Below are 57671 nucleotides of genomic sequence, written 5' to 3'. Positions count from 1 at the left end.
CATAAATCCAAACGTAATATACAACTCTGCCCTAACCAATCAAATTATAAATCAACAAATTGAAAATATAACAAAATCAAAAGGTTTGATTCAAAAGGGTGATTTACTAATAAGCAACGGCGAAATCATATCAAACAAAAAATATATAATATTAGAATCGATGCAACATGAAATTCTAAAAAATACATACAATCCATATTTAATTATTGGACAATTTTTAACAGTTGCATTAGGATTAATTATGATTTTTTTATTTCTTTATCATTTCAGACGCGATATACTATCCCACTTTACCAAAACCTCATTTATACTCTCGCTCATGATTTTATTTATTCTGTTAGCCGAAAAGGTAGCTAGCTGGAAAACTGTTAATATTTATTTAGTGCCCTTTACGCTTCTGCCTATCATTATTCGATCGTTTTATGACTCACGTTTAGCACTATTCATTCATAATATCACAATGTTAATAATAGCTTACTTTTTACCCAATAGTTTTGAGTTTCTTTTTATGCAATTTATGGCAGGAACAGCCTCAATTTTTGTATTAGCAAATGTACGTAGAAGAGGACAGTTGTTTTTAGCAGCTTTTGTAATTTTTATTACATATAGTATCATTTATTTTGGTATTGCTATTGTTCAGGCTGAAAATATAAATCAAATAGACTGGAATACCTTTGCATGGTTTGGCGGTAATGGTTTAATGATTTTATCGGCTTATCCACTCATTTATCTTTTCGAGAAACTATTTGGCTTTATTTCTGATGTTACTTTAATGGAATTATCAGACACGAATCAACCTTTGTTACGACTTTTAGCCGAAAAAGCGCCAGGCACCTTTCAACACTCATTACAGGTTGCCAATTTAGCTGAAGAAGTAATCTTAAAAATTGGTGGAAATTCTTTACTCGTGAGAGCAGGTGCCTTATATCACGATATTGGTAAAATTTATTTACCACAGTACTTTACTGAGAATCAACATCATATTCCAAATCCTCATAAAGATTTACAAATGGATAAAAGTATTGAAATCATAGCTGGACATGTTAATTATGGAGTTGAATTTGCAAAAAAATACAAACTCCCAAAAGTTATTATCGATTTTATTGAAACACATCACGGAACATCAACAATGCTTTACTTCTATAGAACATATAAACTTGAACATCCTGGCGAAGTTATTAACCAAGATTCTTTTAAATATAAAGGAAAAATACCTTCAACTAAAGAAACAGCAGTAGTTATGTTAGCCGATTCGGTCGAAGCTGCTTCACATAGTTTAAAAGATTTCAGCGATGAATCGTTGGAAAAAACAATAAATGCAATAATTGAAAATAAACTGAATGAACATCAACTCGACAATGCACCTATTACTTTACAAGAACTCAGTATAACAAAGGAAATATTTAAGAAACGTCTTCGCAATATATACCATTCACGGATTACTTATCCTGAATAAAAGCTATACTATTCGAATACCAATAACAATATGATCATCTATTTGTTCTATCGCTCCTCGCCATTGAAGAATTTCATTTTCTAAGAGTTTAGCTTGATCATTCATCGGTAAATGATGTATAGACAATAAAAAATCTTTAAAGCGTTTATACATGTATTTTTTTCCATTAGGTCCACCAAATTGGTCGGCAAAACCATCAGAAAAAATATAAAGCACATCGTTTTTGACAACATTTATTTCTATTCTTGAAAACGATTCTTTCACTCTTTCATATAACCCTACCGGCATTTTATCGGGTTTATATTCAATTAATTCATTATTTCTAATCAAATAAAGCGGATTATTAGCACCTGAAAATTCAAGTATCTGATTTTTATAATCGTAAGCAATTAAAGCAATGTCCATACCATCTCTTGTAGCAGTGTCTTTTCCTTCCTGATTAAGTGCTTGTATTATGCCATTTCTGAGTTCATTTAAAACTAAATCAGTATGGTTAATTTCTGGTTTAGTAATAATTTCGTTTAATAAGCTTGACCCTAACATACTCATAAAGGCACCAGGAACACCATGCCCCGTACAGTCAGCCGCTGCAACAATTAAAATACTAGCTTGTTTAATATTTCTAATAAAATAAAAATCGCCACTTACAATATCTTTAGGTTTAAAATAAACCCCTAATTCAACGCCTGCATTTGTTGCCGCTTCTATTGATGGTAAAATAGAGTCCTGTATTCTTTTTGCATAATAAATACTATCGGTAATATCTTTATTTTTTTGTTCAATAACTTTATTTTTCTCTTCAATTTCGTTTTTTTGTTTAACAATTTCGGCCGTTCGTTCTTCTACAATCTTTTCCAATCTTATTTTATCTGCTTCGAGTTTACGAGTATATAATTTAATAATAATAACTATTAAGAAAATGCCTACAATTAAATAAGAAATGTATGCCCAAATAGTTCTATACCATGGAGGTCTTATTTCAAATTTATATTCAAACACATTGCTTTCTTGTAAATAAATATTGCGAGCCTTAACTTTAAACACGTATTCTCCTTCAGGAATATTGGTATAAATAGCTTTTGTTTCATGGCTCCAGATCGACCATTGCTCATCAAAACCTTCTAAAATATACGAATACTCATTTTGTTTTTCATTAACAAAATAGGGACAAGCAAACGAAAACATTAAATTATTATGTTTATATGCTAATACTAATTTATTTTGACTTATACCATTATATCCACCAAATATAACAGAATCAATTGAATTTATCTTTACTTGTCGTAAAACACATATAGGCTTTTTAAACGGGAAGGGTGTATTAGGATTATATGAAAATACCCCCTCACTCGAAGCAACCCAACATATCCCATTCGGTTCTGTATAGAGCGAATATATGGTCATTTCTGGCAATTTTTTAAAACTAATTGAATCAATAAGATATTCATTATAATGAGGTTTTAACAAAAATAAACGATTATCAATATTTAGCCATACTTGATTATTATAACCAGAAGTGGCAAAAATAACTTTACGTTTATTTTCAGTAATCTTATGACCAAATTTATAATATGGCAAAAACTTTTGCTTTATTTGATCATAATAATAAATACCAAATAATGTAGCAAAAAGTATTTCTTTGTTTACTTTAAAAATATAAACATCATTTAATGTAGGTAAGCCATCTTTAGTTGTATAATGTTTTAAAATTCCATTATTCACATTAAAGGAATATACACCATTATTAGTTGAGCCGAACCAACACGCCCCCTCATTATCTTCAACAATTGAATTAATGAAAATTTTTAATTCCTTAATTTTATTAAATTCCCATTGTTTATTTTTAAGCTGGGCAACGACCAAACCATTTTGTGTGCCTAAATAAACAATATCTTTATTTGCCGATTGCAGAACACTTTCAACTATTACATCTTTTAATAAAAGTTTAAATTTCCCATCATTAAATTCAAACAAACCTTTTTCAGTTCCAACCCATAAAACTTCGTTATTATTTTCAGATATAATTGATAAACTTGAAGTTATATAATTTCCTATATCGTTAATTTTAATGAATCTTGAATAATTATTTTCTAAAATTTGCTTATATAAACCATTATCGGTAGCAACATATAATACACCATTAAAACGTTTAATATTGTATATTATTCCCTTTAAACCACTTTTTACATCAAATCGGTTAAACGGATTTAATTCAATTTTACTAACTCCACCCAACGAAGTAATCCAAAGCGTTTGATCGTTAGGATTATATAAAACAGAACTTATGGAATTATGAAGTAAGCCAATAGAATCACTTATTGTTTGAATAAAATTAAGCTTTGAGTTGGTAATAGCTAAACCACTTTTTATGGTTCCCCAAAAAAATAATTCTTCGCTTTCTGATATAGCATAAGGAAACGATTTTAATAAAAAATTATTAACAAAATTGTTATCTTCTATAAGTTTTAATTCACTTTTTTGTGGGTCGAAAAAATAAAAACGATCGCCAGTACTAATAAATATTTTGTCTTTTTTAATCTTAAACATCAAATAAACAAAAGACTCCTTAAGACTTTCAACATTTTTAATTTTTTCAATTTTATTATTTTTTCCTAATGTTAATAAACCATAGTCAGCATTTGAAATATAAAATTTTCCATCAATATAAAATGTAAATAAAGAATTCTCTGGCAATTTTATAGAAATTTTTTTACCCTTACTAAATACATAAATGTATTTTGAGGAGCAAAAATATACTTCTTGCTTCTTTGTTACGTATATTTGCCTAAAGGTTTGAACATTTAAAATGGAATCATTTATATCCGAGGCTAACGATTGATAAAATAACTCACCACGTTTATTAGGTAATAAACAACCAAAATCGCCCTCTGAACCAACATAAACAATACCATTAGAATCTGTAGCTAAAGCATATATAATCTTGTTTTTTATCGTTTTTATTTTATTCCATGTAACACCGTCATATTCTAATATATCACCAGAAGTATTACCAATATATATAATTCCATTTTTATTTAAAGCAACCGACCAATTTTCGTTTGACGATTTATAATCACTTGATATATAATTTGTTAAAAAAGGATAACCATATTTGTTTACTTGTGAACACAGCGTAAATGAAATATTAAACAAAAAAATAGTATATATCAGTTTCAAATTCATACTCCGAATTTGGTGTAAAGCTATAAAATTATTTATAATTTATGACTCCCATCACAAAAAGGCATTCTATTAGATTTTCCACACCTACATAACGATATTTTATCTTCTGAAGCAACAGCCTCATTATCTTCATTTATTAATAAAAAATTACCAGATACTCGAATAGGACCGTTTTTTACAATGGTAATAGTTGTTTTTTCTATTTCGTTGCTCACTTCATTTTTAATTTCTTTTTCTTCACCATTTTTAAACCATGTTAATGCTTTGGTTGGACATCGGTCAACTACTTTCTTTATTTCTTCAGAAGAAGCTGCGTCCATTTTAATCCATGGTCGCGAAAAAGTATCAAATACTTTGGGCAATTCTCTGATACATACAGCCGAGTGATCGCATAAATGAGGTTTCCATACAACCGTTATTTCACCATTCGTATATTTTTTTACTAACTTTTCCATATTTATAGCGGTTTATTAAAAATTATTTCATCTAAATTTTTACGAATTCTTTTCTTATCTGTTTCAATATTTCTGATTTCTTGTGGTAAAAGTTCTAAACTACCTTGATAACCGATCGCAATAATACTAATACAATCCATCGATTCTGGTAAATTTAACTCTTTCGACAATTTATCTCTATCAAATCCACCCATAATATGTGCACTTATACCTAAATGCATTGCCTGAATAATTAAATTTTGAGTCGAAAGTCCACAATCATACCATGCAGTTAAATTTAATTGCTGATTATGCTCATAGTATTTTTGACATGTAACAGCAACTAAAACCGGTGCCAAACTTGCCCACTTTTGATTAAATTCAGTCATTGTTTCCAATATTTTATTGAAAAACACTTCATTCTCAAATTTATCTGCTACAAAATACCTCCAAGGTTGACTATTAAACGCACTCGGAGCCCATTGTGCTGCTTCAAAAATTAAATTAAGATGTTCTTTTTGAATAGGTTTGGGCAAAAATGAACGTGGACTTTGCCTTTCTCTTATTTCAAATAATAGTTCCATTTTTTTTCACAAATTAAATCAAAAAATTGAACAATAAAAATGGCAAACAAATTAAACATGTTTTACAACATATTTTAATAATACAAATATATATTAAACTAATTATCATACATTTGCATAATTCTGTTATTTTATTAACAATGTTATTTTACTAACATTTGTCATTGTTTGACTAAATAAAACAATATTATCTTTGCAAATAAAAATAACTATCATATGGAACGAATAAACAACATAAGTAATTTTAATGAGCTTAGAAAAAAAATTCAAACTAATAAAATTAATTTGAACAAAGAAAAGCCCATCATAGTTAGAATTGCAATGGCTACATGTGGTTTAGCATCGGGTGCAGGGAATATTAAAGAATATTTTGAAAAAGAGCTTGCAAAAAGAAATATTAATGCACAAATAGTATCAACCGGTTGTATGGGGTATTGTTATGCTGAACCCACAGTCGAAATTATTAAAAATGGTGATAATGGAATAATATTCGGATTTGTCGACCAAAAAAAAGTAGATGAAATTATCGAAAATTATATTATCAATAATAAACCAGTAGAAGGTGTCATCGAAAAAAATTATATAAATGTAAACAATTTATAATGATTATAAATATGAACAATAAAGTTAAACAATTAAGAATAGCATTAAGAAATTGTGGCATAATTGACCCACAAAATATTGAAGAATATATTGCCCATGATGGTTATATGGCTTTAGCCAAAGTACTAACTGAACTCGATCCACAAACTACCATTGATATCATTAAAAAATCTGGCTTACGAGGACGTGGAGGTGGAGGTTTCCCAACTGGTTTAAAATGGGAAATTACACGTAAATCAGAAGCAAAACAAAAATATGTAGTATGCAATGCTGACGAAGGCGACCCCGGTGCATTTATGGACCGTTCCATTCTTGAAGGCGACCCACATTCGGTTATTGAAGCTATGGCAATAGCAGGCTATGCGATTGGTGCTTCCAAGGGGCTTGTATATATAAGAGCCGAATATCCACTTGCAATTGAAAGATTAAAAATAGCTATTAATCAAGCACGCGAATATGGATTTTTAGGCGAAAATATTTTTGGAACCAACTTTAATTTTGATATTGAACTTCGCTATGGTGCGGGTGCTTTTGTTTGTGGCGAAGAAACCGCTTTAATCCACTCTATGGAAGGTCTTAGAGGCGAACCCACATTTAAGCCCCCATTCCCTTCAGTTGCCGGATATAAAGGAATGCCTACCAACGTAAATAATGTTGAAACGTTTGCTAATATTCCTGTAATAATAAACAAAGGCGCTGAATGGTTCGCATCCATCGGAACTGAAAAAAGTAAAGGCACAAAAGTTTTTGCATTAGCAGGTAAAATTAATAATGTAGGACTTATAGAAGTCCCTATGGGAGTTACCTTACGCGAAGTAATTTTTGAAATCGGTGGAGGTATTAAAAATGGCAAAAAATTCAAAGCAGTTCAAACTGGTGGACCTTCAGGAGGTTGTTTAACAGAAAAACATTTAGATACTCCTATTGAATACGATACACTTTTAGAAGCCGGTTCCATGATGGGTTCGGGTGGTATGATTGTAATGGACGAAGACGATTGCATGGTTTCGGTAGCTAAATTTTATCTCGATTTTACAGTCGAAGAAAGCTGCGGTAAATGTTCTCCCTGTAGAATTGGAAATAAACGACTCTCAGAATTATTAGATAAAATAGTTAAAGGCGAAGGTACCTTAGAAGATTTAGAACTATTGAGAAACTTAAGCAACGTGATTAAAGACACCTCATTGTGTGGCTTAGGACAAACATCACCTAACCCCGTATTATCTACTTTAGACAACTTCAATGACGAATATTTAGAACATGTAACTGTTCATAAATGCAGAGCTGGACAATGTAAAAGCATGGTTCATTATTATATCAATCCCGATAACTGTGTTGGCTGTACAGCATGTGCTCGCAATTGCCCTGTTAATGCCATTAAAGGCGAACGCAAGCAAATTCATGAAATCAACCAAGATATTTGTATCAAATGTGGAGCATGCCTCGAAAAATGCAAATTCAATGCTGTTTATGTTAAATAATTAAGAACAAAAAATATGGAACAGATTAAAGTTAAAATAGATGGTAAAGAAATAGCTGTTGAAAAAGGACTTACTATTCTTGAAGCAGCTAAAAAAGCCAATATCAATATTCCTACTTTATGCTACATGAAGTTGGACGATTTTAATATCGAAAACAAACCCGGTGGTTGTCGTATTTGTGTTGTTGAAGTTAAAGGAAGAAAAAACTTAGCACCTGCTTGTGCTACCGAGTGCAACGATGGAATGGAAATTCAAACAAGCAACATTCGTGTATTAAATGCACGAAAAACTGTAATGGAACTTATTTTATCTGATCACCCATTCGATTGTCTCGTTTGTGCAAAAAATGGCAAATGCGATTTACAAAAAATGGCTCAAGACCTTGGAATTCGCGAAATACACTATAAAGGCGAACAATCTACATATCGCAAAGACACTTCACCCTCCATTATTCGCGATGTAGATAAATGTATCATGTGCCGTCGATGCGAAACAATGTGCAATACAGTGCAAACGGTAGGAGCTCTTAGTGCAGTAAACAGAGGATTTATGGCAGTAGTAGCACCCGCATTTGAGCAAGATTTAGTAAAAAGCACATGTACTTATTGCGGTCAATGCGTTGCAGTCTGCCCAACCGGTGCATTAACAGAAGTTGACGATACCAATAAAGTTATCAGAGCTTTGGCTAATCCCGAAAAAGTGGTCGTTGTTCAAACAGCACCAGCAGTTCGAGCTGCCCTCGGCGAAGAATTTGGACTCGAACCTGGCACACTCGTTACCGGTAAACTTGTAGCTGCATTGAAGCGTTTAGGATTTGATTATGTTTTCGATACCGATTTTGCTGCCGACCTTACCATTATGGAAGAAGGAGCTGAATTGCTCGATCGCCTAACACGTTACTTAAATGGCGATAAATCGGTTCGACTCCCTATCCTTACTTCTTGCTGTCCAGCATGGGTCAATTTCTTCGAAGAATATTATCCCGATTTGTTAGATGTTCCATCATCGGCAAAGTCACCACAACAAATGTTTGGGGCCATTGCTAAATCATACTTCGCTCAAAAACTTGGTATTGATAGAGAAAAAATGGTCGTTGTTTCAATTATGCCTTGTTTAGCTAAAAAATATGAATGTCAACGCGATGAATTCAAAGTTAATGGGAATCCCGATGTTGATTATGCTCTATCAACTCGAGAGTTGGCAGCTCTTATCAAACAATCGAACATTAATTTCCTCGAATTGCCTGACGAAGAATTTGATTTACCCTTAGGTGAATCAACCGGTGCCGGTGTTATTTTTGGTAATACGGGTGGCGTTATCGAAGCAGCCTGCCGCACAGCTTACGAACTACATACCGGAAAAAAACTCGACAAAATAGAATTCTCACAGTTGAGAGGCTTAGAAAACCTTCGCATTGCCGATGTTGATTTTAATGGACTTACATTAAAAATAGGCATTGCTCATGGATTAGGAAATGCTCGTAAACTACTCGACCAAGTTCGCAACGGTAGCATACAATTGCACGCTATCGAAGTAATGGCTTGTCCCGGTGGATGTATTGGCGGCGGTGGTCAACCTTATCATCATGGTAAAATGGATGTGATACAAAAACGTGCAAAAGCTATTTATCAAGAAGATGCTAATAAACCAATTCGCAAATCACACGAAAACCCAGCCATCATAGAACTTTATGAAAAATTTCTGGGTAAACCTTTAAGCGAAAAATCACATCATCTTTTACACACTCATTATTTTTCAAAAGCGAACGAAATCATTATAAACGAAGAATAAAATTTACAACTATGGTAAGCATTAAAATATCAGAATCGAAAATAAAAAAGATTCAAGAAATCTGCAAAAAGTTCAACAACGATGAAGGCGAACTTATCAATATCTTACATAATGTTCAAGGAGAATTTGGCTATCTACCAGCCGAAGTTCAAGAAATAATTGCCAAAGAACTAAAAATATCAGTAGCAAAAATTTATGGTATTGTTACATTCTACTCCTTTTTTACCATGACTCCCAAAGGTGAGCACCCCATTTCCATTTGCCTTGGAACAGCATGTTATGTTCGCGGTGCTGAAAAAGTACTTGACGAATTCAAAAAACAATTGAATATTAAAGTTGGAGAAAGTACTGCCGATGGTAAATTTTCGCTCAACTGCTTACGTTGTGTCGGTGCTTGTGGACTTGCTCCAGTCGTTATGATTGGCGAAAAAACATACGGACGGGTTGCACCCGAACAAGTTAAAGAAATTCTTGAAGAATATAAATAAAACGTTCTTTAAATTTCGTTTCATGGTTTCTTGATTAAAAACGGCTGTCATTTTGATGGCCGTTTTTCGTTATAAACAACCCCTTTTAAAGAATTCACCTTAATGTAAATATGGTATTTATACATAATATTAAATTATTTTGTACCTTTGCACTCCAAATTTTTTAATTATGATAAAAATAACACTACCCGACCAAAGGGTTTTGGAGTTTGACAAAGGAGTTACAGGGCTCGATATTGCTAAATCACTTAGCCGTAGTTTAGCTGAAGATGCATTGGCGATTACTGTTAATAATGAATTATGGGACTTAACTCGCCCTATTGAAACCGATGCTACAATAAAAATTCACACATGGAACGACGAAGAAGGCAAACATGCCTTTTGGCATAGCTCAGCTCACCTTATGGCCGAAGCAATAGAACAACTATATCCCAACACCAAATTTGGTATTGGACCTGCCATTGAACAAGGTTTTTATTACGATGTCGAATTTCCCGAAGGTGTAGTTATTACCGATGCCGATTTACCAAAAATAGAAGCCAAGATGAAAGAATTGGCTCAACACAAAGAAAATATTGTACGTAAAAATATTTCAAAACAAGAAGCACTCGACTTTTTTAACAAAAAAAACGATTACTTAAAAACTGAACTTATTTCAGAACTCGAAGATGGTACCATAAGCATATACCAACAAGGTAATTTTACAGACCTTTGTCGTGGACCACACTTACCTAACACCGGATACATTAAAGCCATAAAGATAATGAGCTTAGCTGGTGCATATTGGCGTGGCGACGAGAAACGCAAACAACTCACCCGTATTTATGGAATTAGTTTTCCAAAACAAAAAATGCTCGACGAATATATAGCTATGCTCGAAGAAGCTAAAAAACGCGACCATCGAAAAATTGGTAAAGAGCTCGAACTATTTATGTTTTCGCAATCAGTTGGTAGTGGTTTGCCTATTTGGCTTCCTAAAGGTGCTGCTCTACGCGAACGACTAGAACAATTTTTAAAGAAAATTCAAAAAAAATACGGATATCAACAAGTAATTACTCCTCACATTGGACAAAAAGAACTTTATGTTACCAGTGGTCATTATGCAAAATATGGCAAAGATTCTTTCCAACCCATACATACACCACAAGAAGGCGAAGAATTTCTTTTAAAACCAATGAATTGCCCTCATCATTGCGAGATATACAAAAACAAACCACGCTCATACAAAGACTTACCTCTTCGCTTAGCCGAATTTGGAACGGTGTATCGTTACGAACAAAGTGGCGAACTACATGGTCTTACTCGCGTTAGAGGATTTACACAAGATGATGCTCATATTTTCTGTCGCCCTGACCAATTAAAAGACGAATTCGTTAAAGTTATCGATATTGTTTTATACATTTTTAAAACATTAAACTTCGATAAATTTACTGCTCAAATATCACTGAGGGACCCTAATAACAAAGAAAAATATATTGGTTCTGACGAAAATTGGCACAAAGCCGAACAAGCTATTATAGAAGCAGCAAAAGAACGCGGTTTAGAAACTACGGTTGAGATAGGCGAAGCAGCTTTCTATGGTCCTAAGCTTGACTTCATGGTTAAAGATGCTATCGGAAGAAAATGGCAACTTGGTACCATTCAAGTAGACTACAATCTACCCGAACGTTTCGATTTAGAATACACCGGTGAAGATAATCAAAAACACCGCCCTATTATGATACATCGAGCCCCATTTGGTTCTATGGAACGATTTGTAGCAGTTTTAATTGAACATACTGCAGGAAAATTTCCATTATGGCTCACTCCAGAACAAGCTGTAATACTACCTATAAGCGAAAAATTCAACAATTATGCAAAAAAAGTTGAAAATTTGCTAAATAATTACGATATTCGCACCCTCGTTGACGATAGAAACGAAAAAATAGGCAAAAAGATACGCGACAATGAATTAAAGCGTATTCCATTTATGCTAATAGTTGGAGAAAAAGAAGAAGAAACAGAAACTATTTCTGTTCGAAAACAAGGCGAAGGCGACAAAGGCTCCATGACTGTTGCAGATTTTGCCCATTTTATTCAATCAGAAATCAACGAAACATTAAAAGAAATAAATGAATAAAAAGGAGGTTTAATTTTTAAATGCAAAATAGACAACACATGCATAACAAAAAAGATGAATTAGAATATCAGTATTCAATTAACGAGCAAATAAAAGCCAAGATGGTTCGCTTAGTTGGCGACAACATTCCTAACCCTGGTATCGTATCAATTCAAGAAGCACTTAAGCTTGCTCAAGAAATGGAACTTGATTTAATTGAAATATCGCCCAATGCCCAACCTCCTGTTTGTAAGATACTTGATTTTCAAAAATTTTTATATCAACAAAAAAAGAAACAAAAAGAAATTAAAGCCAAAACAGCCAAAGTTGTAGTTAAAGAAATTCGTTTTGGACCTAACACCGACGACCACGATTATAACTTTAAGCTCAAACATGCTATTAATTTTTTACAAGAAGGGAATAAAGTAAAAGCATTCGTTTTTTTTAAGGGACGTTCTATTCTTTATGCAGACCAAGGTAAAGAAATACTTGACCGGTTTGTTAAAGACTTAGAAGAATATGGTAAACTCGAACAAGAACCTAAACTTGAAGGTAAACGAATGATTTTAATGATAAGCCCCTTACCAAAAAAGAAAAATTAACTTAATGTCAAACCAAATAAAGAGGAAAAGGCAATGCCAAAAGTAAAAACCAATTCCGGTGCAAAAAAAAGATTTAAAATATCGGGTACCGGTAAAATCAGAAGAAAACATGCTTATAAAAGCCACATTCTTACCAAGAAATCGAAAAAAAGAAAAAGAAATCTTGGTTACTTTGCAGATGTAGAACCTGCAAGATTAGAAAGTACAAAGCTTTTATTAGGCATGAAATAAGTAATTTAATGTTTAACCGAATGTTTTAGCCCGAAAGATTAGTGTAATAACTAACGCTAAACATTCACAAAAAAAATGTGTTATGCCACGTTCAGTAAATTCAGTAGCTTCAAGAGCTAGAAGAAAGAAAATTTTAAAAAGAACCAAAGGAAGTTTTTTGTCACGCAAAAATGTTTGGACTGTTGCAAAAAACTCATGGGAAAAAGGTCAAACTTATGCTTATCGCGATCGTCGCAAAAAGAAAATTGAATTTAGAGCATTGTGGATTCAACGTATTAATGCAGCTGCTCGCGAACACGGAATGTCGTATTCCGAATTTATGGGTGCCATTCATAAACATGGTATCGAACTCAATCGAAAAGCATTAGCAGATTTAGCTATGAATAATCCTAGTGCTTTTGCAGAAATTGTAAAAACTGTTAAAAAGTAATTTTTTTTATCAAAATTTTATAAAGGGAAGCCGATATGCTTCCCTTTTTTATATTTTTACAACAAAAATGAAAATCGCTATTATTGGATATGGAAAAATGGGCAAGGAAATTGAACGCCTTGCAAATTCTAATCAAATAGAAGTAACCAAAATTATAGACATTCAAAATCATCAAGATATATTTCAATTAAAAAAAATACATACTGACGTAGCTATAGAATTTACACAACCAACTTCGGCTATCGATAACATAAAAATATGTTTTGAACAAAATATTCCTATTGTTTGTGGTACTACAGGCTGGTATGAACATATGCCAACTATAAAACAATGGCAAAAAAAATATAATGGCACCTTATTTTATGCCTCCAATTTTAGCATCGGGGTCAATCTTTATATGAAAATAATCGAATATTCAACAAAGCTCATGAATCAATTTATTGGACAATATCATATTTACATAGAAGAAACGCATCATACTCAAAAAAAAGATAGTCCAAGTGGCACAGCACTCACACTATCAAATATAGTCATGAACCAAATGAAACAATTTAATAAAATTGAAAATTATTTAAACCAAGATGTACAAAACCATTCTTTGTCTCATACTTTACCTATTTATTCATACCGAAAAGATTCTGTAATAGGAGAACATAAACTAACATTTGAAAGCGACGTTGACAGCATAACCCTTACTCACAATGCTAAAAACAGAACCGGTTTTGCTTTGGGAGCCATAAAGGCAGCAGAATATTTAATAAATCAACCAGCAGGAATTTATACTATGAACAATTTAATAAAATAATATATGAAGAAATTAAAAGCATTTTTAAAAAACAAATGGGTTCGTTTTGGTTTTGCAACCACCATTTTTATTTTATGGGTAATATGGATTGGAAATTACTGGTTATTATTAGGGTTACCTATTTTTTATGATATATACATCTCTAAAAAAGTTAATTGGACCTTTTGGAAAAAACGTGGTAAAAAACCATCAAAACTTGTAGAATGGATTGATGCAATCATATTTGCAGTAGTAGCAGCTACACTTATTAGAACATTTTTTATCGAAGCCTTTACTATTCCAACATCATCAATGGAAAAAACATTATTGGTCGGCGATTATCTTTTTGTGAGCAAAGTTAGCTATGGACCAAGAATTCCTAACACCCCACTTTCTTTTCCTTTTGTACATCATACTATGCCGTTTAGCGAAACTGCAAAATCTTTTGTAGAATGGGTTCAATGGCCATATAAACGCCTTGCTGGTTTCGGAAAAGTAGAACGCAACGATATGGTTGTTTTTAACTTTCCCGAAGGCGATACCGTTGCACTAAAACGCCAAGCCGAAAGTTATTACGATCTTTGCCGCCGTTATGGAAGAAATAGGGTTTGGAACGATAAACTCAATTTCGGCGATATTATTTATCGACCTGTCGATAAAAAAGAAAATTACATTAAACGTTGTGTTGCTATTCCAGGCGATAAAATTGAAATTAGGCATACACAAGTATACATTAACGATAAAAAGCAAGAACATTTTAAAAACATGCAATACAATTATGAAATCGTTACGAATGGCATTCCACTAAATACAAGAAACTTAGAACGTTTAGGCATTTCTCAAGAAGATATTCAATTTGGTTTAATGAACCAATACCCTATATACGATTCTCTTACAAAAACATCAACTATTCATTACTACATTCCCCTAACCGAAGAAAAAGCTCAAACTATTCGTGCTTATCCCAATGTGCTATCGGTTAAAATTGCTGAAATTACCGAGCGTGAAGATGTTTTTCCACAAGATAGCACCATTAGCTACAACCGCGATAATTTTGGACCTATATATGTCCCAGCTAAAGGACAAACTATGGAAATAAACCTAAAAAACTTACCTGTTTACAGAAGAGCAATTGAAGTGTATGAAAAAAATAAGCTAGAAGTAAAAGACGGAAAAATTTACATCAACGGCAAAGAGACTCATACTTATACCTTTAAAATGGATTACTACTTTATGATGGGCGACAACAGACATAATTCTCAAGATAGTCGTTTTTGGGGGTTTGTTCCCGAAGATCATATTGTTGGTAAACCCGTATTCATTTGGCTTTCCTTAGATAAGGACAAATCGTTTCCAAGAAATATTCGATGGAATCGCATGTTTAGAATGGTTAGTAAATCATGGTAAAAAAAAACAAGTTTAAAAAAATTTTATCAAATAGCTGGGTAAAAGCCTTTTTGATTGCGGTTTTAATAGTATGGCTTACTAAAACTTTTTTAATAGAACTTACTATTGTTCGCGATCAAAAAATGGAAAATACACTTTTTAAAGGCGATGTTGTTATTATTAACAAACTCTGTCCAGGGCCACGAATGCCTATTACGCTTATAAGCCTTCCATTTTTTGGCAATCAATTTCCTTTTACTACAACCCCTTCATATTTAAATTGGATTGAATTACCTTATCTTCGTATTAATATTAAAAACATTCAACGTAATGATATTATTGCATTCAATTATCCAATAGAAAATGACCCACCCATTGACAAAAAAACGGTTTTACTAAAACGATGTATTGGTTTGCCTGGCGATACTATTAATATACACGACAAAAAAATTTTTGTTAATAATAGTTTATTTCCTGATAAACCAACTTTCAAATATCGTTATCGAATAAGCTCTAACGAACCTTTAGACTCAACATTTTTCAATAGGTATAGAATTAAAGAATATTATTATATTGCTAAACCAAATATATATGATGTTTACATTTCTAATGTAACTGCCGATTCTATCGCTAAAGATAGCAATGTTAAAAAAGTTCAGTTATTAAAAATATTAAACATGCCTAAATTTACAAAAATATTCCCCTATAGCCCAAATTTCTCATGGAGCTTAGATTATTTTGGAACTCTTATTATTCCCCAAAAGGGGAAAATTGTAAAATTAGATGCTAAAAATATATATTTTTACAAGGACATTATTGAAAAGTACGAACAAAACAGTTTTAGTATTGAAAATGACACCAACTTTATTATAAATGGAATAATTACTAAACAATATCAGTTTAAATATAACTATTATTTTGTTTTAGACGATAATCGCGACCTTCCTAAAGACAGTCGTTATTGGGGTTTTCTACCCGAAACTCATATCATAGGCAAAGCAACTATTATTCTTTTTAATTTAGATAGCGAATCAAATAGAAGTTTAAAAAAAATTGAATAAACATGAAGAAATTAATAAAATTTGTTGTTAAACACATACCACGCCCTTATCTTATTAAACTCAGTAAATTATTTAGTATCATTGTACGTCCTTTTTATATTGGTAATCGTCATCAATGTACAATTTGCGGAAAAAGATTCAGAAAATTTTTGCCCTATGGTAACAAAGGAGCTGATAACCGGCTTTGTCCTTACTGTTTAAGTTTAGAACGTCATCGCTTATTGTGGTTATATTTGCAACAAAATACTCAACTATTTACAAAAAATCTTAGTATGTTGCATATTGCACCCGAACAACCCTTTATAAATCGTTTTAAAAAATTAAAAAATCTTAATTATACCACTGCCGACTTAGAGTCGCCGATTGCAGACGTTAAAATGGATATACGCCATATGCCGTTCAACGATAATAGCTTTGATGTGCTCATGTGTAACCATGTTTTAGAACATATTGACGACGATATAAAAGCAATGAAAGAAATTTACAGAGTATTAAAATCAGGTGGCATTGCTATTTTACAAGTTCCCATCGATCGTAATAGAAATAATACATTCGAAGACGAAACCATAACCGATAGGGCAACACGCGAAAAAATATTTGGTCAGTACGATCACGTTAGAGTTTATGGGTTAGACTATGCCCAAAGACTTCGAAGTGTTGGCTTTAGTGTAGATGAAAATTGGTTTGTTAAAAAATTTTCGGATCAAGAAATTAATTATTACCGTTTAGACCCCAACGAAGCTATTTATATTGCATACAAACCATGAAACCGTGTGTTTTAATTAGTGGTTACTACGCCCCAACTTCTTATTTTTCATGTATCAAAGAAGCCTCAGAAGTGCTCATTGAATTACAAGAAAATTACCAACGACAAACGATTCGCAATCGCTGTCATATATTAACTGCTAATGGAATACAAATTCTATCTATTCCTATTGTCCATTCTACCGATAAAAAATTAATAAATATTCGGATCGACTACTCTACCCCATGGGTTTCTAAACACATTCAAGCTATAAGGTCTGCCTATGGCAAAACTCCTTTTTTCTTATACTTCTTTGATGATCTCATTTCGCCACTTTCGCAAAAATACGAGTACTTATGGCAGTTAAACGATGCCATCATGCAAACTTGTTTAAAAAAATTAAAAATTGAAAAAAAAATAAAGTTTACAGAATACTATATTCATTCATACGAAAACGCAAACGATTATAGAAATTTGTTTTCAAAGAAAAAATTTCCTTACATAAACAACTACCAAGCCAAGACATATTTTCAAGCATTCAACGATCGCTATCCATTTTCTGCTGAACTTAGTATTTTAGATTTGATATTTAATACCGGATACGAAGCAAGAAATTACTTATAAAGAAAAACCAATTAATATTTTCCTGGCAACAACATAGTATTAGTTGCAGGATTAATACACATTACAGGTATCTTTAATCCAAACTTTGTAGCTTTTAGAATAAACTTCTTGAAATCGTATGACATAATGAAAATTAAATCGGCCGAAATTTCTTTTGCAAAATCGTAAATGGCATCATTAAATTTATCTCCACGTTTAGCTGTTCGAACCCCATAAATAACTTCTTTGTCATCCAGTACTTTTTTAATAAAGTACATATTCTTTTTCATTTTTTCGTTACGAGCATTGCTTTCGATATAAGGCTTAATAATATTGATATTGCATTCAAAATATTTGGATAGTAATATTACCCAGTTTAATTGAACTCTAGCTTTTTCATTGTAATCAAAAGGAACTACTATATCTTTTATTTTATCATTAATGGGAGGGGCTTGAACCAAATAAAATGGGATATTAGAGCCAATAATTGTTTTTAAAGCTCTTTTGGGGTTATGCAACCCCATTATGATAATCAAAGCATTTATTTCAATGGCTGTAGTTTTAATTCCTTTAAAAATATCGCCTTTACGTACAATAGGAATTGTTTTTTGTCCGTATTTAGCTTCCATTGTTTTTGCCCAATCTTCAATTCGAACAGTAGCCTCTGTACGTTCACGATCTTTTTTTATTATATGCAATAATACAATTTCGCGTTTTATATACTTTGATAATATTAAAGCATGTTGAAAAGCAAATTCAGCTTTATCTGTAAAATCTACAGGAATTAAAATAGACTTACTTGGAATTTCCATAGTTTATATGTTGAAAATTTATGCGAATTTATTAACAATTTTTTATTTAGACGAAAAAAATTGTAAAATGTTGCTTTAATTTTAATTTTTTTAGCATTTTTATAAGATAAAGTCTATTTTTGCTAAAAAATAACTATGCGATTATTTTTAATATTAATCACTATATGTTTTACATTTTATAGTTTTGCCCAATCTAATTTTGGAGTAGATAGTAGTGAATTTATTTTTTTTGAACATACCCCTAAACAACAATTATCAATTGATTTAAATAGTAATTTGTTTCTTAGAAACAACGAATATTTTAATAACCTATACGATGGTATTACATTTATTGGTGCTAATTTTAACCCTCGCTTGCACTATTCTTTTCACTCACAGATCAATTTGTCATTAGGTTGGTATTTGCGTCTATTTAATGGACAAAACAATAATTATTTTAATCAAATTTGGTATCGTTTGCAATATCAATTTAATAAGAAATTAACATTGTTAATGGGTAATATTATAGGTTATGAACAACATCATCTTATTGAACCCATTTTATCTAACGATTTTCGATATCTTAATGAGCCCGAAAAAGGAATCCAATTTCTTTATAATTCAAATCAGTCTCACATTGATTTATGGATAAATTGGCAAAAATTTATTCTTCCAAACGATCGTTTTAAAGAAGAATTTTTATTAGGTAATACATCAAAAATAAACTTAATCCGATTAAATAAATCGAAGCTCAAAACATCGACCAATTTTTTAGCCAAACATAAAGGTGGACAGGTAGATCAACTTGGACTACCTATGCAAACCTTTTTCAATTGGTCGATTGGTTTAAATTATGTTTATTCTTCTCAATTAGAGAAAGAACTTGGCGTAGAAAGTCACTATGTTCAATTTAATGATGCATCAGATCATTTACTACTACAATACAAAGATGGCTTTGGAATTTTAAATTGGATAACATATAAAAACAAAATTATTGACATAGCATTGGGTTATTGGCATGGCGAATATTATTATTCACCAGTTGGGGAACCATTATTTCAATCGCTATCAAAAAAATATGTGGCCTATAACGAGGCTTTTAAGCAACTAGTATTATTTAAATTTCAGTATAAGCAACAAATCATAAAAACAGCCCCCCTCTACTTACGATTTGAAAGTTATTATGACCCCGATAGAGGTTATTTTGATTTTTCGTATAGCTTACTTATAAACATAAGCGAGCGTAGAACCATTTTAAAGGCTACTACATTCGAATAATAGCTCCTACTTCTTTTTCGTAAGCTTTCATTAATTTATTCATAGTAGCATGAATTTCTTCGTCAGATAATGTTTTTTCGGACGATTGCAATATAAAGCTTAATGCATACGATTTTTTGCCTTGTTCAATATTCTTACCTTCGTAAACATCGAATAAATTTACTTCTTTCAATAAGTTACCGCAAGATTGAAAGGCTATATTACGTAATTTTTCATATGACACAGACTTATCAAGCAACATGGCTAAATCTCTTCGAACTGCCGGAAATTTTGGCAAATCACTGAAAACAATGTTTTTTTGATGGGCTAAAGTCAGTAATGTTTCCCAGTTAAATTCTGCATAATACACATCTTGCTTAATATCAAAAGTATTTAAAACAGAGATATGCAATTTTCCAAAACTTACTAATAAATTATTGTTATTAAAATAATTTAGACCATATGTATATATTTCAGACTGTATTGTATTTTGATGTGTAACTGTTATATTCATTCGTTTTAGAATGCTTTCTATCCAACGTTTTAGATAAAAGAATGTTGTTTCTTCTTGTTTAACATTCCATGCTTGTGGTTCTTTAAAACCCGTTATAAATAAAGCCATTTTTAGTTCTTCAATATAATTAGAAACTTCGGTATCTTTTGATTTTTCGGGCAAAAAATAACATTTACCGAATTCAAACATACGAATATCGGTCATTTGTCTATTTAAATTGTAAGATACCGATTCTAACCCTGAATACAAAAGGGTTTGACGCATAACTCCCAAATCCTGACTTAATGGGTTCAATAATTGTACGCATTGTTCGAGCTTATAAGTTGGATTATTCTTGTAGTAGGATATCTTTGTAAGCGAATTAGTCATTATTTCATAAAAACCATTATGAACAAGTAAATCAGCAATGGCATTATACCACTTTTCGCTCCAAATTGGATTAGAATAATTTAAGTTAGAATTTAATTTATCAGAAATTTCTACTTCGTTAAAACCATAAATTCTAAGAATATCTTCTACAACATCTATTGGACGAGTAACATCTACACGATATGTAGGAATATCTAGTAAAAGGCTTTTTTCTTTTTCAGCAACAATTTTTATTTCAAGCGAACGAATAATTTCTTTAATCGTTTCTTTGGGCAATTGTTTTCCAATAATATCATCTACAAAAGCATATTCTAGCTCAATTGTAGCATCGGCAATTTTTTTTGGGTAAACATCTTGAATTTCGGAAGCAACATAGCCACCGGCAACTTGCTTTATAAGTTGAACTGCACGTTTTAAGGCATAAACAGTTATATTAGGATCGGCCCCTCGTTCAAACCTAAACGAACTATCGGTAGATAAACCATGACGACGAGCTGTTTTACGAACATAAACAGGATTAAAATATGCACTTTCAATAAATACTGACGTTGTATTATTGCTAACTCCGCTATACAGTCCACCAAATACACCCGCAATACACATAGGCTCTTCAACATTACAAATCATTAAATCATCTGCCGACAACTTACGTTCTACGCCATCTAATGTAATAAAAGGAGTGCCTTCCGCATAGGTCTTAACCATTACTTTATGACCTTTTATTTTTTCATAATCGAATGCATGCAAAGGATGACCTAATTCGTGGAGAACATAATTGGTAATATCTACAATATTATTAATAGGTCTAAGTCCAATAGCTTTTAACGCATTTTGCAACCATTCGGGCGATGGTTTAACTTCAATATTATTTATTACAACTCCACTATATCGAGGACAAGCTTCTATGTTTTCGATTATCACTTCGATAGGCAGATCGTTACTATCTACCTTAAAATCAGAAACATCTGGTTTTTCGAGTACTACAGGCGAATGGTGTTGTAAGTATGCCGCTAAATCGCGTGCTACTCCATAGTGCGAAGCAGCATCAATTCTATTTGGGGTTAAACCTATTTCAAATATTACATCGGTATATACGTTAAAAATAGTATTTAAGGGTGTTCCCGGTGTTAATTCGTCTGGTAATACCAGAATTCCAGCATGCGAATCGCCTAATCCAATTTCGTCTTCGGCGCATATCATACCCTCAGATTTTACACCACGAAGCATAGCTTCTTTTATGGTAAATGATTCGTTCCCCTTATATAATGTAGTTCCAACCAAAGCGACAGGCACCTTTTGACCTTTTGCCACATTTGGAGCCCCACAAACAATGTTTAAATGGACTCCATTACCAACATCAACTTTTGTTACTGACAACTTATCGGCATTTGGATGTTTCTCGCATTCGAGTACATGACCAACTACAATTCCTTGAAGTGCACCACGGATATTTTCATATTTTTCAATTGCTTCTACTTCAAGTCCAATAGAAGTTAAAATGTCTGATATTTGCTGAGGTGATAAATCACAATGAATATAATTTTTAAGCCAATTGTATGAAATTTTCATATGTATTTTTATTTAATTCTTAAAAAAGGGAAAAAATAGTATTAGTAAAAATATTTTCATAACTAAGTTCAACAACAGCCATTTTTTTTGCAAAGATATTCAATTTTAATATTAATATTATTTATAGCTATACTTAATTTAAGCTTTACAAGAAAGGTTATTTCACAAACATTCATTATTTACGAACTTTTGAATATAAAAAAATTGCCACAAATGTGAATATAATAGTAGGTAAGCTAACACCTAACCATGCAGGAAATGAGCCGCCTATAGCCATATAGGTAGAAACCTGCATAAATAAAATATATGTAAAACTAAGTGCTAAACCTAATCCAAGGTGCATACCAATACCTCCTCTTACTTTTCTAGAAGACACGGAAACAGCAATCAATGTTAAAACAAAAATACTCAATGGGTTAATAAAACGCTTTAATTGAGCTACCTCATATTCTACAATACGTTCATCGCCTTCTAAACGTTTTTGTGCAATAAATTCTTTAAGTCGAAAATAATTCATGGCTTCAACAGACTCAACACGACGTTTAAATTCCTCTGGTTTTAAATTAATGGATGTATCAATGGTGGCATGATGGTATACCATTTCTTTGTTGGCTAAATATTTACGTTCGTAACAATTAAACAATCTCCATTTATGCTTTATTGTATCCCATTGAGCATAATCGGTAAATATTTTTGAAACTAAACTTTTATTTTCAAAACGTTCCATTGAAAAGCGATATGCAATATCATTTTCAACAGCATAATTCTCTAAATAAATAAAAACACCCGGTTCTATTTGACGATGAATATTAATTTCATTGTTATGATAAGGATTACGAATGTATCGTTCTTCGAAATCTAATTTGTTTTTAGTGGCATATGGAATCCATAAATTAGCTGAAATTAGAGTAAAAAGTGCTATAATTAATGCAGATAAAAAATAAGGGTACATCAATCTTCTAAAACTTATCCCACTGCTAAGCATAGCAATAATTTCAGATTGTTGTGCAAGTTTTGAAGTAAAGAAAATAACTGCAATAAAAACAAACAAAGGTGTAAATAAATTTACAAAATATGGAATAAAATTTAAATAATAATCGAACATAATAGCCTTAAAAGGGGCATGTTTATCGAGAAAATCGTCTAAATGTTCGGAGAAATCGAATACTATTGAAATAGAAATAATAATAATAATGGCATAAATAAACGTTCCTAAAAACTTTCTAATTATATAGCGGTCGAGCCGTGTTGTTAATTTTATCATATTGTTATAAACGTCTGCTAATTTTAGGTAAAATTTGTGTTTTCCAACTATAAAAAGTTTGCTCCATAATATTTTTTCGAGCTTGTTTTACGAGCCAAAGGTAAAAATTTAAATTGTGAATACTTGCAATAATGGGTCCTAACATTTCGTCGCTAACAAACAAATGTCGTAGATAAGCTTTTGAATATCGAATATCTATATTCAGTTCTGAATGGGTATCAATGGGCGAAAAATCTTTTTCCCATTTTTTATTTTTAATATTAATGATTCCCTCCGAAGTAAATAACATTCCATTGCGTCCATTGCGGGTGGGCATTACACAATCGAACATATCTATTCCTCTCGAAATTCCCTCAATTATATTGGCAGGGGTGCCGACTCCCATTAAGTAGCGTGGTTTTGTTTCGGGAATTATTGGTATAATGTGTTCTATCATTTCGTACATCATTTCGGTGGGTTCGCCTACCGATAAACCTCCAATAGCCACACCCAAACTATCGTATTGCAATACTTCTTCGGTACTTTGTTTTCGCAAATCGCTAAAAACACTTCCTTGAATAATTGGGAAATAAGCTTGCTCATTACCATATAAGGGTTCTGTATCGGTAAAATGCTTCCATCCTCTTTTTAGCCATTGATGCGTAATCTCCATACTTTTTTTTGCATATTCATAGGTACACGGATAAGGTGTGCATTCGTCTAATGCCATCATTATATCGCTACCTATAATACGTTGAGTATCTACTACATTCTCGGGAGTAAACAAATGTTTCGACCCATCGATATGCGATTGAAAATAGACACCTTCAGGTTTTATTTTACGTCGTTCGGCTAACGAAAAAACCTGATAACCTCCGCTATCAGTTAAAACTGGCTTATTCCACGACATAAATTTATGAATACCTCCGGCCTGCTTTAGAATCTCTGTGCCAGGTCGTAAAAAAACATGATAAGTATTGGCTAAAATAATTTTTGCTTGTATATCTTGTTCTAATGTTTGATGCAAAACTCCTTTTACACTACCTACCGTACCTACCGGCATAAAAATAGGTGTTTCTATTATGCCATGCGAAGTTTCTAAAATTCCTGCTCTTGCATTTGTTTTTGTATCTTTTTTCAACAATTCAAATTTCATAAAAATTAAAAATCTAGGTATTCTTGAAATAATAACTGCAAATATGCTTTACCTGTTTTTAGGGTATTGATGCTATCGGCTTTACTTGCAAATTGATGAAATAACAAACTTTTATCTTCGTGTAGATAAGCAAAATAATTGCTATCGCTAACCCAACCAAAACCAGCATCATATGCATAATAGCAAAACGATTTTGAATATGGATTAAATAAATCTTTACTCCAACGATAGTTACTACATGCATATCCCAATTGCTTCATAAGTGTTTTAGCTAAATCGGTTTGCGAGCAATAGAGATTTACTTTATAACCTCTGTATTCTTTTTTAATAGGTTCGCCATATAGCATCATAGCTATTCGACGATATTGCTGAGCATATGGATGCCACCCTTTGGGAGAATTGTGACTATGGTCAGACACTAAAACAAAGAGAGTATTTTTATAAAAAGGCATTTTTTTAACTTTATTAAAAAACACACCTAAACTACTATCTGCATATGCCATTGAATTAATATATTTTTGGGCATCACCTCCCCAATTAAATTTTTCGGCATAGGGCATATCGTATGGATTATGACTCGATAAGGTAAATACCATTGAAAAGAAAGGTTGTCGTAACATATGCAATGAGTCTGCAAAAAAATTAAGCAAATATTCATCATGTATGCCTAACCTACCTCTTGGAATTTTTGATGGAAAATCGTTACCTTCTATAATCTTATCGAAATCTTTGGTCATTAAATATGCCTTAATATTACCATAACTTAATTGCCCACCAAACATAAAAAAAGTATAGTAGCCCTGTTTTTTTAAATCGGATGAAATACTTGGTAATTTAATAAATTTATCGGGCTGATTAACAATAATTACTTCGGGTAATGCAGGTTGAGCACTTAAAACAGCTGCTATTCCCTGATCGCTCAAACCACCACTTCCGAAAACATTAGTAAATAATATTCCTTCTTGAGCTAATGCATCAAAATTGGGAGTAATACTATCGTAACCGCCTAAACTCTTAATACAATCTGCCGACCAGCTTTCTAGTAATAAAATAACAATATTGGGTTTATTTTTTATATTTAAAACCCTTATAGATGTGTCTTTTGGTACATTGTATAAACTATCGACCTTAAATTTAGCTTCTTTGAACGAAAGAAATATAAAAGGATTCGTGTTTTTAAAGTAATGATTTTTATCAATGCTGGATCCTAAATTCCAAGCAGAGTTTACCGCTACTAAATTTAAAAAATTATTTTTTGAATAATAAACATCTGCTTGATGAATCGGTATTTCTTGTAAACCTCCTCTTATGCCCCAAATAAAGCAAATTGGTAATAAAAATAAATGTGCTAACGAAGCAATAAAACTTCGTTGCATTTTAGTTTTTGGAAAAATCCACCTATTAAAAGCCCAAATAGCTATAAATACAATAAATGCAATAGACAAAAAGCCAAATATTACTTCTGTAACAGATGCTGTTTGAAATACTTCATTAGGTCGACTTAAATATGAAATAGCTTTGTAATTTATTTTAACTTTCCATTCGTCATAAAGAGGCAATTCGGCAATACTTATAGAGGTTGCAATAAATATAAAAAGTCCATGATAAACTCGCAATAAATGATTAAAAAAATTGGTTTGAAATAACGATTTAATAATAGTAACAAATATTGGAAACATCATGATGTAACCAGTAGTCGAATTGTCGAGATAAATGGCATACCAAAAAGCTTTTATTACTTCAACAAAATCACTATCGCCAATTTCAGACCAATTATATACTAAAAAAATAAGACGCAAAAGCTGAAAATACAGCATCCAAAACAGATACTGTTTTAAGGTAAAACTGATAATGGTAATAAAATTACTTTTAGTCCAATCTTTCTTTACAAAATTAATCTTCATTTTCTTCGTTAAACATTTTTAGTGCCTTTTCTACTTCTTCCTGACTTTTTATTAAACGAGCTTTACAAAATTGAATAAGTTCGGATGCCCTTTGAATCATTCCGGCAAGTTTATCAACATCTACATCTTCATCTTCTAATTGTTTAACAATGCTTTCAAGTTCTTCCATTGCTAATTTATACGATAATTCTTTCTTTGCCATAGCTTTATGAATTATTTTATTACTTTACTTTCGATTTTACCATTACTTAAAATTGTTTCAATGATATCATCATTTTTAATAAAATCGACTGCCTTTACCACTTTACCATTTTTCATAGTGATGGAATATCCCCTAGCTAAAACATGTTTCGGATTATAAGCATCGATTGTTTTCTCAATATGATGAAGGTTTTGTTCATTCATTTTTATTTGAACTTTTATAACGTTTGCTAATTGATGAACCTTTTGGCTTAATTGTTTATGTTGTAAAAGAATGACACGTTTAGTTATATTATTGAATTGACGCTTGAGTAATAATAATGATTGTTGCTCTTTTTTCAAATTCTTCTGTACTGTCCAATTAATTTTTTCGCTATTATACCACAATTGTTGTTTTTTTATTTTAAGAATATTTTGAACATTCCTAATCGTTTTAGTAGCTTGTTCTAATTTATTAAACTCTTTTTCAATTATTTCACTAGAATATTGCGTTACATTGTTGTACAATGAATTTATATACTGCCAATATTCAGCTGTTTTTTGAATAATATATTCAGCAGCTGCAGTAGGAGTTTTAACACGAGTATGAGCTACTAAATCGGCTACAGAAGTATCGCGTTCATGTCCAATAGCGGCGATGACAGGCAATGGAAATTGTGCAATATTATTAGCTAAATCGTAGTGGTCGAAACATGCTAAATCGCTTTTACTGCCTCCACCACGAGTAATAACAAGCACATCATATTGTTGAACGGGAATCTTTTCCATAGCCTGTATAATACTTTGCTCTGCTAAATCACCTTGCATAAAAGCTTTAAATAGCGTTATTTTGTATTTAAAACCATAAGGGTTATGATTCAACTGATTGCAAAAATCTTCGTATCCGGCAGCTGTATCAGACGAGATGATGGCTATTCGTTGGGGGACTAAAGGAAATTCGAGTTCTTTGTTCATTTCAAATACACCATCGGAAACAAGTTGCTGAATAACCAATGCTCTTCGTTGCTCTAAGTCTCCAATAGTATATGTAGGGTCAATATCTATTATCTGCAAAGAAATACCATATACTTCGTTATACTCAACCTTTACTAAAACTAATACATTTATGCCTGCCTTAAGATTTGAATGAGTAGTCGATTCAAAATATGGTTTTAATAAACGATAGGTTTTATCCCAAATAATAGCTCTGAACTTTGCTATTATTTTGTCGCTTTCATTATCTTTTTCTATTAGTTCTAAATAACAATTTCCATTGCGGTTTTCGTGAAGTTCGCTAATCTCAGCCTTTACCCATATATGTTGCGAAAAAGAAATATTAATTACTTCTTTTACTAATACGGCTAACTGGCTAAGTTTTATATGTTTATCGGACATAGTTACTTTTTTACTACGGGAATCACCACCTTAGCTTCGTTAGAATAAATTTCAAACCAATAATAACCCTTATCAAAAGCCGACATTGGAATATAAAGACTTCCCTCATTGGTAAGTTCAAACCAAGGGAATAATTGATAAACCAACTTTCCATCAACAGAAAACATTGAAATTTGAACCTGTGTATAAACTGGCGATGAGTAGTTTATAGTAACTCCCTGCTCACAAGGGTTAGGATATACAGATTTTACTAACCAATTGTTTTGAAAATTAGCATCTATTCCCGCTAAAATATGATTTGCCAACTCAAAATTAGGTATTCCATAGCCTAAAAGGCTGTCTGGAGTATTATATTGACTAGCCGATTTACGGACTGCCTCTATTATTTCCATATTATTTTTTTGAGGGTTAGCTTGCCACAAGCAAGTAACAAGCCCACATAATATGGGCGACGAGAATGAAGTACCGCTGCCAAACGTTAATGTGCCATCTTCGCGAATGATGGCTGACGATAACCCTTGTGCGCTTACATCGGGTTTAACACGCCCATCGGCTGAATAACCTTGAGAGCTAAAATATGCATAATTTCTGTTGGCATCGACAGCCCCAACCGTTAATACACTATCGGCATCGGCAGGAGATCCTATTTTACGCCAAATATCATCGCCTGAATTACCTGCACTCACACATACAATCATACCTTTGCGGGCACAAATAGTAGCAGCTATACTCGATACCGCTACTCTACCCGTCAAATCAGCCCACGTATGGTTCATTGTACTATCGTCAAACGTTGTATATCCTAAACTGGAGTTAATTACATCAGCCCCTATGCTATCGGCTAATTCTGCACCTATTACCCATGCATATTCCTCAAGTATATATTCGTGTGCTCCTTCTTCTGTTCGGATTAAAGCATAGGAGGCTTTAGGCGAAGTACCTACAAATTCATTATTTCGCAAAACCACCATTGTAGATAAAACCATCGTTCCGTGAGGATGACTTTCGTAAACGTATGAATCGTTGTAGCCATCAACTATATCACGAGTAAGTACAATACGATTCTGAACATGCAATGAATCAAAATATCGAATGGTATCAACTCCTATAAAACCAGCATCTAAAACAGCAATAAGCATTCCCTCACCCTTTTTGCCCAAATTATGAAGGTACTGCCCATTCATCATTTCTATTTGGTTAGCTGCATAGCCATAATTGTATTGCTTAGTAGCCACCTCAAATTTTTCAATCTTAGATTTTACAGGATTGAGAGGACGCAAATATTTAATTGACTTAACAAATTGAAGAGTTTGAATGGTATTAAAATCGGTCGAATTATTTAAAATAACAATAACCCCATTTAACCATTTAGATTTACTATGTATGTTGAAACCTAAAGCAGTTAATTGATTTATATAATTATCGCTAACAGGTAAATCGAGGCTATCAATAATTATCTGCTGACGTGTTCTTCTGTCTAGGGCTCGCTGTGACAAAAAAGCAGAAGGGACATTTAGGCTATAAGTATTATAAGCTTTATCTTTAAATGCTACAAAATAGTAACCCGTTGTTTGCGATTGAGCACTTAGAGCCCAAACTAATAAAAGGATATATATATAACGCATATTTTTTTTTTGCAAAGGTAATGAATTAAGTGTAAAAATTTATTTACATTTTTTGATTATCATACCATTAAAAAACAAAAAAATACAACATCGATTCGTAATAAAAAAATACTTTTTTAATGTTCTTATTAAAATTAATTGTTCTAATTCTAATACAAAACCTTTGCAAAACTTCTTTTTTGATCGAGTCCAATCTTTTTGTCGTCATTCTGAGCTTGACGAAGAATGACCCCAATGCTTATTTAGTTTTGTGTATGGTTATACCTCGACAGGCTCGGTATGACGGTGAGTGTAGAATTTATTCTTCTAAAAATATTACAATTTTTATTAGCCTGATTGAATTTGTTTATTCATCCTACTTAGGTTGAAAAGGTCTCAATACTTAATAAAAAACCACTTTACTTAGACTTCGAAAATACGATAATCTAAATAAAGTGGTAAGATAAAAATACAAATTAGCTAATAATTACTAAAATTTATAAATATTATCTTCAATGAGTTTATTGGCAATACGGCGACGAGCTTCTTTAACATTTACAGGCTCAAAAGTCATTAGCTTAGTTAATGCCATTTGTATTTTCTTATAATCATCACTATTAGCAAACGATGCAACAGCATCTATTGCATAACCATAAATTTTAAGAGCTGCTTCCTGTACAAATACATCAAGAATATCTTTGTATATAGCAATCTCTGAATCAGCTTTTAAATTCATTAATTTTTTAACTCTAAGCATCAACGATTCGGCAGCATAGGTTTGAATAATCATATCCGAAATATTCATTTGAATTTCTTGTTCGCCCGAATATTGTTTACCTAATGTTTCATATGCAGCATATTGAGTAATCAAAACAGCTTTTTTGAAATTTTCAATTAAATTGGTTTTATACTCAAAATAATCTGATGAATAACTAGCAGGCAACAATTGTTCAAGGTTATTATATAATTCTTTAGCTTTATTAGCAAGTGGAGAATCAGATTTTTTTGCTAATTTTAAATATTGGTCAGCAACAACTAAACGGTTGATTTCGTTAGTTCCTTCGAATATTCGATTGATACGTGAATCGCGATAACAACGATCGACGGGCATTTCGGCAGAGAACCCCATACCTCCGTGAATTTGAACAGCCTCGTCAACCACATAATCCAATACTTCAGAACCAAATACTTTAAGAATAGCAGCTTCTAAAGCATATTCGCCAATAGCAGTGAGGTAAGCTTCTTCTTTTTTCTTACCATTGTTCATTTCGTTTTGTATGGTTTCGTCAACATAAGCAGAGGTTCTGTAAAGTGCTGATTCATTAGCAAAACAACGTATAACTTGTTCGGCTAATTTATATTTAATGGCTCCATAATTGCTAATTAACTGTCCAAACTGCTTACGTTCATTGGCATATTGTACCGAATGATTGATGGCTCTTTTTATGGAACCAATCACATTAGCACCTAATTTAATACGTCCGATATGAAGAATATTAAGAGCAATACGAAAACCTTCGCCACGTTTGCCAATCATATTCTCAACCGGTATTTTGCAGTCGTTAAAAAATATTTGTACCGTTGAAGAACCTTTAATACCCATTTTATGTTCTTCTGCTCCAAATGTAACACCAGGAGTATTACGTTCAACAAGGAAGCAACTTAATATTTTGTCGTTATCAACTTTAGCAAAAACGGTTAAAATATCGGCAAAGCCACCATTGGTTATCCACATTTTTTGTCCGTTTAAAATATAGTGTTTGCCATCTTCGGATAAAACGGCACGCGTACGTCCGCTATTGGCATCGGAGCCGGCACCAGGTTCGGTAAGGCAATAAGCAGTTAACAATTCACCGGTTGCAATTTTGGGTAAATATTTTTGCTTTAACTCTTCGCTTCCATAGTACAACAATGGGAGTGTACCTATGCCAGTATCAGCAGAATATGCCACTGCATATGAATGTCCTGCTCCAAGAACATCGGCAGCAATCATAGAAGTTACAAACGATTGTCCATAACCGCCGTATTCTTCAGGAATAGATAAACCTAATAATCCTAATTCACCTGTTTTTTTTAACAACAATGGCATTAAGCCTTTTTCTTGTGCATCGATACGGTCGAGATTAGGGAAAACTTCTTTTTCGAGAAAATCTTGACACATATCGGCAATCATACGTTGTTCTTCGCTGAATTCTTCAGGAATAAATACATTACTAAATTTTGCATCGTGAATTAAAAATTCACCACCTTTTAAATAATTTTTAATTTCCATTGTTCCAATTTTAAATTTTTGTACAAAGATGTAATAAAAAAATTAAATTTTAAAATTAACATTTTGTCATGTATTCAAACTATTGTTTGTAAACAGAGATAGCAATATTTAGTTCTTTTAATTGTTCTTCGCTAACCGTAGATGGTGCATCAATCATAGTATCGCGTGCTGCTTGGTTTTTGGGGAATGCGATATAATCGCGAATGCTTTCGCTTCCACCAAACATAGCACATAAGCGGTCAAAGCCTAATGCTATTCCTCCATGTGGAGGTGCTCCATATTCAAAAGCGCCTAAAAGAAAGCCAAATTGTTGTTGTGTTTGCTCATCGGTAAAACCTAAAATATTAAACATTTTCTTTTGCACTTCGCGTGAGTGAATACGTATTGACCCTCCGCCTATTTCAACGCCATTTATCACCAAATCGTATGCGTTGGCTCTTACAGCACTTGTATCTGTATCAAGCAAAGGAATATCTTCGTTTTTTGGCGATGTAAAAGGATGGTGCATAGCATAGTAACGTTGAGTTTCGTCGTCCCATTCGAATAGAGGGAAATCAATTACCCAAAGAGGAGCATAAACATGGCTAGGTCTAAGTCCCAATCGGTTACCCATTTCGAGTCGCAATTCACTCATAGCCTTGTAAGTTTGTTTTTTTCTGCCAGCTAATATCAAAATCATATCGCCTGGTTGTGCCTGACAATATTCGCAAACTACTTTTAAATCGTCAGAAGTATAAAACTTATCTACCGATGACTTTATCGTGCTATCTTCTTGATAACGGATATAAATAAGCCCTCCAGCCCCAATTTGAGGTCGTTTAACAAACTCTGTTAATTCGTCTATTTGTTTACGTGTAAAACTATTACAGCCTTTTGCGTTGATAGCTAAAATGGTTTCAGCCTCATCAAATACTTTAAATCCTTTTCCTTTGACTATGGTTGCTATATCTTGGAACTCCATTCCGAAGCGAATATCGGGTTTGTCGCTACCATATTTTTGTATAGCTTCGGTATAAGTTATACGAGGGAATTTGGGAAGTTCGATGTTTTTTTCTTTTTTAAATAAATAACGAATGAGTCCTTCAAAAATTTGAAGTATATCTTCTTGTTCTACAAATGACATTTCACAGTCTATTTGTGTAAACTCAGGTTGACGATCGGCTCGTAAATCTTCATCGCGAAAACATCGAACTAATTGAAAATAACGATCGAACCCCGAAACCATAAGCAATTGCTTAAATGTTTGTGGCGATTGAGGCAAAGCATAAAATTCGCCAGGATGCAACCTCGAAGGTACGATAAAATCGCGAGCACCCTCGGGAGTAGATTTAATTAAAAAAGGGGTTTCTATTTCTAAAAAATTATGTTGATCAAGATAAGTTCGAGTGGTCTGAGCCAAACGATGACGTAGTTCTAATTTTTCTTTTACTACGTTTCGACGCAAATCTAAGTAACGGTATTTCATTCTTAATTCATCGCCCCCATCTGTATCGTCTTCTATTGTAAATGGAGGAGTTAACGATTCATTTAAAATATTTAATTCTGATACTTTAATTTCTATGTCGCCTGTAGGAATTTTTGAATTTTTTGATTCCCGTTCGACAACGATACCTTTTATTTGAATTACATATTCACGTCCCAAAGAATATACTTTTGAAAGCATTTCTTGACTGCATTCATCTCTATAAAAAACCAGTTGTGTAATTCCGTATCGGTCGCGTAAATCGATCCAAATCATTGCACCTTTATCGCGAATACGTTGTATCCAGCCACTAAGCTTAACTTCTTTATTTACATCATGTATTCTTAATTCACCACAAGTATGTGTTCGTAACATATTTTTTTGCTGCGAAGGTAATAATACCATTTTTAGTTTCAAAAAGTATTCGATTTTTTTAAGCCAATTCATTCTATATGAGTTGTTTGGAAAGCCCTAAACTTTTTTTTGGTTTCGATATAGCTATTAAATACACTTGCTTAAATCAGGGACTGAGTTACCAATATCCAAGAACTTTTAGTCCATAAAAGTTCAAAGACTAAGAAAATATATACTCATGTGTCTCAAAAAAGTTTACAAAAAATTAAATCTCCTTTTGATGATTTGAAAATAATAATTATTTTTGCATAAAAACACCTAAAAAAGTACGGTTATACACCCAAAATAGATGTATATAATTACTTTTGGTAAGGTTATAAACGAGTTAGCATTTATTTATAAAGATCAACAGACAATTATGTTCGGACTGAAAGAATTAAAGCCAGAAATAAAAATCGAAGAAAATTCGGTTGAATGTCCTGTGAAAGATTGTTCAATAAAAGTTGAGCGACAAAGACAAGTTTTTAAAAGAGAACAAAAATATCAATGTCCTATCCATAAAATCTATATTTCGCCAACAACTTTTGAGTATGAAACAGAGCAGGAAAATTTGTTATGGTTTGACAATTCTGACAAGATACTATATGAAGAAATTTTAAAAGTCAAAAGAGAAAGTCGAATTGCACGAGACAACAGCGAGGATGCACTAACTTGGAATGTTATGAGATTTCTTGACAGACAAGACTTTCTGGTAAAATTTCTAACTGACTTATCACAAAAAAGAATAAAAGAAACAGAATTAATTTTATGGTCTTACTCACCAAAAGAAAAATCGAACTGGTCATTATTGAATAAAGCACGTATTGAATTTGGTGAAACCATTACCAGAGGTTCAGAGCCAGACATTATTATAAAAACGGACAAAGTTTTATATTTTTTAGAAGCAAAACTGACAGCAAAGAATGAAACTAAGCCAAGTGATTTGCATAATAGAAAAAAATACGAAACAGGAGGCAAAAAACTGTTTCAACAAATATTTAAATCAGACTACGAAACTATTGCCATTAAAGAAGAACGATACGAACTTATGCGATATTGGTTACTAGGTAGTTGGATGGCTAAACAACTTAATACTGACTTTGAATTTTATATCTTGTTAATGCAATCCCGGGAACCAGAAATTGAAGCAGAGTTTGACAAACACATTGTTGAAGCACCCGAAAGAAAATTTTCCCGTCTGACCTGGGAGAAAATATATAATTTTGTTAGAACTCTTCCAAACAGTGCTGAAAAACAAAAAATGACAGAATATTTTGAAAATAAAACTATTGGTTATAATTATGATGGTAAAATAATAAAGGCGTTTAACATTTAAAAATATATTTTATGGATAAAGAAAGAATAAACGAAATGCTGTCTCTTGCACTAGGTATTATGAGTGTTCTGGCAATTATTGGCCTTTTAATAAATAATAATTTCGACACAAACGAATTATTGAGTTCTATAATCAATTTTACGCAAGTGGCTATTCCTGTTTTAGTATTGCTTGTTGCGACAACTATAAAAAAGAATGCAGAAACCTATACTCAAATAGCCAAAGAGGTATTGGCAGCTATTCAAAAAAAGAATGTTGACTTTTTAATGGGACCTCGTTATAATCGTGAAAATTATGACCCAGAAAAAGGACAAGGATTAGAATATTTGTTTATTACAAATGAAGACCCTAAGTCTAAATTAAGAGCAAAGTTTGTCCCCATACAGCCTTTAGAGGAAGGTGTTCTTGTAATTTATGTTCAAAAAGGCACATTAGTTTATGGTTTAAATTATAGCTCGGAACAGGCAACATCTGATGAAATCAAAAAAATTCAATCAGATGTTTTTGATGCATTATCCAACTTTATAAGTAAAAAATATGATAGTAACTATGAAATATTACCCAATTCTAAAGATGATACAGCAATAATAATTGATTTTAATGAGGAGAAAATGGGAAAAAGAAAATTCAAGAAAGCTATTGCAGAATGTACAGAATTAGCAATTTCAATAATAAAAAAATATAAAAAATAGGTAATGGAGCTCTTCAAAAACATACCGTCTGAATATTACATTTACATTGGTATAGCTATTTTGCTTCTCGGAATAATCCTCGGTTTTACAAAAACTATAACAGTTTACAGAGATTTTGCAGACCTTACAAAAGTATTTATGCTGGTGCTTGCACCCGTAGGACTTTTTATTCTGATTGGAGATAAAGTTCAAAATGATATTGTAAGAAATATCCTTATCGTTATTGAATGCGGTTTATTGATATGGATATTAATAACAACTTTCCAGGACAATCGGAATATTTTTAAAACATTGCTGGCTTTTATTACAAAAATTCCTTTAGGAGTTATTTTTGCTATTTATTTGATAAATTTTATTAGTCCGGGTGGTAAGACTCGCGCACAACGCAAACAGAACAGAGGTTTAGCTGCGATTGTATTGCTGTTTTTAACCCCTATACTATTCGGACTTGTAAAAAACAGAGTATGGATTTATAAAAAAAAATAAACAAATGCTAACAAAGGCTATATGCAATAAGGGTTTCACTTGAAATTCAAGCATTCTGCTCCGCTCGAACTTCGGTGTTGGTGGACAGCAAAGTAGCCCAAAATACCTTACTGCATATAGCCTCAACCGTTACCTGTAACTTTTTAAAAAAAGACAACGATATTAATTGGCACAGAAGAAGAATATTTTAAGATCATAATTCATCCATTGTTTAACTTAAAAACGTTTTTATGAATTTTCTATATTAACAATGTGCTAGTGCATTTCAAAGTAACAAAATTCCGAATGCTTTAAATTGTCCATAAGGTGGTTAACACCAATAATCAAAATTATTAACAAAAAAAAGAGGCTGACTCAAATTTAAGTCAGCCTCTTTTATTATATGATTTATATTATATTTCCTCTGCTTCTACAATACTTTCAAATTGCAATTGATTATTCTTAACATCGATATAAATACCATTATCGGGACGAACTTCACCTTGCAAAATAGCTTTAGACAATTCGTTCACAATTTCGCGTTGAATTAACCGCTTAATAGGACGAGCTCCCAACTGAATTTCAAAACCTCTATCGGCAATCCAATCGACCAGTGCCGGCGAATAATCCATTTTAATACCATTCTTTAAAAGCATTTGTTTTAATTGATTCAATTGTAATTTCACTATTTCTTTTACGTCATCGCTCATCAATGGAGCAAACATTATAATTTCATCAACACGGTTCAAAAACTCAGGACGTACAGTTTGACGCAACAACTGTAAGACTTTTTCTTTGGTACGTTCGAGTACTTCGTCTTTATTATGCAATTTTATATTTTCAAACTCATCGTAAATAATGTGTGAACCAATATTAGAAGTCATAATAATGATGGTATTTTTGAAATTCACCACCCTACCTTTATTATCGGTTAAACGTCCATCGTCTAACACTTGAAGCAATATGTTAAATACATCGGGATGTGCTTTTTCGATTTCGTCGAGTAAAACAACGGAATATGGTTTTCGACGCACAGCTTCGGTTAACTGACCACCTTCGTCGTAACCAACATAACCCGGAGGTGCACCAATTAATCGCGATACAGAATGACGTTCCTGATATTCACTCATATCAATGCGTGTCATCAAATTTTCATCGTCGAACAAAAATTCTGCTAAAGCTTTAGCTAATTCGGTTTTACCGACTCCTGTTGTACCTAGGAAAATAAAGGAACCGATAGGTTTTTTAGCATCTTGTAAACCTGCCCTACTTCGTCTAACGGCATCAGCAACAGCCTTAATGGCCTCATCTTGTCCTACTACACGTTTATGAAGTTCTTCTTCGAGATGTAAAAGTTTTTCGCGTTCGCTTTGTAACATACGAGAAACAGGCACACCCGTCCATTTTGATACCACTTCGGCAATATCTTCGGCATCCACTTCTTCTTTAATTAGTGGCTTTTCGCCTTGAACATTTTTGAGTTCTTCTTTTAATTGTTCAATTTTTTGCTGAGCCTCCCGCATTTTTCCATATCGGAGTTCTGCTACTTTATCGTATAAACCTTCGCGTTCAGCAACTTCCGCTTCATATTTATATTGCTCGAGTAATTCTTTTTGTTTTTGTATAGCATTTACTATTTTTCGTTCGTTTTCCCATTTGGATCGTAATTCGGCTCTTTGTTGATTAAGTTCACTTAATTCTTTTTCAATAACCGATAATTTCAATTTATCGTTCTCGCGTTTAATACCCTGACGTTCAATTTCGAGTTGCTTAATACGGCGTTCGAGTTCGTCGATTTCTTCGGGCACAGAATTCATTTCCAAACGCAATTTCGAAGCAGCTTCGTCAATCAAGTCAATAGCTTTGTCGGGTAGATGTCTATCGGTGATATAACGCGATGATAACTCAACCGATGCAACGATAGCTTCGTCTTTAATACGCACACGATGATGCGACTCATATCGTTCTTTTAAACCACGTAGAATAGAAATAGCATCGGTAGTGCTAGGCTCATCTACCATTACAATTTGAAAACGACGCTCTAAGGCTTTATCTTTTTCGAAATATTTTTGATATTCGTTGAGTGTAGTAGCACCAATTGCTCTTAATTCGCCTCGAGCTAGTGCCGGTTTCAGAATATTGGCAGCATCCATAGCGCCCTCGCTCTTACCAGCACCCACCAATGTATGTATTTCGTCGATGAACAAAATAATTTCACCATCGGAGGCGATAACTTCTTTAACTACAGACTTCAAACGTTCTTCGAATTCGCCCTTATACATAGCTCCGGCAATCAATGCTCCCATATCAAGCGAAAAGACTTGCTTCGATTTAAGATTTTCGGGAACATCGCCTTTTACTATTCGATGAGCTAATCCTTCGACAATTGCTGTTTTACCAACTCCAGGTTCACCAATCAATACAGGATTATTTTTAGTTCTGCGTGAAAGAATTTGTAATACCCTTCTAATTTCGTCATCGCGACCAATAACAGGATCGAGTTTTCCATTTCGAGCTTGTTCGTTCAGATTAATAGCAAAACGGTTGAGAGCATTGTACGAAGATTCGGCCGATTGACTATTTACCTTTGCTCCTTTTCTTAATTCTTGAATGCTTTTCTTGAGCAGATCTTCCTTAACACCAAAATCTTTAAGCATTTGGGCTATATTATCGCCTGCCTGAACAATTCCAATCAGTAAATGTTCAACAGCAACGAACTGGTCGCCCATTTCAGCAGCCAATTCGTTTGCCTTGCGTATAGCTTTATCGGCAGACGACGATAAATACACATTACCACCTTGAACCTTTGGATAAGATTTTAGTATTTGCTGCAAAACGCGTTTTAAATCGTCAGTTGAAATATTCATTTTACCTAACAAATACTGCAAAATACTCTCTTCTTTATCGAACAAAGCTTGCAGTATATGACCATTCTCAATTGCCTGATTTTGTTGTTGCTCGGCTAGTTGAATAGCATGCTCAATAACTTCTCTCGATTTAATTGTAAATTTGTCTAGATTCATATTTTTTTATTTTTGAATTTAACATTTACAAATTTCAATCCCTAAACTAAATATGCCACTATGTCATTATCACAATCACAATTCAATGCCATTTCGACATCTTTAAATCATTTAATCGTTAGCTTTTAAAACAGAATAAACAATATATTTAAATTATTTCTATTGTAATTTTTTTGTCAATATATATTTATTTCGTATGTTTGACTAAACTTTCAAAAACAAGACTATGAATACTAAAAAGCTTTTAATTAGCATTACTATTCTAATTTTAGGAGTAGCATTTGTTTTTTCATTAGTAAAAATATTTAAACCTTCAAAGCCTGAGCTTTCTGATTACGAAGAATATGCCGAATACATCAATGCCTTTACTTCAGGTTATATATCGCGAAATAGCGAGATCGTCATTGAACTCAATCATAATCTTGACATAAACAAATCAATAAGTAATGAAGACTTACAAAACATTTTAAGCTTTTCACCTTCTATTGATGGAAAAGTATATTGGAAAGATGAATATACTTTAGCCTTCAAGCCCAATAAACCGTTTGATTATGAAAAACAATACATTGCAACATTTAAAATAAACCAAATTATCAATGTAAATAAGCTAAACGATTTTATTTTCTCATTTTTTATTATTCCTCAAACCTTTAAAATCGAACAATATTCGATAAAAACACTACGGTCAAATTATAGTCTTGAACAAATAATAGCAAATTTAGAATTATCGGATATAGAAACATTAGAAAACATACAAGCGTGTATAACCGTTCAACTAAGTGGAAAAAATTTACCTTTTAAACTCAATACAAACGACCAATTAACTTATCAGATTATTATTGATAGCGTTCCTCGTACCGAACAATCAGCTCTCTTAAGTATCGAATGCAATGGAACAAAATTAGGTATATCATCAAAAATTAAAAAAGAGATCAACATTCCATCGCTAAATCAATTTGTATTGTTAGATTGCATTGTACGCAAATATCCTGAACAAAGTATTCATCTTATTTTTTCCGATCCTATTGATGACAAACAAGATTTAGGTGGACTTATTACGCTAGAAAAAGATCAGATATTGCGGTTTACTATTGAATCGAATGAAATAATCGTATACCCTAGTGAAACACTTATTGGCGATTTTACTTTACATGTTTATCAAGGTATTTTAAATACCCACCAAAAGCCATTTAATGATTCAAAAGACTTTGCTATTACATTTGAAGACATTAAACCCCAAGTAAAATTCGCCGACGAAAGCTTTATTATTCCAACAAACCAAAACGGAAGCATTATACCTTTTTTAACAATGAACTTAAAAGAAGTTGATGTTCGTATTGTTCAAATTTTTGATAACAATGTTTTACAGTTTTTACAAATCAACAACTATAATGGAAGTGATGAGCTTCAACGCGTTGGAAAAATAATTTATAAAGGTACAGTAAAATTAAACATCAACCCAAATGATAAAAATCAATGGAAACGCTTTTATTTAGACATTTCAAAATACGTAAAAACTCAACCGGGTGCAATTTATCGAATATCGTTAGGTTTTAGACAACACCAGACACTATATCCATGCAACGAAAATATTACTCAAAATTCAAATATCAATCAAAGCTTTGATTATTTTGACTCATACAGCGACTACTACGACTACTATTATAACGATGATTATGATTATTACGAATATTGGGATAACCGAGAAAATCCTTGTCATAAAGCCTATTATGGCAGTCATCATTGTGTATCAAAAAATGTATATGCCAGCGACATCGCTTTAATTGTCAAAAAATCGCCCAATAATCAAATCACTGTTTTTGCTGCTAATATAAGCAATGCAGAACCTATGACGGGAGTAGAAATTGAAGTATTTAACTACCCCAAACAAAGTATTTCAAAAGGAATAACCGATTCTGATGGTAAAATTGTTTTTGACTTAAAAGAAGAAGCCTCATTTATTGTTGCACAAAAGGAAAATATGAAAGCCTATATTAAGTTAAACAATGGACAATCACTCAATACAGCGGCTTTTGATGTTTCGGGACAATCATTTACCAATGGATTAAAAGGCTATATTTACGGTGAACGTGGTGTATGGCGTCCGGGCGATAGTTTGTATTTAACCTTTATGCTTCAAGAAGGTCGAAATTTGCTTCCTGCTAAACAACCCATTATTTTTGAGCTTTATGACCCTATGCATAATTTAATCAAAAAACAGCTTTTTAATAAAAATGAAAGCAATGTTTATACATTTCGCACCGCAACTCCTTACGATGCTGTAACAGGTAATTACTCCCTACAGGTCAAAGTAGGGGCTACTACCTTTTCTAAAACTTTAAGTATTGAAACTATTAAGCCTAACCGATTGAAAATAAATTTATCAAGCTCACAAGAAATCTTAACACCTAACGAAAAAACAAATATCAATCTACATTCTGAATGGCTACATGGTGCTCCCGCCAATGGATTGAAAGTACAAGTAGATGGCACATTATATCCAATTACTACTACTTTTAAAGCTTTTAAAAATTTCGTTTTCGACGATCCAACAAAAAAATATTATCCTCAAACAGAAAATATTGTTTCAAAAGAACTTGACGAAAACGGCAATATTAGCTTTATTCCCAATTTTACAGTAAGTGATGAGGCTTCTGGAATGATGAAAGCTGTTTTTACCACTAAAGTTTTCGAAAAAGGTGGTGAATTTAGTATCGATCAAACCACATTCAATTATTGCCCATACTCATCGTTTGTTGGATTATTAACACCTCAAGGAGATAAAGAATATGGCATTTTATATACCGACCGCAACCATCGTATCGATATTGTAACTGTTACACCACAAGGAAAAATATTACAGGAATCGCATCGTATTGATTGTCGACTTTACAAGCTCGACTGGCGTTGGTGGTGGGATCAAAACGATGAATATTTTGATTTTAATTACAATGCTCAATCGTATTTCAAACTTGTAATGTCTGACACATTACATACCAATCAGGGACACCTAGAATGGAATATTCGCATCAATAAACCTGAATGGGGACGATACTTGATAATAGTTAAAGACCTCGAAAGTAATCATTCGGCGGGTAAAATTGTTTACATTGACTGGCCAGAATGGCGTAGCAGACAAATGACCGAACACGAACAAGCGTCCACCCAATTAATTTTTACTAGCGATAAAGAAAAATATAATGTTAATGATAATATTGTATTATCGTTTCCTGGAAGCAAAAACGGTAGAGCTTTAATATCTCTTGAAAACAACAAGGGTATTATTCATTATCAATGGGTCAATACCGTTGCAGGCATAAATACCTACCAATTTAAAGCAACTGCCGATATGAGTCCCAACGTTTATGCCCATATTACTCTTATACAACCATACCAACAAAAAGAAAACGATAAACCGATTCGCTTGTATGGCATACAACGAATAAACGTTGAAAATCCGCAATCGCACTTAAATCCTATTATTACAATGCCTAATAGTTTAAAAGCTGAAAATAAATACACTTTATCTGTAAGCGAAAAACAAGGCAAAGAAATGTATTATACGTTAGCCATTGTAGATGAAGGCTTGCTAAGCCTCACCCATTTTAAAACACCTAACCCATGGGAATATTTTTATGCAAAAGAAGCTTATTTATTTACTCAATGGGATTTATACGATTACATCATACAAGGTTTAGCAGGCAAACTAATGAATATCATCACTATTGGAGGAGACGAAGCCTTAAAAGAAGCACTAGATGCTATCGAAGCTCAAAAAGCCAAGCGTTTTAAACCTATGGTTATTTTTATGGGACCATTCCATCTTAAGGCTGGTTCAAAAAATTCTCACACCATTGATATTCCAAACTACATGGGCGAAGTAAGAGCAATGGTAGTAGCTCGCAATCAAGAAGCATACGGGAATACCGAAAAATCGGTTAAAGTAATTAAACCCATTATGGTAATACCCTCATTGCCAAGAGTTCTTTCGACAAACGATAAAATAAAGATGCCTGTTACTATATTCTCTAACGATAAAAATTTAAATCAAGCTCAAGTTTCTGTAAAAGTGAATGGACCTATCAGCCTTATGGGTTCAAACAATCAGCAAACAACACTAAAATATAATTCCGACAAAACACTTTATTTTGAATTATTAGCTCAAAGCACAACAGGACTTGCAACCATTGAAGTTAGTGCATTTTCTGGTAATGAAAAATCATCATCAACCATTCAGATTTACGTTCGAAACCCCAATCCATTTACCACCATAACACAAAATTACCTTATTGAAGCCGGTAAAAATTTATCCAATTCGATAACTCCCTTAGGTATTAAAGGCACAAACTTCAATACCCTCGAAATAAGCGCAATACCTCCTCTTAATATTGAAAAACACATGAATTATTTAATTGGTTATCCTCATGGTTGTTTAGAACAAACTGTTTCTAAAGCCTTTCCTCAACTATATTTGACAAAATTAGCCGATCTGGCTCCCTCTAAAGCCAAAGAAATTGAAAATAATATAAAAATAGCACTTCAAAAATTACAAAAATTTCAGACTTATCAAGGAGGCTTTTCATACTGGCCAGGTGATCAAAATGTTGACGATTGGATAACTTCGTACACGGGTCATTTTTTAATTGAAGCCCAAAAAGCAGGCTATACACTACCCTCAGGCGTGTTAAATAAATGGAAAGACTATCAAAAACAAGCTGCTCAGAAATGGATGGATAAAGGTCCATCATCGCAATACATTCAAGCCTATCGTTTATTCACATTATCAATGGCAGGGCAAATTGAAATGGGTGCCATGAACCGCTTATTACAAAACAACAATCTATCTGATTTTGCACGCTATCCTCTTGCTGCTGCCTATGCTTATCAAGGTAAAGCAAGTATTGCTAATAAGCTCCTAACATCGTTCAAGCCAACTTACCAACCTCGTATGTTTGAAGATATTTATGGCAGCGACATGCGCGAAAAAGCATTAACAGCTATTGCTTTTTCTAAATTAGGAAAACGAACCCATGCCTTTGTACTTATCAAAGAGCTTTCAAAAATGTTATCGTCGAACCAATGGTATAGTACTCAATCGCTTGCTTTTGCACTAATTGCATGCTCAGAATACTTTAATGGCGAAAAAATTAGAACCTCGCTAAAAGCAACTATCAAAATTGATAATAAAACCCAAAATATTGAAAGTTTTAAATACATTAAATCTCTAACAATAGAAAAAGCCGACCAGAAACACTCATTCGAAATTCAAAACCAATCGAATTTCCCTATTTATGCACAAATTATACGAAAAGCCGTACTTCCCATTGCCAATGAAACATCGTTTGAAAAAGGTCTCCAAATCAAATTACAATACGAAGCATATAATGGTAATATTATTGATATTAACAACTTATATCAAACTACCGACATGTATGCCATTATTCAGGTTACTAACTCAACCACAACGTATCAAAATCGCTTAGCTCTAACTTATACGATACCTTCTGGTTGGGAAATATTAAATGACCGCATTATAGAAACAGCTACCAACGAAGCAAGTTATACTTACGAATACAAAGACATCCGCGATGATAAAATAATGTATTATTTTAGCTTAGCTCCTAAACAGACTAAAACATTTAAAATACCCGTTAATGCTACTTTTGCCGGTAAATTTTACCATCCAGCTGTATATTGCGAAGCTATGTACAACAACGACATAGCCGCACAATTAAAAGGTCAATGGATTGAAGTTAAACCCGTTCAATAATGCGGATTCAACTATACAACCATGATATATGGCTCGACCCTACTCAACACATATGGCATCATGGACGCTTTGGAATTACTTATCTGCTAACACTTCCGAATAACGACAAAATAGTTGTAAAACAATACAAACCTAAAAAACACGATCATCCATTTGAGCAAAGGCGATTTTTGAGGCAAGCAGAAATTATGAATGCCTTATATCCCGAATTGCAACCTCAAAAAGTTGAAATAGAAAACCAGCTTTTTTTTTACTATCGTTATATCGACGGTATTACTCTTAATTTCCCGCTTAAAAAAGAAATAAAACAACACAAGGAAAATATACTTATTAAAATACTTCAAGAACTTCAGCGATTACATCAATTAAAATACATTCACACCGACCTAAAACCCTCAAACATATTAATACAATATGATAAAATTTTTTTGCTGGACTTTGGAAATTGTATAGCGTTAAACGAATCCCTACCTCGTAATTATATTATTCCATTTACAATGATTTATGCACCTCCCGAAATGATATTGAACCGCTATGATTTATGCACTTTCAGCAGCGATTTATATATGTGGGCATTAGTGGCGTTTCAGATTCTGACAGAAGTTGTACCATTTTCGCACTGCAATCCAATTCAACTTATGCACATGCAATTAAATGCGAAGCCTTCGTATCATTATTTAAAAAATAATATTTGGCACAAAATAATAACCAAAGCTACCGATAAATTTGTATTCCCTAAACCTCCTCATTTTTATGACTCAGCCACGATAGAACATTTTTTAATAAAAGGAATTGAAAAAAGATATGCTACTGCCGAAGAAATTCTTAACGAACTAAAATAACGACCATTGATCGCTTTTTAAATGAAATGATTTTCTGTGATACTTGGTATATCCATATTTTTCAATAGCTTCCACATGCTTTTGTGTAGGGTACCCCTTATTTTCATTCCAATGATATTGAGGAAATTCATGATGAAGTTTTAACATAAAATCGTCACGGTAAGTTTTAGCCAAAACCGATGCAGCAGCAATATTCATATATTTACCATCACCTTTTACAATGGTTTGATGAGGAATATTTTGATATGTGTAAAAGCGATTGCCATCAACCACAATAAATTCTGGGCGGACTTTTAATTTATCTAAACAGCGATGCATAGCCATAATAGATGCCCTAAGTATATTAAAACGATCTATTTCGTCGTTAGTACAATATGCAACAGCAAAATCAATAGCCATTTTCTCAATAATGGGTCTCAATGCATATCTTTTGGTTTCTGATAACTGTTTTGAATCGTTAAGCCCTTCAATTATAAGGTTGGGTGGCAAAATAACCGCTGCGGCAAATACAGGACCTGCTAAGCAACCTCTACCTGCCTCATCGCATCCTGCTTCAATTTTATCTATATTTAAACAAACACTAAGCATAGCCTTTAAAAATAAAAAAGGGTGCGAAAATCACACCCTTGAACAAATGAAAAAAGACCTTTTATCTACGATTTGAACGTTGGTCGTTATCGCGGTCATAAGCTTGTTTTACAACCAATGCCTTGCCCTGAACTTCTTTACCGTTAAGTTCGTTAATAGCGTTTTGAGCATCTTGATCATTGGCCATTTCGACAAAACCAAAACCTTTTGAACGACCGGTCATACGGTCCATAATTACTTTTGCTGAGTTAACTTCGCCATAATTTTCGAAAAGTTCTCTCAAAAAATTGTCCTGAATTTTAAAATTCAGATTAGCAACAAAAATGTTCATAAAAAAAATAAAAATTAATAATTAATAAATAAATACTTGAAAGTCTTGAATTTTATTAACAAAAGCTAATAATTTCTCACTTTCTTGTACAAAGGTAAACCTTTTTTTTTAAATAAAAAATTAATTTTCAAAATACTACTTAAAATAATATTGAAACTCCTTTTATTAGAATATCATTTTTAACACTATCTAATAATTCAAATCGTTTATTATCGCTTATTCCTAAAAGAACATTTCGTTTTAAAAATATAAACTGAGAATCATTTTTATCTATTAATTCCAATACATAATAATTGCTATTATCTTTAATTAAAGCTTCTTCTGGTATCGACCAGCTTAGTTTATCGTGATACCAAATTTCTGTTTGAACAAATGAATTTACAAACAAATTAATTTTATCGTATGAAATAGGTTTTGCATATGCGCGAATGGTATGAGTCTCATTATCAACCGTTTTACCAATCGAAGTAAGTACTGCATAATAGAGTTTATCTTTTTCGTTTATTCTGTAAAAAATCAACGAATCACCTATATGAGCATTTATTGCATCTTTTTCAAATAATGGAATTAATATTTGTAATTTTGCTGGATCAACCATTTCAAAAAGAGTTACATTCGGTTGTACATAATTTCCCACTATTAAGTTTTTTAATTGAACAATACCGGAAATGGGAGCTTTTATGCTTATTTCTTTTTCAATATTTCCTTCTTCTATGGCTGATGCGTTTAGGCCCATTAATTGCAATACAGATAACATAGATTTGTACTGGATAAGAGCATTTTTATATTCCATTTCTAATTGTTGAAAATCCTTAGTCGAAACAATATTGTCTTTTACTAATTCTTTTTGACGTTCGTAATCTTTTTTTAAAGATTGGTATTTATAAAAAGCTGTTGCATATTCTTGTTGAATTTTAATAATTTCATTACCGGTCAAAGTAATAATAGGCTTACCTTTTTCTACATAATTTCCATCAGAAACCCATATTTTAGCAATGGTAGCATTGAGAGGAAAGCTAACACTAACCATTCCTTCGGGTAAGGCAACAATTTTTCCGTTTGCTTTTATTTTCTCATGAAAGCATTGCTTAACAACTTTTCCTAATTGCATTTCGGCTTGCTCAAATTGTTTTTTTGTAACAACAATGGTTTCTATACTGTCGGTATTAGCCACATTGTTTTCTTCGTTGTGAGTACCACATGAAGCCAGAAAAAAAACTGCAATCATTATAGTTAATTTAGTCTTCATAATTCATCTGTATAAATTCATAATAATTTACATATAAGTCAATTAGTGCTTGGTAGTATTCTTTTTTTAGGGATACAATATTTTCTATCGATTGAATCCATTTAAAATAATCGCTATTTCCCGATTTTAAGTTTTTATTTAATAATTCTAAAAGTAACATTGCATTATCGTCCAACGCTTTTTTAAATTCATTTACAAGGCTTAATTGCTTTAGAATTTGCTCATTCATTTGCTTTAGTTTCATAACTTGTTCGCTCCGTTTATATTGAACAAACAAGTTATATGCTTCTGTATTTAACTTTAAAGCTTTTATTTTTGATGATTGATTTCCCCAAAATAACGGAATACTAAGCCCCATTTGATAACCCATGTATCTTTTTTGAGGTTCATAAGCATTGCTACCACTAAAATATTGAAATGTAATATCGGGCAAAAGTTTATTTTTTTCAATCTTAAGTTCATTAAATATCAACTCTTTATTTAATTCTAACTGTTTATTATTCAAAGCTAAAACACTATCCGACAATATCGTTAAATTTATTTCATTAAAAGGTTCAACCGTAAATACAGAGTCGCCCACATACCAACTTAATTCTTTATGTAATTGATGATACATTGCCTCCGTATTTTTATTTTCAGACTGAAGCATCGTTTTCTTTAGTTGAAAATTTAAAAGATCTAATTTTGAGCTATTTCCTTGCTCAAAACTTTTTGACAATAGGTTTTGATAATTAGTAAATAAAGAATCGATTTCTTTTAGAAATTTCTTTTTTTCTTCGAAGATTTGAATTTTTCTATATAACAAAGTAACATGAGTTTCAATAAACCTTCGTTGTTTTTCGTATTTCAATTGATATAACTGATAATGGGTATTATACCATTTCTTTTGAGCCCAATAATAGGTTGGAAATTTAAATGATTGTTCAATTCCATATACTTGTAACGGATGTCCATTGGCTGAAATATTATTTTCGTCGAATTCAGTGTATATTTTTGTCTTATCTATATCTAGTACATTTCTTTTCAACGCCTTAGCAGAAAATACTTGTTGTTCTGAACTTTTTAACTGTATGGCATTATCGATAGAACGCTTAATTGCTTCATCTAATGTGAGCGTTTTATTTTGTGCAAAAGAATTCATATTTGAAAACAAAAGTACAAATAGAATAATGGGTAAAGACGATTTTCTAATAATTTTAAAGGGAAACCAACGTATAGACTCAATAGATTCCAAGAAAGCATATAATAAAGGTAAAGCAATTAAAGTTAACATGGTAGAGGTTATTAGCCCACCAATTACTACTGTAGCAAGTGGTCTTTGTACTTCTGCTCCAGCCGATGAGCTTATAGCCATAGGCAAAAAGCCCAATGCAGCTGCCGATGCCGTTAACATTACCGGTCGTAATCGGTCTTTAACAGCTCTAAATACACGTTCTTTAATATCTTTAACTCCTTGATGCTCTAATTCGTCCATATGCTCAATTAATACAATGCCGTTCATTACTGCAATACCAAATAGTGCAATAAAACCAATACCTGCAGATATACTAAAAGGCATACCTCGTAACCAAAGCAATGTTACTCCGCCAACTGTGGCCAGTGGAACAGCCAAAAATACCATAGCTGCCTTTTTGAGCGAACGTAAGGCAAAATGAATAAATATAAAAATTAACAGTAATGCAATGGGAACGGCATACATTAAACGGTTTAAAGCATTTTGAAGGTTTTCAAATTGACCACCATATTGGATATTATAGCCAGGTGGAACTTTTAAATTACTTGATAATATTTTCTGAATATCGACTACCACCGATTGAAGGTCTCTGTTGCGGACATTAACATTTACAACAATGCGTCTATGGGTATTTTCTCTCGAAATCTTAGCCGGTCCGGAATAATAATCAATATCTGCTAACTCAGATAATGGCACCATTTTATCATTGGCAATTGGCACCGGAAGCATTCTTATATCTTCGATATCTTGTCTATACTCAAACGGAAGTTTAACAACAATATCGAACCTTTTTTCTCCTTCAAAATAAGAACCGCTAATGGCACCTCCAAATGCTGTGCTTAATATATAGTTCAAATCTTTAATGTTTACTCCATAATGAGCCAATTTTTCGCGTTTATACCTAACCAACATTTGGGGTAATCCTACCGTTTTTTCAATTGATATATCGGCAGCACCGGGTACATCTTTTATTAATGATTTAACCTTTAAAGCTAACTGATTTAAGCGTTCTATATCTTCGCCAAAGATTTTTATAGCTAAATCAGAACGAACACCTGTAATAAGTTCATTAAAACGCATTTCTATAGGTTGAGTAAATTCGTAATCGATTCCTGGAATAACCGATAGCGCCTTTTTAAAATAATTAGCTAATTCTTCTTTATTATCGGTAATTTCCCATTCACTTTTGGGTTTTAGTTTTATAATCATATCCACTTCTTCCATTCCCATCGGATCGGTGGGCACTTCGGCGGCTCCAATTCGCGAAACTATTTTATCTACTTCGTTAGGAAATTGTTTCAATAAAATCTGTTCCATTTGTGTAGTTAGGTTTATGGTTTTACTTAACGAGGTCCCCGACTTAATAACGGGTTGAATAACAAAATCACCTTCATCGAGCGTTGGGACAAATTCTCCGCCCATGTTTATAAATAAAAAATAGGTAAATACTAACGAAGCAATAGCTGTTAACCAAACCAATAATTTATGACGATAAGACCATGCTAATACAGGCTCATACATTCTGTGTACAAAGGCTACTAATCGATCCGAAAATGTAATTTTTTGTTTTTTTATTGGCTTTAAAAAAATACTTGAAATAACCGGTACCCATGTAAAACCAAAAAAGATGGCTCCAACTAAAGCAAAACTAAACGACATAGCCATGGGTTTAAACATTTTGCCCTCAACTCCGCTTAAAACATAAATAGGTATAAAAACAATTAAAACTATTATCTGACCAAATATAGCTGAATTCATCATTTTTGAAGTGCTATCGTATGAAACAGCGTTTAAAATTCGTTTACGTTCTAAGTCACTTTGACTTGCAAAATACTGATCTTTTTGTAGCCATAGCTGAACCATAATATATTCCACAATAATGACTGCACCGTCAATAATAACTCCAAAATCTAAGGCACCTAAACTCATCAAATTCACATCAATACCCACTAAATACATGATAGAAATGGTAAAAAGCAATGCCAGAGGGATTAACGATGAAATAACAATTGATGAACGAATATTACCTAACAATAAAAACACTATCAAAAAAACAATAATACTTCCAAACACTAAGTTTTCTAAAACCGTAAAAGTAGTTTTAGCAATCAATTCGCTCCTATCGTTGATAGGGTTTATAAAAACTCCTTCGGGCAAATGTTTTTGAATTTCGGCTACTCTATTTTTAACTTCGTTTATCACCAAATTAGAATTAGCACCTTTGAGCATCATTATTTGCCCCAATACTTTTTCGCCTTGACCATTTGCAGTAATAGCCCCAAAACGTGTAGCATAACCTTGTCTAACTTCTGCTACATCGCTTAATAGAATAGGTATAGACTGATTCGTTTTAATTACAATCTTTAAAATTTCATCGATATTCTTTATCAAACCATCGCCACGAATAAAATAGCTTTGGTCGTTTTTCTCAATATATGCTCCACCTGCAACGCTATTGTTTGCATAAAGAGCATTATAAACATCGATTAAAGAAACATTCAACGCTTTTAACTTTTCAGGGTTAACGGCTATTTCGTATTGCTTTAAATACCCACCCCATGAGTTAATTTCTACCACTCCGGATATTCCTGCTAATTGACGGCGAATATACCAATCTTGTAAGGTTCTAAGGTCAGTCGCACTATAATTATTTTCATATCCGGGTTTTACATCTAAAATGTACTGATAAATTTCTCCCAATCCAGTAGTGATAGGTCCCATAGATGGCTTTCCAAATCCTTCAGGAATTTTTTCGCTTACGGTATTTAATTTTTCTGATATTAGCTGACGAGGTAAATAAGTACCTATATCGTCATCAAAAACTAATGTTACTAAAGAAATACCAAATTTCGATATAGAACGAATTTCTTTTATACCGGGTAAATTCGACATTTCCAATTCAATTGGGTAAGTTATAAATTGCTCTACATCTTGAGTTGATAAATTGGGCGATGTGGTTATTACTTGAACCTGATTATTTGTAATATCGGGTACTGCTCCTAATGGAATTTGAGTAATTGAATAAATACCAAATGCTGCAATGGTAAGCGTTGTGAGTATAATCAACAACTTATTGTTAACACTAAAACGAATGATTTTGCTGATCATTTTTTTTTCAAAAATAACTAATAAAAACAAATGTTTTTAAAATTTTATATGAGCTATCTTAATAAAAAAATTGATTTAATCGGAGACCTTCGGCATATTGCCCATATATCTCAAAATAAACGATTTATGACGACTAACGAACTTTGTATTTGAAGTTGGCTTGTATTTTAGAGGATTAGGCAAGCAGGCGGCAATAGCAGCAGCCTCCGACTTGGTAAGTTTTTTAGACGATTTATGAAAATACTTTTGCGATGCCATTTCTACTCCATATATTCCATCGCCTGTTTCAATAACATTAAGATATACCTCCATAATACGTTCTTTAGACCAGCATAACTCTATTAAAAGAGTAAAATATGCTTCAAAAGCTTTTCTAATATACGACCTTCCTGGCCACAAAAAAACATTTTTTGCTGTTTGCTGACTAATAGTACTTCCACCTCTGATTTTTTTACCTTTTTTATTATACTCATATGCACGCTTCATTGCTTTAAAATCAAAACCCGAATGATTCATAAAATTCTGATCTTCGCCAGCCATAACAGCTTTGGGCATATGTTTCGATATTTCTTCGATAGGCACCCATTTTTTGTGCATACGAGGCATTTCACCTGAAAATATTTGCTCAACTGAACGTATTATCATAAGTGGAGTAACATATACCGGCACCCACTTATAAACCAAAACCATAAATATGCTGCTAATAAAAAAAAATAAAACTAAACGCTTAAACCATTTCCAAAGCTTTCTGAGCATAATTTTTTGGCACAAAAATACTAAAATAGTTATACGAAATGATACATTTTATAGCCAATTTTAATGGTTAGATAATATATACGGTATTATTCTCTTTTTTTATCATTCTATTGTGAAAAATTATAAGGGTTTAGTAACTTTGCGAAAAAAATACTATGATAGTAGTAACAGGAGCTGCCGGATTTATTGGCAGTGCGATGATTTCAAAACTCAACAGCGAGCATTTCAACGATTTGGTTTTAGTTGACGATTTTTCGAACGAAGCTAAAAATAAAAACCTACAAAACAAAGATTTTTCGTTAAAGATACATCGCGATATTTTCCCCGAATGGCTTAAATTAAATCATAAATTTGTTGAGTTCATTTTCCATATTGGTGCAAGAACCGACACCACCGAATTTAATTATGAAATTTTCCAAAAACTTAACGTTAATTATACCAAAACACTTTGGCTACTCTCGGTCGAATACGGTTTACCCATGGTTTATGCTTCAAGTGCTGCTACTTACGGAGCCGGCGAATTGGGATACAACGACGACGAATCGATCATATCACAACTAAAACCATTGAACCCTTACGGCATTTCAAAAAATGAGTTCGACCAATGGGCACTATCGCAGTCGCAAAAACCATATTTCTGGGCTGGGCTAAAGTTCTTCAATGTATATGGTCCCAACGAATACCACAAAGGACGAATGGCATCGGTTATTTTCCATGCTTACCATCAGATTAAAGAAACCGGCAAAATGAAACTCTTCAAATCGCACAAAGAAGGTATTGCACACGGTGAGCAAAAACGCGATTTTGTTTATGTAAAAGATGTTTGCGATGTGCTGTTTTTTTTAATGAACCACAGAAAAAATTCAGGCATTTATAACCTTGGAACAGGACAGGCTCGCTCTTTCAACGATCTTGCCAAAGCCACCTTTAAAGCCATGAATATTCCTGAAAACATTGAATATATCGACACACCCGAAGATATCAGAGACAAATACCAATACTTTACCCAAGCCGAAATGGCTAAATTAAAATCCATTGGCTATAACCAACCCTTTACCTCACTCGAAGATGGTGTGAACGATTATGTAAACCACTATTTGTCAAAAAAACTTTATTATTAGTGAGATGAACATAACTATAAACAAGAAAATTTTGAAAAAAATTGGCATCGGACTGCTTGGGACCTTTATTTTTTTGTTTATTGCCTTATTATTACTAAAAAACACCCTTTTTCAATATATTGTAGAATCAAAAATCAAACATTTTAACGAAACACATATAGGGCAAATCATTATTAAAGATTTTCAACTTAGCGGCATCAGTCGAATCGATTTCGACAGCATATACTTTATTTCTCCATTCGATACCATTGGCACCATCGACACATTAAGCATTACCATTAAACCGTTTAAAGCTCTTTTCGGCGATATTGCTATTAAAGATATTTTTTGGCAAAACACCACTATGACCTTATGTAAATACGATTCTACCGATAATTTTTCTACTCTTTTCAAACGCAAAAATGCAGACACCACCCAAAAAACTACCACCCGCCCCGACTATACCGAACGCTCTTCGCTAATTTTCAAAGCATTGTTCGATATTTTGCCCGAAAAAGGAAACATTTCGAATATCAACGTTTTAATTAAACGCAAAGAAAAAAACAATATTCAAATTAGCATTCCTTTCATCCAAATTCACGATTACAAAATCAATTTTCCCATTACCATTTCAGATAAAAAAAATCAACAACATTTTTTATTGGCCAACCTCATTTCGCCAGATGATAGAACGATATACTCCAAAGTAGTAAATAAATACCATGAAAAAGATTTTTTTCCCGGTTTTGAAAAAATACAATTAAAAACTCACTTCGATACTGCTTTTTTCTCAATCCATCAAACTACCGAAGGTGGTAATATGCTTTTAACAGGTCAAAGCGAATTGCTCCATTTTTTTGTAAATCAGCCCGCTGTATCTTTTTCCGATGTCCAATTCGACAAACTACGTTTAGATTACCACATTCTGATAACCGAAAATGCTTTTATTTTAGACAGCACCAGTCAAGTTCATTTTAATCAACTTACGTTTAATCCGTATATCCGTTTTCAAGTTTATCCTACCAAACATATCGTATTAAAAATAAACAAACCTTCTTTCCCTGCTCAGGAGCTTTTTTCGTCGTTACCTGAGGGTTTATTCCCCAACACATCGGGCATTAAAGCAAAGGGTAACTTATCGTATAAGCTCTATTTCGAAGTCGATTTTTCGCTACTCGATTCGCTCAAATTAGAATCGGATTTACGACCCGAAAAGCTATCGATATACTCTTACGGAAACGTAAATTTAGCCAAGCTCGACAGCGATTTTGTACATACCGTTTACGAAAAAGAACAGCCGGTAGACCAAATTCTTGTTAGCTATTCTAATCCGAATTTTGTTCCTTTGCAACAAATCTCGCCTTATTTAAGAAACGCATTGCTTTGCACCGAAGATGGCGCTTTTTATTGGCATAGAGGCTTTATTCAAGAAGCTTTTAAAAATGCGTTGATACAAAACCTCAAACGCAAACGATTTGCACGCGGCGGTAGCACCATTACCATGCAATTAGTAAAAAATTTGTACTTAAACCGCCACAAAACCATTTCGCGTAAACTCGAAGAAATGCTCATTGTATGGATTATCGAAAATATGCGTCTTTGCTCCAAAGACCGAATGTTCGAAATCTATCTGAATATCATTGAATTTGGACCAAGTATTTACGGAGTATCAAAAGGAAGTCAATTTTATTTTAATAAAAAACCATCGGAACTTAGCCTACCCGAAGCCATATTTATGGCATCTATTGTGCCCAAACCAAAACATTTTGCCTCTTCGTTCGATTCTACGGGAACTCTAAAGCCTGCTGTGCAAGATTTCTTAAAATTTGTTGCCAATCGAATGCTCGGTAAACAAATGATTAGTCAATCTGAATTCGATGCATTTCAACCTCAAGTAGAATTAAAAGGAGAAGCTAAAAAATTCCTGAAATCAGATACCCTTTCGCTTGATGAATTATTGCCACCCATAAATTTTTATTAATAAACCATTAACTGGCATCGTAAAATTAAAACAAAAGAATTGGACAAATGTTTATTGGTGCCAGAAGGATTGATTATGTATTGAAAATCGGGAGTTATTTTATATTTTTCGGCAATTTGAAACGAATTAGCAAACTCTAAAACAATTTCGTCTTTTGATTTGTTTGTATTACCTGCATATGCTAAACCAAAGTTACTCGAAAGATTCATACGCCGAATTGTATAATTAATTTTAAATCCTGTGCCTAAATAATAATGATGCATTGACGCTTTTAAACTTTTTGCAAATTGAATAAAGTATTGTTTTGAAGAATCAATACTACCTGAAACAACAGAATAAATAAAATGATTTGGAACTAAACGAATGTTAGCTTCATTTTCCGTTAAACATCCTGTGTAATTATACAAACCTATACGATATAAATTATTTTTTACGTTTTTTTCTACCTCCAAAATATGAACAATACCATCATATAAATGAATTCCCCATGCTAAATCATTACGATATAATTTATCTGGAAAACCATCAAAAACAGCTGTTTTTAACTTTAATATAGAAAAATCATGACTAAAACTCAATCCTAAAGTTGTTTTTGGATAAACCGAAGCAAAGCTATTTACAGTAATTAACGAAGGAATACCAAACGAACTATTAATTAAATCGGAAGCATGCTCACACAGTACAAAATCTTCATTTAAATTATGAATACCAAATTTTAACCATGTTTTATTTTTTACATATCGTAAATATAATTCATAAATAAATAAACTAACATCAGCATCAATATTTGAAATGGTTTGTAAATCTCCAACCAAATTGCTTGAGGGTGATTGACCTCCAGCGTTTGCTATTTTAATATTAAGTAATGTATTTTTTAAATATTTGGAACTTATTTCAGTTCCCATTTGCATTAAATTGCGATAAACAGTACCTTTTCTTATACCTCCATATAAGTTAGAATAAACATCATAAGTTAAATTAAAACGATTCGATAAAACAATTAAACTGTCTTTAGCAAATACAAATTTAAAGACCATCAAGAAAACCAATATTAAAAAAAAATTTCTCATTTTTTTTCTACAAAGAAAGAACTATAATATTTTTAACTCAATAGCTAAAAGTTGTGA

General features: G+C 32.6%; 42 protein-coding genes (1 of these 42 only partly in view). 22 read left to right on the top strand and 20 right to left on the bottom strand.

Annotated elements, in window-relative coordinates; all coding sequences use genetic code 11:
- Window positions 1-1456 carry the 3' portion of an HDIG domain-containing protein gene (locus HPY79_00420; protein NSW44284.1) on the top strand. It extends 590 nt beyond the left edge of the window, so 1456 of the gene's 2046 nt are visible here — the last part of the coding sequence; its start codon lies beyond the left edge, outside the window; the stop codon is at window positions 1454-1456.
- A gap of 3 nt (window positions 1457-1459) precedes the next feature.
- Here HPY79_00420 and HPY79_00415 read toward each other — a convergent pair whose 3' ends face one another.
- Genes HPY79_00415 through HPY79_00405 form a run of 3 tightly spaced genes read right to left on the bottom strand, consistent with a single transcriptional unit; the run spans window position 1460 to window position 5657 of the window.
- On the bottom strand, window positions 1460-4639 hold the full coding sequence (locus tag HPY79_00415; GenBank protein NSW44283.1) for a SpoIIE family protein phosphatase: 3180 nt from the start codon (window positions 4637-4639) through the stop codon (window positions 1460-1462).
- Window positions 4640-4671: 32 nt separating this feature from the next.
- On the bottom strand, window positions 4672-5094 hold the full coding sequence (locus HPY79_00410) for a (4Fe-4S)-binding protein (protein ID NSW44282.1): 423 nt from the start codon (window positions 5092-5094) through the stop codon (window positions 4672-4674).
- 2 nt (window positions 5095-5096) lie between these two features.
- The gene (locus HPY79_00405; GenBank protein ID NSW44281.1) at window positions 5097-5657 is read right to left on the bottom strand and encodes a nitroreductase family protein; all 561 of its coding nucleotides are present in this window, start codon (window positions 5655-5657) and stop codon (window positions 5097-5099) included.
- A gap of 216 nt (window positions 5658-5873) precedes the next feature.
- Between HPY79_00405 and HPY79_00400 the strand changes: the two genes are divergently transcribed.
- The 13 genes from HPY79_00400 to HPY79_00340 all read left to right on the top strand — a co-directional run bounded on the left by HPY79_00400 (window position 5874) and on the right by HPY79_00340 (window position 17981).
- Window positions 5874-6260 carry a (2Fe-2S) ferredoxin domain-containing protein gene (locus HPY79_00400; protein NSW44280.1) on the top strand — a complete coding sequence of 129 codons (387 nt, stop codon included), beginning with the start codon at window positions 5874-5876 and terminating at the stop codon, window positions 6258-6260.
- Entirely contained in the window at window positions 6260-7741 is a 1482-nt protein-coding gene (locus tag HPY79_00395) for a 4Fe-4S binding protein (GenBank protein NSW44279.1), read from the top strand. The genes HPY79_00400 and HPY79_00395 overlap by 1 nt, the downstream gene beginning before the upstream one ends.
- A gap of 15 nt (window positions 7742-7756) precedes the next feature.
- Window positions 7757-9532, top strand: a complete 1776-nt coding sequence (locus HPY79_00390) for an iron hydrogenase small subunit (GenBank protein ID NSW44278.1) — start codon at window positions 7757-7759, stop codon at window positions 9530-9532.
- 11 nt (window positions 9533-9543) lie between these two features.
- A complete protein-coding gene (nuoE, locus tag HPY79_00385; GenBank protein NSW44277.1) occupies window positions 9544-10020 on the top strand; it encodes an NADH-quinone oxidoreductase subunit NuoE in 477 nt (158 codons plus the stop codon).
- A 169-nt stretch (window positions 10021-10189) separates the two neighbouring features.
- Window positions 10190-12139: a threonine--tRNA ligase gene (gene thrS, locus HPY79_00380; protein NSW44276.1), complete on the top strand. Its 1950-nt coding sequence runs from the start codon at window positions 10190-10192 to the stop codon at window positions 12137-12139.
- 20 nt (window positions 12140-12159) lie between these two features.
- Complete coding sequence (locus tag HPY79_00375) at window positions 12160-12720, top strand: translation initiation factor IF-3 (protein NSW44275.1); 561 nt, start codon at window positions 12160-12162, stop codon at window positions 12718-12720.
- Between the two features lie 33 nt (window positions 12721-12753).
- Window positions 12754-12951 (top strand): 50S ribosomal protein L35, encoded by a 198-nt coding sequence (gene rpmI / locus HPY79_00370; protein ID NSW44274.1) that lies wholly within the window; start codon window positions 12754-12756, stop codon window positions 12949-12951.
- A gap of 82 nt (window positions 12952-13033) precedes the next feature.
- A complete protein-coding gene (gene rplT, locus HPY79_00365; GenBank protein NSW44273.1) occupies window positions 13034-13381 on the top strand; it encodes a 50S ribosomal protein L20 in 348 nt (115 codons plus the stop codon).
- A gap of 67 nt (window positions 13382-13448) precedes the next feature.
- Window positions 13449-14186, top strand: coding sequence for a 4-hydroxy-tetrahydrodipicolinate reductase (dapB, locus tag HPY79_00360; GenBank protein NSW44272.1), 738 nt, complete (start codon window positions 13449-13451; stop codon window positions 14184-14186).
- A 3-nt stretch (window positions 14187-14189) separates the two neighbouring features.
- Window positions 14190-15572 (top strand): signal peptidase I, encoded by a 1383-nt coding sequence (lepB, locus tag HPY79_00355; GenBank protein NSW44271.1) that lies wholly within the window; start codon window positions 14190-14192, stop codon window positions 15570-15572.
- A complete protein-coding gene (lepB, locus tag HPY79_00350) occupies window positions 15566-16612 on the top strand; it encodes a signal peptidase I (GenBank protein NSW44270.1) in 1047 nt (348 codons plus the stop codon). Before lepB (HPY79_00355) ends, lepB (HPY79_00350) begins: the two co-directional genes overlap by 7 nt.
- A 2-nt stretch (window positions 16613-16614) precedes the next feature.
- Window positions 16615-17379 carry a class I SAM-dependent methyltransferase gene (locus HPY79_00345; protein NSW44269.1) on the top strand — a complete coding sequence of 255 codons (765 nt, stop codon included), beginning with the start codon at window positions 16615-16617 and terminating at the stop codon, window positions 17377-17379.
- A complete protein-coding gene (locus tag HPY79_00340) occupies window positions 17376-17981 on the top strand; it encodes a WbqC family protein (GenBank protein NSW44268.1) in 606 nt (201 codons plus the stop codon). The genes HPY79_00345 and HPY79_00340 overlap by 4 nt, the downstream gene beginning before the upstream one ends.
- An 11-nt stretch (window positions 17982-17992) precedes the next feature.
- On the opposite strand, the gene HPY79_00335 is transcribed toward HPY79_00340, so the two are convergent.
- A complete protein-coding gene (locus HPY79_00335) occupies window positions 17993-18772 on the bottom strand; it encodes a universal stress protein (protein ID NSW44267.1) in 780 nt (259 codons plus the stop codon).
- Between the two features lie 135 nt (window positions 18773-18907).
- On the opposite strand from HPY79_00335, the gene HPY79_00330 reads away from it, so the two are divergent.
- Window positions 18908-20029 (top strand): hypothetical protein, encoded by a 1122-nt coding sequence (locus tag HPY79_00330; protein ID NSW44266.1) that lies wholly within the window; start codon window positions 18908-18910, stop codon window positions 20027-20029.
- Here HPY79_00330 and HPY79_00325 read toward each other — a convergent pair.
- From HPY79_00325 to aspS, 9 genes are all read right to left on the bottom strand, one after another.
- A complete protein-coding gene (locus HPY79_00325) occupies window positions 20016-22460 on the bottom strand; it encodes a phenylalanine--tRNA ligase subunit beta (protein ID NSW44265.1) in 2445 nt (814 codons plus the stop codon). The two genes, HPY79_00330 and HPY79_00325, sit on opposite strands and share 14 nt — an antisense overlap.
- Before the next feature lie 175 nt (window positions 22461-22635).
- Window positions 22636-23724, bottom strand: coding sequence for a YjgP/YjgQ family permease (locus HPY79_00320; protein ID NSW44264.1), 1089 nt, complete (start codon window positions 23722-23724; stop codon window positions 22636-22638).
- Between the two features lie 4 nt (window positions 23725-23728).
- Window positions 23729-24859: a tRNA guanosine(34) transglycosylase Tgt gene (tgt, locus tag HPY79_00315; GenBank protein ID NSW44263.1), complete on the bottom strand. Its 1131-nt coding sequence runs from the start codon at window positions 24857-24859 to the stop codon at window positions 23729-23731.
- Between the two features lie 5 nt (window positions 24860-24864).
- On the bottom strand, window positions 24865-26763 hold the full coding sequence (locus HPY79_00310; protein NSW44262.1) for an LTA synthase family protein: 1899 nt from the start codon (window positions 26761-26763) through the stop codon (window positions 24865-24867).
- Window positions 26753-26965, bottom strand: a complete 213-nt coding sequence (gene xseB, locus HPY79_00305) for an exodeoxyribonuclease VII small subunit (GenBank protein ID NSW44261.1) — start codon at window positions 26963-26965, stop codon at window positions 26753-26755. Before xseB ends, HPY79_00310 begins: the two co-directional genes overlap by 11 nt.
- Window positions 26966-26976: 11 nt before the next feature.
- Window positions 26977-28338 (bottom strand): exodeoxyribonuclease VII large subunit, encoded by a 1362-nt coding sequence (locus HPY79_00300; GenBank protein ID NSW44260.1) that lies wholly within the window; start codon window positions 28336-28338, stop codon window positions 26977-26979.
- Window positions 28339-28340: 2 nt separating this feature from the next.
- On the bottom strand, window positions 28341-29963 hold the full coding sequence (locus HPY79_00295) for a S8 family serine peptidase (GenBank protein NSW44259.1): 1623 nt from the start codon (window positions 29961-29963) through the stop codon (window positions 28341-28343).
- A 469-nt stretch (window positions 29964-30432) separates the two neighbouring features.
- On the bottom strand, window positions 30433-32214 hold the full coding sequence (locus HPY79_00290; protein NSW44258.1) for an acyl-CoA dehydrogenase family protein: 1782 nt from the start codon (window positions 32212-32214) through the stop codon (window positions 30433-30435).
- A gap of 79 nt (window positions 32215-32293) precedes the next feature.
- Window positions 32294-34051 (bottom strand): aspartate--tRNA ligase, encoded by a 1758-nt coding sequence (gene aspS, locus HPY79_00285; GenBank protein NSW44257.1) that lies wholly within the window; start codon window positions 34049-34051, stop codon window positions 32294-32296.
- 397 nt (window positions 34052-34448) lie between these two features.
- Between aspS and HPY79_00280 the strand changes: the two genes are divergently transcribed.
- The 3 genes from HPY79_00280 to HPY79_00270 are packed head-to-tail and all read left to right on the top strand — an operon-like array spanning window position 34449 to window position 36583.
- The gene (locus HPY79_00280; GenBank protein ID NSW44256.1) at window positions 34449-35405 is read left to right on the top strand and encodes a hypothetical protein; all 957 of its coding nucleotides are present in this window, start codon (window positions 34449-34451) and stop codon (window positions 35403-35405) included.
- A gap of 11 nt (window positions 35406-35416) precedes the next feature.
- Window positions 35417-36097 carry a hypothetical protein gene (locus HPY79_00275; GenBank protein ID NSW44255.1) on the top strand — a complete coding sequence of 227 codons (681 nt, stop codon included), beginning with the start codon at window positions 35417-35419 and terminating at the stop codon, window positions 36095-36097.
- A gap of 3 nt (window positions 36098-36100) precedes the next feature.
- A complete protein-coding gene (locus HPY79_00270; GenBank protein NSW44254.1) occupies window positions 36101-36583 on the top strand; it encodes a hypothetical protein in 483 nt (160 codons plus the stop codon).
- A 392-nt stretch (window positions 36584-36975) separates the two neighbouring features.
- Here HPY79_00270 and clpB read toward each other — a convergent pair whose 3' ends face one another.
- Window positions 36976-39585: an ATP-dependent chaperone ClpB gene (gene clpB, locus HPY79_00265; GenBank protein ID NSW44253.1), complete on the bottom strand. Its 2610-nt coding sequence runs from the start codon at window positions 39583-39585 to the stop codon at window positions 36976-36978.
- A gap of 226 nt (window positions 39586-39811) precedes the next feature.
- Between clpB and HPY79_00260 the strand changes: the two genes are divergently transcribed.
- Window positions 39812-45355 (top strand): hypothetical protein, encoded by a 5544-nt coding sequence (locus HPY79_00260; protein NSW44252.1) that lies wholly within the window; start codon window positions 39812-39814, stop codon window positions 45353-45355.
- Complete coding sequence (locus HPY79_00255) at window positions 45355-46197, top strand: protein kinase (protein NSW44251.1); 843 nt, start codon at window positions 45355-45357, stop codon at window positions 46195-46197. The genes HPY79_00260 and HPY79_00255 overlap by 1 nt, the downstream gene beginning before the upstream one ends.
- Here HPY79_00255 and HPY79_00250 read toward each other — a convergent pair.
- From HPY79_00250 to mtgA, 5 genes are all read right to left on the bottom strand, one after another.
- Window positions 46189-46785 (bottom strand): ribonuclease HII, encoded by a 597-nt coding sequence (locus HPY79_00250; protein ID NSW44250.1) that lies wholly within the window; start codon window positions 46783-46785, stop codon window positions 46189-46191. The two genes, HPY79_00255 and HPY79_00250, sit on opposite strands and share 9 nt — an antisense overlap.
- A 61-nt stretch (window positions 46786-46846) precedes the next feature.
- A complete protein-coding gene (locus tag HPY79_00245) occupies window positions 46847-47116 on the bottom strand; it encodes an RNA-binding protein (GenBank protein ID NSW44249.1) in 270 nt (89 codons plus the stop codon).
- Between the two features lie 139 nt (window positions 47117-47255).
- Window positions 47256-48344 (bottom strand): efflux RND transporter periplasmic adaptor subunit, encoded by a 1089-nt coding sequence (locus tag HPY79_00240; GenBank protein NSW44248.1) that lies wholly within the window; start codon window positions 48342-48344, stop codon window positions 47256-47258.
- 10 nt (window positions 48345-48354) lie between these two features.
- On the bottom strand, window positions 48355-52707 hold the full coding sequence (locus HPY79_00235) for a CusA/CzcA family heavy metal efflux RND transporter (GenBank protein NSW44247.1): 4353 nt from the start codon (window positions 52705-52707) through the stop codon (window positions 48355-48357).
- 75 nt (window positions 52708-52782) lie between these two features.
- A complete protein-coding gene (gene mtgA, locus HPY79_00230) occupies window positions 52783-53463 on the bottom strand; it encodes a monofunctional biosynthetic peptidoglycan transglycosylase (GenBank protein ID NSW44246.1) in 681 nt (226 codons plus the stop codon).
- Window positions 53464-53618: 155 nt separating this feature from the next.
- On the opposite strand from mtgA, the gene rfaD reads away from it, so the two are divergent.
- Window positions 53619-54584, top strand: coding sequence for an ADP-glyceromanno-heptose 6-epimerase (gene rfaD, locus HPY79_00225; GenBank protein NSW44245.1), 966 nt, complete (start codon window positions 53619-53621; stop codon window positions 54582-54584).
- Window positions 54585-54615: 31 nt separating this feature from the next.
- Window positions 54616-56544 (top strand): transglycosylase domain-containing protein, encoded by a 1929-nt coding sequence (locus HPY79_00220; protein NSW44244.1) that lies wholly within the window; start codon window positions 54616-54618, stop codon window positions 56542-56544.
- Here HPY79_00220 and HPY79_00215 read toward each other — a convergent pair.
- On the bottom strand, window positions 56541-57614 hold the full coding sequence (locus HPY79_00215) for a carbohydrate porin (protein ID NSW44243.1): 1074 nt from the start codon (window positions 57612-57614) through the stop codon (window positions 56541-56543). The genes HPY79_00220 and HPY79_00215 overlap by 4 nt on opposite strands.
- Window positions 57615-57671 lie beyond the last annotated feature (57 nt).

The sequence above is a fragment of the Bacteroidales bacterium genome (assembly GCA_013314715.1).
Classification (GTDB): Bacteria; Bacteroidota; Bacteroidia; order Bacteroidales; family GWA2-32-17; genus Ch61.
Note: the sequence above shows the minus strand (reverse complement) of the source record. Positions and strands in the feature narration are given on the sequence as shown.

Coding starts and splice junctions, on each gene's coding strand:
- clpB (NSW44253.1), bottom strand. CDS start 39,585: ATGAATCTAGACAAATTTACAATTAAATCGAGAGAAGTTATTGAGCAT.
- thrS (NSW44276.1), top strand. CDS start 10,190: ATGATAAAAATAACACTACCCGACCAAAGGGTTTTGGAGTTTGACAAA.
- rpmI (NSW44274.1), top strand. CDS start 12,754: ATGCCAAAAGTAAAAACCAATTCCGGTGCAAAAAAAAGATTTAAAATA.
- HPY79_00245 (NSW44249.1), bottom strand. CDS start 47,116: ATGAACATTTTTGTTGCTAATCTGAATTTTAAAATTCAGGACAATTTT.
- aspS (NSW44257.1), bottom strand. CDS start 34,051: ATGTTACGAACACATACTTGTGGTGAATTAAGAATACATGATGTAAAT.
- HPY79_00375 (NSW44275.1), top strand. CDS start 12,160: ATGCAAAATAGACAACACATGCATAACAAAAAAGATGAATTAGAATAT.
- HPY79_00310 (NSW44262.1), bottom strand. CDS start 26,763: ATGAAGATTAATTTTGTAAAGAAAGATTGGACTAAAAGTAATTTTATT.
- HPY79_00270 (NSW44254.1), top strand. CDS start 36,101: ATGGAGCTCTTCAAAAACATACCGTCTGAATATTACATTTACATTGGT.
- HPY79_00235 (NSW44247.1), bottom strand. CDS start 52,707: ATGATCAGCAAAATCATTCGTTTTAGTGTTAACAATAAGTTGTTGATT.
- mtgA (NSW44246.1), bottom strand. CDS start 53,463: ATGCTCAGAAAGCTTTGGAAATGGTTTAAGCGTTTAGTTTTATTTTTT.
- HPY79_00340 (NSW44268.1), top strand. CDS start 17,376: ATGAAACCGTGTGTTTTAATTAGTGGTTACTACGCCCCAACTTCTTAT.
- dapB (NSW44272.1), top strand. CDS start 13,449: ATGAAAATCGCTATTATTGGATATGGAAAAATGGGCAAGGAAATTGAA.
- HPY79_00395 (NSW44279.1), top strand. CDS start 6,260: ATGATTATAAATATGAACAATAAAGTTAAACAATTAAGAATAGCATTA.
- HPY79_00295 (NSW44259.1), bottom strand. CDS start 29,963: ATGCGTTATATATATATCCTTTTATTAGTTTGGGCTCTAAGTGCTCAA.
- tgt (NSW44263.1), bottom strand. CDS start 24,859: ATGAAATTTGAATTGTTGAAAAAAGATACAAAAACAAATGCAAGAGCA.
- lepB (NSW44271.1), top strand. CDS start 14,190: ATGAAGAAATTAAAAGCATTTTTAAAAAACAAATGGGTTCGTTTTGGT.
- HPY79_00335 (NSW44267.1), bottom strand. CDS start 18,772: ATGGAAATTCCAAGTAAGTCTATTTTAATTCCTGTAGATTTTACAGAT.
- HPY79_00260 (NSW44252.1), top strand. CDS start 39,812: ATGAATACTAAAAAGCTTTTAATTAGCATTACTATTCTAATTTTAGGA.
- HPY79_00390 (NSW44278.1), top strand. CDS start 7,757: ATGGAACAGATTAAAGTTAAAATAGATGGTAAAGAAATAGCTGTTGAA.
- HPY79_00325 (NSW44265.1), bottom strand. CDS start 22,460: ATGAAAATTTCATACAATTGGCTTAAAAATTATATTCATTGTGATTTA.
- HPY79_00415 (NSW44283.1), bottom strand. CDS start 4,639: ATGAATTTGAAACTGATATATACTATTTTTTTGTTTAATATTTCATTT.
- HPY79_00330 (NSW44266.1), top strand. CDS start 18,908: ATGCGATTATTTTTAATATTAATCACTATATGTTTTACATTTTATAGT.
- HPY79_00255 (NSW44251.1), top strand. CDS start 45,355: ATGCGGATTCAACTATACAACCATGATATATGGCTCGACCCTACTCAA.
- HPY79_00250 (NSW44250.1), bottom strand. CDS start 46,785: ATGCTTAGTGTTTGTTTAAATATAGATAAAATTGAAGCAGGATGCGAT.
- nuoE (NSW44277.1), top strand. CDS start 9,544: ATGGTAAGCATTAAAATATCAGAATCGAAAATAAAAAAGATTCAAGAA.
- HPY79_00300 (NSW44260.1), bottom strand. CDS start 28,338: ATGTCCGATAAACATATAAAACTTAGCCAGTTAGCCGTATTAGTAAAA.
- rplT (NSW44273.1), top strand. CDS start 13,034: ATGCCACGTTCAGTAAATTCAGTAGCTTCAAGAGCTAGAAGAAAGAAA.
- HPY79_00400 (NSW44280.1), top strand. CDS start 5,874: ATGGAACGAATAAACAACATAAGTAATTTTAATGAGCTTAGAAAAAAA.
- HPY79_00410 (NSW44282.1), bottom strand. CDS start 5,094: ATGGAAAAGTTAGTAAAAAAATATACGAATGGTGAAATAACGGTTGTA.
- HPY79_00215 (NSW44243.1), bottom strand. CDS start 57,614: ATGAGAAATTTTTTTTTAATATTGGTTTTCTTGATGGTCTTTAAATTT.
- xseB (NSW44261.1), bottom strand. CDS start 26,965: ATGGCAAAGAAAGAATTATCGTATAAATTAGCAATGGAAGAACTTGAA.
- HPY79_00240 (NSW44248.1), bottom strand. CDS start 48,344: ATGATTGCAGTTTTTTTTCTGGCTTCATGTGGTACTCACAACGAAGAA.
- lepB (NSW44270.1), top strand. CDS start 15,566: ATGGTAAAAAAAAACAAGTTTAAAAAAATTTTATCAAATAGCTGGGTA.
- rfaD (NSW44245.1), top strand. CDS start 53,619: ATGATAGTAGTAACAGGAGCTGCCGGATTTATTGGCAGTGCGATGATT.
- HPY79_00345 (NSW44269.1), top strand. CDS start 16,615: ATGAAGAAATTAATAAAATTTGTTGTTAAACACATACCACGCCCTTAT.
- HPY79_00280 (NSW44256.1), top strand. CDS start 34,449: ATGTTCGGACTGAAAGAATTAAAGCCAGAAATAAAAATCGAAGAAAAT.
- HPY79_00275 (NSW44255.1), top strand. CDS start 35,417: ATGGATAAAGAAAGAATAAACGAAATGCTGTCTCTTGCACTAGGTATT.
- HPY79_00290 (NSW44258.1), bottom strand. CDS start 32,214: ATGGAAATTAAAAATTATTTAAAAGGTGGTGAATTTTTAATTCACGAT.
- HPY79_00405 (NSW44281.1), bottom strand. CDS start 5,657: ATGGAACTATTATTTGAAATAAGAGAAAGGCAAAGTCCACGTTCATTT.
- HPY79_00320 (NSW44264.1), bottom strand. CDS start 23,724: ATGATAAAATTAACAACACGGCTCGACCGCTATATAATTAGAAAGTTT.